Origin of the sequence: Pseudomonas sp. 8O, from assembly GCF_902506495.1 — a bacterium.
Classification (GTDB): Bacteria; Pseudomonadota; Gammaproteobacteria; order Pseudomonadales; family Pseudomonadaceae; genus Aquipseudomonas; species Aquipseudomonas chaetocerotis.
This window is the reverse complement of the sequence record NZ_LR733267.1, coordinates 1-54558: the sequence shown is the minus strand read 5'-3', so window position 1 is coordinate 54558 and position 54558 is coordinate 1. Positions and strand designations below refer to the sequence as shown.

General features: G+C 63.3%; 56 protein-coding genes, 6 tRNA genes and 1 pseudogene (1 of these 63 only partly in view). 46 read left to right on the top strand and 17 right to left on the bottom strand.

What is annotated here, in order from left to right; translation table 11 throughout:
• From astD to ltaE, 5 genes are all read left to right on the top strand, one after another.
• Positions 1-656, top strand: partial view of a succinylglutamate-semialdehyde dehydrogenase gene (astD, locus tag GV002_RS21425; protein WP_160020300.1) — the 3' portion only. The gene continues 808 nt to the left of window position 1, outside the view; 656 of the gene's 1464 nt are visible here — the last part of the coding sequence; its start codon lies beyond the left edge, outside the window; it ends in the stop codon at positions 654-656.
• Positions 656-2002, top strand: coding sequence for an N-succinylarginine dihydrolase (astB, locus tag GV002_RS21420; protein WP_160020299.1), 1347 nt, complete (start codon positions 656-658; stop codon positions 2000-2002). The genes astD and astB overlap by 1 nt, the downstream gene beginning before the upstream one ends.
• A 26-nt stretch (positions 2003-2028) precedes the next feature.
• On the top strand, positions 2029-2307 hold the full coding sequence (locus GV002_RS21415) for a hypothetical protein (protein ID WP_003461883.1): 279 nt from the start codon (positions 2029-2031) through the stop codon (positions 2305-2307).
• A gap of 16 nt (positions 2308-2323) precedes the next feature.
• Positions 2324-3337 carry a succinylglutamate desuccinylase gene (gene astE / locus GV002_RS21410; RefSeq protein ID WP_160020298.1) on the top strand — a complete coding sequence of 338 codons (1014 nt, stop codon included), beginning with the start codon at positions 2324-2326 and terminating at the stop codon, positions 3335-3337.
• Between the two features lie 152 nt (positions 3338-3489).
• Positions 3490-4494, top strand: coding sequence for a low-specificity L-threonine aldolase (gene ltaE / locus GV002_RS21405; RefSeq protein WP_160020297.1), 1005 nt, complete (start codon positions 3490-3492; stop codon positions 4492-4494).
• Here ltaE and GV002_RS21400 read toward each other — a convergent pair whose 3' ends face one another.
• On the bottom strand, positions 4495-4971 hold the full coding sequence (locus GV002_RS21400; RefSeq protein ID WP_160020296.1) for a response regulator: 477 nt from the start codon (positions 4969-4971) through the stop codon (positions 4495-4497).
• A 393-nt stretch (positions 4972-5364) separates the two neighbouring features.
• On the opposite strand from GV002_RS21400, the gene alaS reads away from it, so the two are divergent.
• The 7 genes from alaS (at position 5365) to GV002_RS21365 (ending at position 10382) form a co-directional block, all read left to right on the top strand.
• Complete coding sequence (gene alaS, locus GV002_RS21395) at positions 5365-7989, top strand: alanine--tRNA ligase (RefSeq protein ID WP_160020295.1); 2625 nt, start codon at positions 5365-5367, stop codon at positions 7987-7989.
• 103 nt (positions 7990-8092) lie between these two features.
• Positions 8093-9331, top strand: coding sequence for an aspartate kinase (locus tag GV002_RS21390; RefSeq protein WP_160020294.1), 1239 nt, complete (start codon positions 8093-8095; stop codon positions 9329-9331).
• 190 nt (positions 9332-9521) lie between these two features.
• Positions 9522-9707 (top strand): carbon storage regulator CsrA, encoded by a 186-nt coding sequence (csrA, locus tag GV002_RS21385; RefSeq protein WP_003244478.1) that lies wholly within the window; start codon positions 9522-9524, stop codon positions 9705-9707.
• Positions 9708-9768: 61 nt separating this feature from the next.
• Positions 9769-9859, top strand: a tRNA-Ser gene (locus tag GV002_RS21380).
• A gap of 74 nt (positions 9860-9933) precedes the next feature.
• Positions 9934-10010 (top strand) — tRNA-Arg (locus GV002_RS21375).
• A 110-nt stretch (positions 10011-10120) separates the two neighbouring features.
• Positions 10121-10197 (top strand) — tRNA-Arg (locus GV002_RS21370).
• A 108-nt stretch (positions 10198-10305) separates the two neighbouring features.
• A tRNA-Arg gene (locus GV002_RS21365) sits at positions 10306-10382 on the top strand.
• 44 nt (positions 10383-10426) lie between these two features.
• On the opposite strand, the gene GV002_RS21360 is transcribed toward GV002_RS21365, so the two are convergent.
• A complete protein-coding gene (locus tag GV002_RS21360; protein ID WP_160020293.1) occupies positions 10427-10921 on the bottom strand; it encodes a DUF4124 domain-containing protein in 495 nt (164 codons plus the stop codon).
• 323 nt (positions 10922-11244) lie between these two features.
• Here GV002_RS21360 and mgtE point away from each other — a divergent pair, with 323 nt between their 5' ends.
• Entirely contained in the window at positions 11245-12687 is a 1443-nt protein-coding gene (gene mgtE / locus GV002_RS21355) for a magnesium transporter (RefSeq protein ID WP_160020292.1), read from the top strand.
• Positions 12688-12693: 6 nt separating this feature from the next.
• On the opposite strand, the gene GV002_RS21350 is transcribed toward mgtE, so the two are convergent.
• From GV002_RS21350 to GV002_RS21340, 3 genes are read right to left on the bottom strand one after another with little or no spacing between them, the layout of a single operon-like run.
• Entirely contained in the window at positions 12694-13155 is a 462-nt protein-coding gene (locus GV002_RS21350) for a nuclear transport factor 2 family protein (RefSeq protein ID WP_160020291.1), read from the bottom strand.
• A gap of 29 nt (positions 13156-13184) precedes the next feature.
• Positions 13185-13481 carry an Atu4866 domain-containing protein gene (locus GV002_RS21345; RefSeq protein WP_256667188.1) on the bottom strand — a complete coding sequence of 99 codons (297 nt, stop codon included), beginning with the start codon at positions 13479-13481 and terminating at the stop codon, positions 13185-13187.
• A 44-nt stretch (positions 13482-13525) separates the two neighbouring features.
• On the bottom strand, positions 13526-14260 hold the full coding sequence (locus GV002_RS21340) for an SDR family oxidoreductase (RefSeq protein ID WP_372241847.1): 735 nt from the start codon (positions 14258-14260) through the stop codon (positions 13526-13528).
• Between the two features lie 163 nt (positions 14261-14423).
• On the opposite strand from GV002_RS21340, the gene GV002_RS21335 reads away from it, so the two are divergent.
• The 4 genes from GV002_RS21335 (at position 14424) to GV002_RS21320 (ending at position 18725) form a co-directional block, all read left to right on the top strand.
• Entirely contained in the window at positions 14424-15320 is an 897-nt protein-coding gene (locus tag GV002_RS21335) for an AraC family transcriptional regulator (protein WP_160020770.1), read from the top strand.
• A gap of 201 nt (positions 15321-15521) precedes the next feature.
• Positions 15522-15779, top strand: a complete 258-nt coding sequence (locus tag GV002_RS21330) for an OadG family protein (protein WP_178094786.1) — start codon at positions 15522-15524, stop codon at positions 15777-15779.
• 23 nt (positions 15780-15802) lie between these two features.
• On the top strand, positions 15803-17578 hold the full coding sequence (oadA, locus tag GV002_RS21325) for a sodium-extruding oxaloacetate decarboxylase subunit alpha (RefSeq protein WP_160020287.1): 1776 nt from the start codon (positions 15803-15805) through the stop codon (positions 17576-17578).
• 10 nt (positions 17579-17588) lie between these two features.
• The gene (locus GV002_RS21320) at positions 17589-18725 is read left to right on the top strand and encodes a sodium ion-translocating decarboxylase subunit beta (RefSeq protein WP_160020286.1); all 1137 of its coding nucleotides are present in this window, start codon (positions 17589-17591) and stop codon (positions 18723-18725) included.
• An 80-nt stretch (positions 18726-18805) separates the two neighbouring features.
• On the opposite strand, the gene GV002_RS21315 is transcribed toward GV002_RS21320, so the two are convergent.
• Positions 18806-19132, bottom strand: a complete 327-nt coding sequence (locus tag GV002_RS21315) for an Arc family DNA-binding protein (RefSeq protein WP_003461866.1) — start codon at positions 19130-19132, stop codon at positions 18806-18808.
• Positions 19133-19509: 377 nt separating this feature from the next.
• Here GV002_RS21315 and phnC point away from each other — a divergent pair, with 377 nt between their 5' ends.
• The 14 genes from phnC (at position 19510) to GV002_RS21245 (ending at position 31631) form a co-directional block, all read left to right on the top strand.
• Positions 19510-20334, top strand: a complete 825-nt coding sequence (gene phnC / locus GV002_RS21310; RefSeq protein ID WP_160020285.1) for a phosphonate ABC transporter ATP-binding protein — start codon at positions 19510-19512, stop codon at positions 20332-20334.
• A 54-nt stretch (positions 20335-20388) separates the two neighbouring features.
• Positions 20389-21390, top strand: a complete 1002-nt coding sequence (gene phnD, locus GV002_RS21305; RefSeq protein ID WP_160020284.1) for a phosphonate ABC transporter substrate-binding protein — start codon at positions 20389-20391, stop codon at positions 21388-21390.
• A gap of 63 nt (positions 21391-21453) precedes the next feature.
• Positions 21454-22245 (top strand): phosphonate ABC transporter, permease protein PhnE, encoded by a 792-nt coding sequence (gene phnE / locus GV002_RS21300; RefSeq protein ID WP_160020283.1) that lies wholly within the window; start codon positions 21454-21456, stop codon positions 22243-22245.
• Positions 22246-22265: 20 nt separating this feature from the next.
• Positions 22266-22988 carry a phosphonate metabolism transcriptional regulator PhnF gene (gene phnF / locus GV002_RS21295; RefSeq protein WP_160020282.1) on the top strand — a complete coding sequence of 241 codons (723 nt, stop codon included), beginning with the start codon at positions 22266-22268 and terminating at the stop codon, positions 22986-22988.
• Between the two features lie 11 nt (positions 22989-22999).
• Complete coding sequence (phnG, locus tag GV002_RS21290) at positions 23000-23449, top strand: phosphonate C-P lyase system protein PhnG (protein ID WP_160020281.1); 450 nt, start codon at positions 23000-23002, stop codon at positions 23447-23449.
• Positions 23449-24060: a phosphonate C-P lyase system protein PhnH gene (gene phnH / locus GV002_RS21285; protein ID WP_160020280.1), complete on the top strand. Its 612-nt coding sequence runs from the start codon at positions 23449-23451 to the stop codon at positions 24058-24060. Before phnG ends, phnH begins: the two co-directional genes overlap by 1 nt.
• Positions 24060-25136 carry a carbon-phosphorus lyase complex subunit PhnI gene (locus GV002_RS21280; protein ID WP_160020279.1) on the top strand — a complete coding sequence of 359 codons (1077 nt, stop codon included), beginning with the start codon at positions 24060-24062 and terminating at the stop codon, positions 25134-25136. Before phnH ends, GV002_RS21280 begins: the two co-directional genes overlap by 1 nt.
• Entirely contained in the window at positions 25136-26014 is an 879-nt protein-coding gene (locus tag GV002_RS21275) for an alpha-D-ribose 1-methylphosphonate 5-phosphate C-P-lyase PhnJ (protein WP_160020278.1), read from the top strand. Before GV002_RS21280 ends, GV002_RS21275 begins: the two co-directional genes overlap by 1 nt.
• Complete coding sequence (gene phnK, locus GV002_RS21270) at positions 26011-26820, top strand: phosphonate C-P lyase system protein PhnK (protein WP_160020277.1); 810 nt, start codon at positions 26011-26013, stop codon at positions 26818-26820. Before GV002_RS21275 ends, phnK begins: the two co-directional genes overlap by 4 nt.
• A gap of 260 nt (positions 26821-27080) precedes the next feature.
• Complete coding sequence (gene phnL / locus GV002_RS21265) at positions 27081-27797, top strand: phosphonate C-P lyase system protein PhnL (protein WP_160020276.1); 717 nt, start codon at positions 27081-27083, stop codon at positions 27795-27797.
• A complete protein-coding gene (locus GV002_RS21260) occupies positions 27787-28932 on the top strand; it encodes an alpha-D-ribose 1-methylphosphonate 5-triphosphate diphosphatase (RefSeq protein ID WP_160020275.1) in 1146 nt (381 codons plus the stop codon). The genes phnL and GV002_RS21260 overlap by 11 nt, the downstream gene beginning before the upstream one ends.
• Positions 28932-29579, top strand: coding sequence for a phosphonate metabolism protein/1,5-bisphosphokinase (PRPP-forming) PhnN (phnN, locus tag GV002_RS21255; protein ID WP_160020274.1), 648 nt, complete (start codon positions 28932-28934; stop codon positions 29577-29579). Before GV002_RS21260 ends, phnN begins: the two co-directional genes overlap by 1 nt.
• Positions 29570-30349 (top strand): phosphonate metabolism protein PhnP, encoded by a 780-nt coding sequence (phnP, locus tag GV002_RS21250; protein WP_160020273.1) that lies wholly within the window; start codon positions 29570-29572, stop codon positions 30347-30349. Before phnN ends, phnP begins: the two co-directional genes overlap by 10 nt.
• Positions 30350-30431: 82 nt before the next feature.
• Positions 30432-31631 (top strand): MFS transporter, encoded by a 1200-nt coding sequence (locus GV002_RS21245; RefSeq protein ID WP_160020272.1) that lies wholly within the window; start codon positions 30432-30434, stop codon positions 31629-31631.
• Positions 31632-31650: 19 nt separating this feature from the next.
• On the opposite strand, the gene GV002_RS21240 is transcribed toward GV002_RS21245, so the two are convergent.
• The 3 genes from GV002_RS21240 to GV002_RS21230 form a co-directional block, all read right to left on the bottom strand.
• The gene (locus GV002_RS21240; RefSeq protein ID WP_160020271.1) at positions 31651-32268 is read right to left on the bottom strand and encodes an NAD(P)H-dependent oxidoreductase; all 618 of its coding nucleotides are present in this window, start codon (positions 32266-32268) and stop codon (positions 31651-31653) included.
• Entirely contained in the window at positions 32261-33655 is a 1395-nt protein-coding gene (locus GV002_RS21235) for a class II fumarate hydratase (RefSeq protein WP_160020270.1), read from the bottom strand. The genes GV002_RS21240 and GV002_RS21235 overlap by 8 nt, the downstream gene beginning before the upstream one ends.
• A gap of 106 nt (positions 33656-33761) precedes the next feature.
• A complete protein-coding gene (locus GV002_RS21230) occupies positions 33762-34772 on the bottom strand; it encodes a DUF2804 domain-containing protein (protein ID WP_160020269.1) in 1011 nt (336 codons plus the stop codon).
• A gap of 272 nt (positions 34773-35044) precedes the next feature.
• Here GV002_RS21230 and GV002_RS21225 point away from each other — a divergent pair, with 272 nt between their 5' ends.
• The 5 genes from GV002_RS21225 to GV002_RS21205 all read left to right on the top strand — a co-directional run bounded on the left by GV002_RS21225 (position 35045) and on the right by GV002_RS21205 (position 39390).
• Entirely contained in the window at positions 35045-35542 is a 498-nt protein-coding gene (locus GV002_RS21225; protein ID WP_160020268.1) for a DUF2059 domain-containing protein, read from the top strand.
• 11 nt (positions 35543-35553) lie between these two features.
• Positions 35554-35847 carry a BolA family protein gene (locus tag GV002_RS21220; RefSeq protein ID WP_160020267.1) on the top strand — a complete coding sequence of 98 codons (294 nt, stop codon included), beginning with the start codon at positions 35554-35556 and terminating at the stop codon, positions 35845-35847.
• Between the two features lie 195 nt (positions 35848-36042).
• Positions 36043-36981: a rhodanese-related sulfurtransferase gene (locus GV002_RS21215; protein ID WP_160020266.1), complete on the top strand. Its 939-nt coding sequence runs from the start codon at positions 36043-36045 to the stop codon at positions 36979-36981.
• Positions 36982-36983: 2 nt separating this feature from the next.
• On the top strand, positions 36984-37616 hold the full coding sequence (locus GV002_RS21210) for a DsbA family protein (RefSeq protein ID WP_160020265.1): 633 nt from the start codon (positions 36984-36986) through the stop codon (positions 37614-37616).
• Entirely contained in the window at positions 37609-39390 is a 1782-nt protein-coding gene (locus GV002_RS21205; RefSeq protein ID WP_160020264.1) for an ABC transporter ATP-binding protein, read from the top strand. Before GV002_RS21210 ends, GV002_RS21205 begins: the two co-directional genes overlap by 8 nt.
• A 281-nt stretch (positions 39391-39671) precedes the next feature.
• On the opposite strand, the gene GV002_RS21200 is transcribed toward GV002_RS21205, so the two are convergent.
• Entirely contained in the window at positions 39672-40535 is an 864-nt protein-coding gene (locus tag GV002_RS21200) for a LysR family transcriptional regulator (RefSeq protein ID WP_160020263.1), read from the bottom strand.
• Positions 40536-40630: 95 nt separating this feature from the next.
• Between GV002_RS21200 and GV002_RS21195 the strand changes: the two genes are divergently transcribed.
• The 9 genes and pseudogenes from GV002_RS21195 to GV002_RS24695 all read left to right on the top strand — a co-directional run bounded on the left by GV002_RS21195 (position 40631) and on the right by GV002_RS24695 (position 49818).
• A complete protein-coding gene (locus tag GV002_RS21195) occupies positions 40631-41368 on the top strand; it encodes a CTP synthase (RefSeq protein ID WP_160020262.1) in 738 nt (245 codons plus the stop codon).
• Positions 41365-41691 (top strand): antibiotic biosynthesis monooxygenase family protein, encoded by a 327-nt coding sequence (locus tag GV002_RS21190; protein ID WP_160020261.1) that lies wholly within the window; start codon positions 41365-41367, stop codon positions 41689-41691. Before GV002_RS21195 ends, GV002_RS21190 begins: the two co-directional genes overlap by 4 nt.
• Before the next feature lie 224 nt (positions 41692-41915).
• Positions 41916-43001 (top strand): 4-hydroxyphenylpyruvate dioxygenase, encoded by a 1086-nt coding sequence (gene hppD, locus GV002_RS21185; RefSeq protein WP_160020260.1) that lies wholly within the window; start codon positions 41916-41918, stop codon positions 42999-43001.
• 85 nt (positions 43002-43086) lie between these two features.
• Complete coding sequence (locus tag GV002_RS21180; protein ID WP_160020259.1) at positions 43087-44220, top strand: homogentisate 1,2-dioxygenase; 1134 nt, start codon at positions 43087-43089, stop codon at positions 44218-44220.
• Positions 44221-44312: 92 nt separating this feature from the next.
• Positions 44313-45293 (top strand): fumarylacetoacetate hydrolase family protein, encoded by a 981-nt coding sequence (locus GV002_RS21175; RefSeq protein ID WP_160020258.1) that lies wholly within the window; start codon positions 44313-44315, stop codon positions 45291-45293.
• 67 nt (positions 45294-45360) lie between these two features.
• The gene (gene maiA / locus GV002_RS21170) at positions 45361-46011 is read left to right on the top strand and encodes a maleylacetoacetate isomerase (RefSeq protein WP_160020257.1); all 651 of its coding nucleotides are present in this window, start codon (positions 45361-45363) and stop codon (positions 46009-46011) included.
• A gap of 90 nt (positions 46012-46101) precedes the next feature.
• On the top strand, positions 46102-47562 hold the full coding sequence (locus tag GV002_RS21165; protein ID WP_160020256.1) for a sodium-dependent transporter: 1461 nt from the start codon (positions 46102-46104) through the stop codon (positions 47560-47562).
• 306 nt (positions 47563-47868) lie between these two features.
• Positions 47869-48960 (top strand): annotated as a pseudogene (locus GV002_RS24700) (HAMP domain-containing protein); the annotation flags it as partial.
• The gene (locus GV002_RS24695; protein ID WP_372241849.1) at positions 48946-49818 is read left to right on the top strand and encodes a methyl-accepting chemotaxis protein; all 873 of its coding nucleotides are present in this window, start codon (positions 48946-48948) and stop codon (positions 49816-49818) included. The pseudogene GV002_RS24700 and the gene GV002_RS24695, both read left to right, overlap by 15 nt.
• Before the next feature lie 267 nt (positions 49819-50085).
• Here GV002_RS24695 and GV002_RS21155 read toward each other — a convergent pair whose 3' ends face one another.
• Positions 50086-50502, bottom strand: coding sequence for a VOC family protein (locus GV002_RS21155; protein WP_160020254.1), 417 nt, complete (start codon positions 50500-50502; stop codon positions 50086-50088).
• Positions 50503-50563: 61 nt separating this feature from the next.
• Here GV002_RS21155 and GV002_RS21150 point away from each other — a divergent pair, with 61 nt between their 5' ends.
• Positions 50564-50866, top strand: a complete 303-nt coding sequence (locus tag GV002_RS21150) for a putative quinol monooxygenase (RefSeq protein WP_160020253.1) — start codon at positions 50564-50566, stop codon at positions 50864-50866.
• Between the two features lie 29 nt (positions 50867-50895).
• On the opposite strand, the gene tsaA is transcribed toward GV002_RS21150, so the two are convergent.
• From tsaA to GV002_RS21120, 6 genes are all read right to left on the bottom strand, one after another.
• A complete protein-coding gene (gene tsaA, locus GV002_RS21145) occupies positions 50896-51600 on the bottom strand; it encodes a tRNA (N6-threonylcarbamoyladenosine(37)-N6)-methyltransferase TrmO (RefSeq protein WP_160020252.1) in 705 nt (234 codons plus the stop codon).
• A gap of 10 nt (positions 51601-51610) precedes the next feature.
• The gene (locus tag GV002_RS21140) at positions 51611-51817 is read right to left on the bottom strand and encodes a hypothetical protein (RefSeq protein ID WP_160020251.1); all 207 of its coding nucleotides are present in this window, start codon (positions 51815-51817) and stop codon (positions 51611-51613) included.
• A gap of 43 nt (positions 51818-51860) precedes the next feature.
• The gene (locus GV002_RS21135; RefSeq protein ID WP_160020250.1) at positions 51861-52571 is read right to left on the bottom strand and encodes an rRNA pseudouridine synthase; all 711 of its coding nucleotides are present in this window, start codon (positions 52569-52571) and stop codon (positions 51861-51863) included.
• A gap of 102 nt (positions 52572-52673) precedes the next feature.
• Positions 52674-53996 (bottom strand): 30S ribosomal protein S12 methylthiotransferase RimO, encoded by a 1323-nt coding sequence (gene rimO / locus GV002_RS21130; RefSeq protein WP_160020249.1) that lies wholly within the window; start codon positions 53994-53996, stop codon positions 52674-52676.
• 142 nt (positions 53997-54138) lie between these two features.
• A tRNA-Met gene (locus tag GV002_RS21125) sits at positions 54139-54215 on the bottom strand.
• Positions 54216-54330: 115 nt separating this feature from the next.
• A tRNA-Met gene (locus GV002_RS21120) sits at positions 54331-54407 on the bottom strand.
• Positions 54408-54558 lie beyond the last annotated feature (151 nt).

The following is a 54558-nucleotide window of genomic DNA, read 5'->3' as shown; positions in this document are numbered from 1 at the left end:
CGTTCATTTCTGCCGGCCAGCGCTGCACCTGCGCGCGCCGCCTGCTGGTGCCGCAAGGAGAGTGGGGCGACGCTCTGCTGGCGCGTCTGGTGCAGGTCGTCGGGCAGATCAAGGTTGGTCGTTTCGACGAGCAGCCAGCGCCGTTCATGGGTTCGGTGATTTCCCTGCAGGCCGCCGCGCAACTGATGCAGGCGCAGCAGGACTTGCTGGCGGGCGGCGCCACCGCATTGCTGGCGATGACCCAGCCGCAGGCGGGTGCCGCGCTACTGACGCCCGGCATTCTCGATGTCACAGCGGTTGGCGAGCGTCCTGACGAGGAGTTCTTCGGCCCGTTGCTGCAGGTGATCCGCTACGACAGTTTCGAGGCTGCCATCGCCGAGGCCAACGCCACGGCTTACGGCCTGGCCGCCGGCCTGCTGTCCGACTCACGTGCGCGCTTCGAGCAGTTCTGGCTGCATAGCCGCGCCGGTATCGTCAACTGGAACAAACAGCTCACTGGCGCCGCTAGCACTGCGCCTTTCGGTGGTATCGGCGCTTCGGGCAACCATCGCGCCAGTGCCTATTATGCAGCGGATTACTGCGCGTACCCGGTGGCCGGGCTCGAGAGCGAAAGCCTGGCCTTACCCGCGACCCTGACCCCGGGAGTGATTCTGTAATGACCGCTTATGAAATGAATGTCGACGGCCTGGTCGGGCCGACTCACAACTACGGTGGGTTGTCCTACGGTAACGTCGCGTCGCAGAGCAACAGTCAGGCCGTGTCGAGCCCCAAGGAGGCTGCCAAGCAGGGCCTGGCGAAGATGAAGGCGCTGATGGACATGGGCTTCAAGCAGGGCGTGCTGGCACCGCAGGAGCGTCCGGACGTCGCTGCGTTGCGCAGCCTGGGCTTTACCGGCAGCGACGCGCAGGTGATCGCCAAGGCTGCCAAGGGCGCCATGCCTTTATTGGTTGCGAGCTGTTCGGCCTCCAGCATGTGGACCGCCAATGCCTGCACTGTCAGCCCCAGCGCCGACACGGCCGATGGGCGCGTGCATTTCACTGCTGCCAACCTCAACTGCAAGTTCCATCGCAGCATCGAGCACCCCACCACCAGCCGGTTGTTGCAGGCGATGTTCGCCAACGATGCGCACTTCGCTCATCACTCGGCGCTGCCAGCTGTGGCCCAGTTCGGTGATGAAGGTGCGGCCAACCACACGCGTTTCTGCAAGGGCTATGGCGACGCTGGTGTGGAGTTCTTCGTCTACGGCCGCAGCGCTTTCGACAGCCGCTATCCGGCCCCGCAGCGCTACCCGGCGCGGCAGACCCTGGAAGCCTCTCATGCGGTGGCTCGCTTGCATGGCCTGGGCAAGGCCGGTGTGGTGTTCGCCCAGCAGAATCCGGAGGTGATCGATCAGGGCGTGTTTCACAACGACGTGATCGCCGTGGGCAACGGCGAGGTGCTGCTCTATCACCAGGATGCCTTCCTGAGCACCGACAAGGTACTGGCCGAACTGGGTGAAAAACTGGCCCGGCGCGGCGGCAACTTTCAGGCCATCTGCGTTCCTGCTTCTGCCGTCAGCGTGCAGGATGCGGTGCGTTCCTACCTGTTCAACAGCCAACTGCTGACGCGCGCCGATGGCAGCATGCTGCTGGTGGTGCCAGAGGAGTGCAAGAGCAACGCCAGCGTCTGGCGCTACCTGGAGCAACTGACCGCGAGCGGCGGGCCGATCCGCGAGGTGCACGTGTTTGACCTCAAGCAGAGCATGCAGAATGGCGGTGGTCCGGCTTGCCTGCGCCTGCGTGTGGCGCTCAATGAGCAGGAGTTGGCTGCGGTCAATCCGGGCGTGCTGATGAGCGACGCGCTGCACGACACTCTGGTGGCTTGGGTCGACAAGCATTACCGCGACCGCCTCAGCGAAGCCGATCTGGCCGACCCGCAATTGCTGATCGAATGTCGTACGGCATTGGATGAACTGACGCAGATCCTTAAACTGGGCTCGGTCTATCCTTTCCAGATAGCCTGAACCTGACCTTGATTCCCGGAGATTTTATGAGCGACGCGCTGCAACTGATTCTTGAAGATAACGACGGTACTCAGCTGGAGACCTCCTGCAGTCGCTTCGCCGTGGTCTGGCAGGGCAAGGAGCTGTGGGTACAGGCCGTTGGTGATCAGTTGCTGATCGGTGTCGATGTGGAAGAGGGCGATACCGAGTACGTCAACCTGCTGTTGCGTCCACAGGCCACCAACCTGGTGAGCCTGCAACTGGAGATGGAGCCGATGATCGCCGATGAGGATGATCATGTTCATGGTCCGGACTGCAACCACTAAACCCTGAGGAGTCCCCATGCTTGCCCTCGGCAAACTGCTTGAACTGACCCTGGCCGGCCACGAGCCGTCGGCGAAGATTCAACTGACGCCCGATGGTACGCGTCTGCGCTGGCTCGATGAAGGTGCGCTGGAGGTGACTCCGCCTGCAGCGCGCGACAATGGCCTCGACCTGCTGCTGTCTGCCGGTGTCCACGGCAACGAAACCGCGCCAATCGAGCTGCTCGACCGTCTGCTGCGCGGCATCGCGCGCAATGAACTGCATCCGGCTGCGCGTATTCTCTTTCTGTTCGGCAATCCCGAGGCGATGCGCCACGGTGAGCGCTATATCGAGCAGGACCTCAATCGCCTGTTCAGTGGTCGTCACGAGCAATCCAGTGGCTTCGAGGCCATTCGTGCCTGCGACCTGGAGCACCTGGTCGCCACCTTTTTCGGCAAGCAAACGGGTCGCACTCGCCTGCACTACGACCTGCACACGGCTATTCGCGGCTCGAAGATCGAGCAGTTCGCCCTCTATCCCTGGCAGGAAGGTCGCGCCCACTCACGTCGCGAGCTGGAGCGTCTGCGCGCTGCCGGTATCGAGGCGGTGCTGCTGCAGAACAAGTCGTCGATCACCTTCAGCGCCTACACCTATGCACAGCTTGGCGCCGAGGCCTTCACCCTTGAGCTGGGCAAGGCGCGTGCCTTCGGCCAGAACGAGTTGGTCAACCTCGATCTGCTGGAGAATGCGCTGCACTCACTGATCGAAGGGCGCGATGTGATCAGCGGCGAGCCGACGCTCGATGGCTTGCAGCTGTTTTCGGTATCACGTGAGGTCATCAAGCACAGCGACAGCTTCCAGTTGCACCTGCCGGACGACATCGAAAATTTCACCGAACTGGAGCCCGGTTACCTGCTTGCCGAAGACATCGCCGACAGCCGCTGGATAGTGGAAGAGAAGGGGGCGCGGATCATCTTCCCGAATCCCAAGGTCAAGAACGGCCTGCGCGCCGCCATTCTGATCGTTCCCGACGATGGTGCCGGCTTGCTGTAGCCCGGATGCAATCCGGGGATGACCGGCACATTTTCCCCGGATTGCATCCGGGCTACAGTGTCGGCAAGTTGCTTTATCGCGCAACTGTATCTGTCACCACCCGAGCGACCTCTTTAGCATGGGCTTTTCGCCAATTGCCGGGAAAGCCTGTCATGCCCCTGATCGACCTTCGTAGCGACACCGTCACTCAACCCACCGTTGCCATGCGCGAAGCCATGATGGCTGCCGAACTGGGCGATGACGTATATGGCGAAGACCCCACGGTAAACCGTCTGGAGGCCTGGCTGGCCAATGAGCTGGGCTTCGCGGCGGCGCTGTTCGTCCCCACTGGCACCATGAGCAACCTGCTTGGCCTGATGGCTCATTGTGAGCGGGGTGACGAGTACATCGTCGGCCAGCAAGCGCACACCTACAAGTACGAGGGCGGCGGTGCCGCCGTGCTTGGCTCCATCCAGCCGCAGCCGATCGACGGTGAAGCCGATGGCTCGCTGGATCTGGCCAAGGTCGAAGCGGCGATCAAGCAGGACGACTTCCACTTCGCCCGCACCCGCCTGCTGGCGCTGGAAAACACCATGCAGGGCAAGGTGCTGCCGCTGGACTACCTGGCCGCTGCGCGCGATTTGACCCGTCGCCGTGGCTTGAGCCTGCACCTCGATGGTGCCCGCCTGTACAACGCTGCGGTCAAGCTCGGTGTGCCGGCGCGCGCGATCACCCAGCACTTCGATTCGGTCTCGGTGTGCCTGTCCAAGGGGCTCGGTGCGCCAGTTGGTTCCGTGCTCTGCGGCAGCGTTGCGCTGATCGCCAGGGCGCGCCGTCTGCGCAAGATGGTCGGCGGCGGTATGCGCCAGGCCGGTGTGCTGGCGGCGGCAGGCTTGTATGCGTTGCAGCATCAGGTCGAGCGCCTGGCCGAGGATCATGCCAACGCGGCACGCCTGGGCAGCGCTCTGACCGAACTGGGCTATAGCGTCGAGCCGGTGCAGACCAACATGGTCTACGTGCAGCTCGGTGAGCGGGCCGGCACGGTCAAGGCCTTCATGGCCGAGCGCGGTATCGCGGTGACGGCCGCGCCCCGCTTGCGCCTGGTCACCCATCTGGATGTTGAGGCTGGGCAGGTCGAGCAGGTTGTGCAGGCCTTTACCGAGTTTTCTCGCGTCTGATCATCTCGGGAAGCTATGCAGGCACAGGCTGGTGGATGGGCTCTGTAGCTCGCCGTAATGGGGAGGTTCGATGCCCACCGGGAGCAGCAGGGATATCGCTTTGTAGGATTCCAGCAGCCTGCGCAAGGCAGGAGGAGAGGCGGGTTTCTGCAGGAAGCCCAACGCCTGTATGCCAACCTGTCTGGCCTTCAGGGTTGCTTGCTCGAGCTGTGCGCGGTGACTGTTGCCATGCACGATCAGGGCGTAGAAGGCGCGTTGCTCGCTCAGTTGTTTGAGCCACGCCAGGCGAGCCTCGTCATCAGGCTGCAGGTCACAAATCAGGATGTCCGGGCTGCCCCGACGCGCCATCAGGTCCGCGGCCTGCGCAGTGTCATCGGCGGTCATGACCTGGTAGATCCCGCAGGCGTTCAACTGCTGATGCATGGCCAGCAACTGGTAGGGGTTGTGTTCGAGAAGAAGTATCTTGAGCGCGCGCATGGGGCCTCCCGACTGACGACGGCTGCGGTCACTCTAAAGATGGGAGGGTGGGGGCTGTATAAGACGGGTCTGAAAAAACGTGGGGCTCTTCCTTCATTGCATCGATGGTGCCTTGTTCGATTTTCTGTAGCTGATAGGGCGGCACTATCGAGAAAGGCACTAGCCGCGGGCTGTGGGCCCTATATAATGCGGCCCTTTCAGACTGCGCGAAATCTGCTGCGCTCGGTCATGTGGCGTTAAAACAGGCTGCTCGCCAGCTCGGTCAAAATGCTCATTTACAGCTTGTAAACTGCGTTTTTCACCTGTTTTACCTTGCCTGACCCTTGCTCGCCATGTTTGCGTGGTCTGCTTTGCCGGCTTTTGCCGTGGCCGCCTGACTCCGTGGATATCCCTATGAAAAGCGCAGAAATCCGTGAAGCCTTCCTGAGCTTCTTCGAAGAAAAAGGGCACACCCGTGTCGCTTCCAGCTCGCTGATTCCGGCGAACGACCCAACCCTGCTGTTCACCAACGCGGGCATGAACCAGTTCAAGGACTGCTTCCTGGGCCTGGAAAAGCGCGCCTACACTCGCGCCACCACCAGCCAGAAGTGCGTGCGCGCCGGCGGCAAGCATAACGACCTGGAAAACGTCGGCTACACCGCGCGTCACCACACCTTCTTCGAAATGCTGGGCAACTTCAGCTTCGGCGACTACTTCAAGCGCGATGCCATTCATTACGCCTGGGAATTCCTGACTTCCGACAAGTGGCTGAACCTGCCCAAGGAAAAGCTCTGGGTCACCGTCTATGCCACCGATGACGAGGCCTTCGAGATCTGGAACAAGGAAATCGGTGTTCCCGCCGAGCGCATGATCCGCATCGGTGACAACAAGGGCGCGCCTTACGCTTCCGACAACTTCTGGGCGATGGGCGATACCGGTCCGTGCGGCCCGTGCACCGAGATCTTCTTCGACCATGGCGAGCACATCTGGGGCGGCCCGCCCGGCAGCCCGGAAGAAGATGGCGACCGTTACATCGAGATCTGGAACAACGTGTTCATGCAGTTCAACCGCACCGCAGACGGCGTGCTGCACCCGCTGCCAGCACCGAGCGTGGACACCGGCATGGGCCTGGAGCGCATCAGCGCCGTGCTGCAGCACGTCAACTCGAACTACGAGATCGACCTGTTCCAGAACCTGCTGGCTGCATCGGCCAAGGCCATTGGCTGCAGCAATGAAGGCCAGGCCTCGCTGAAGGTGGTGGCCGACCATATCCGTTCCTGCAGCTTCCTGATCGCCGATGGCGTGACCCCGTCCAACGAAGGCCGTGGTTACGTGCTGCGCCGCATCGTGCGTCGCGCCTGCCGTCACGGCAACAAGCTGGGCGCCAAGGGCAGCTTCTTCTACCAGATCGTCGCCGCCCTGGTGGCCGAGATGGGTGAAGCCTTCCCCGAGCTCAAGCAGCAGCAGGCGCATATCGAGCGCGTGCTGAAGACCGAGGAAGAGCAGTTCGCCAAGACCCTCGAGCAGGGCCTGAAGATTCTCGAACAGGATCTGGCCGGCCTGCAGGGCTCGGTCATTCCTGGCGATATCGCGTTCAAGCTTTACGACACCTACGGTTTCCCGGTCGACCTGACTGCCGACATCGCCCGCGAGCGCGAGCTGTCGGTGGACGAGGAAGGTTTCGAGCGTGAAATGGAGGCGCAGCGCGAGCGCGCCCGTTCCGCCAGTGCCTTCGGCATGGATTACAACGCCCTGGTCAAGGTCGACAGTGACACCCGTTTCCTCGGCTATGAAGGCACCAGCGGCAGCGGCAAGATCATTGCCCTGTTCAAGGCCGGCAGCGCCGTCGACAGCCTCGCCGAGGGCGAGGAGGGCGTAGTGGTGCTGGATCAGACCCCGTTCTACGCCGAATCCGGCGGCCAGATCGGCGACTGCGGCTATCTCGAGAGCGCTGGCGTGCGTTTCGATGTGCGCGACACCACCAAGGCCGGCGGCGCCTTCCTGCACCACGGTGTGGTGGCCAAGGGCGGTCTGAGTGTCGGCACCAGCGTCAAGGCCGAAGTCGAAGCTGGTGTGCGCCAGGCGACCGCGCTGAACCACTCCGCGACCCATCTGCTGCATGCCGCGCTGCGTCAGGTGCTGGGCGATCACGTTCAGCAGAAGGGCTCGCTGGTCGACAGTCAGCGCCTGCGTTTCGACTTCAGCCACTTCGAGGCGATCAAGCCCGAGCAACTGAAGCAGCTGGAAGACATCGTCAACGCCGAGATTCGCAAGAATTCCGAGGTCGAGACCGAGGAAACCGATATCGAGACCGCCAAGGCCAAGGGCGCCATGGCGCTGTTCGGCGAGAAGTACGGCGACCAGGTGCGGGTGCTTAGCATGGGCGGCGACTTCTCCGTCGAGCTGTGCGGTGGTACTCACGTATCCCGTACCGGCGACATTGGCCTGTTCAAGATCACCAGTGAAGGCGGCGTGGCCGCTGGCGTGCGTCGTATCGAGGCGGTCACTGGCGCGCAAGCGCTGGCCTGGCTCAACGGTGCCGAGGAGCAGCTCAAGGAAGCCGCGTCCCTGGTCAAGGGCAGCCGCGATAATGTGCTGGACAAGCTATCGGCGCTGATCGAACGCAACCGTCAGCTGGAAAAGGAGCTGGAGCAGCTCAAGGCCAAGGCCGCCAGTGCTGCCGGCAACGACCTGGCCGGTTCGGCCGTGGACGTCAAGGGTACCAAGGTGCTGGCTGCGCGTCTCGATGGTCTGGACGGCAAGGCGCTGCTGGCACTGGTCGACCAGTTGAAGAACAAGCTGGGTAGCGCCGTGATCCTGCTCGGCGGTGTGTTCGACGAGAAGGTGGTGCTGGTCGCTGGCGTGACCCAGGATCTGACCGCCAAGGTCAAAGCCGGTGACCTGATGCGTCAGGCCGCTGCAGCCGTGGGTGGCAAGGGCGGTGGTCGCCCGGACATGGCTCAGGGCGGCGGCGTCGATGCCGGCAAACTGGATGAAGCCCTGGCTCTGGCCGCTACCTTGGTCGAGCAGGCTTCGTAACGAGCGAGTAAAGCGGGGCCCGCAGTGCGTCCGGCGGGCCTTGGCAGTATGACCCGATGCGGGTTTAATGGGCGCCCTTCGAGGAATCAGGCGGCTTTTTGAAATGGCTTTGATCGTACAGAAGTTTGGGGGCACCTCCGTCGGCACCATCGAGCGTATCGCGCAGGTGGCCGACAAGGTGAAGAAGTTCCGCGAGAACGGTGACGACATTGTCGTCGTGGTTTCCGCCATGAGCGGCGAAACCAACCGCCTGATCGATCTGGCCAAACAGATCACTGATGGCGACCCGGTTGCGCGTGAGCTGGATGTCATGGTGTCCACCGGCGAGCAGGTGACCATCGCCCTGCTGGCGATGGCGCTAATCAAGCGTGGCGTGCCGGCGGTGTCCTACACCGGCAACCAGGTGCGCATCCTCACCGACAGCGCACACAACAAGGCGCGCATTCTGCAGATCGATGACCAGAAGATTCGCGCTGATCTCAAGGCCGGTCGCGTCGTCGTTGTCGCTGGTTTCCAGGGTGTCGACGAACACGGCAGCATCACCACCCTGGGGCGTGGTGGTTCCGACACTACCGGTGTGGCCCTGGCTGCGGCGCTGAAAGCCGACGAGTGCCAGATTTACACCGACGTCGATGGTGTCTACACCACCGACCCGCGCGTGGTGCCCAAGGCCCAGCGCCTGGAGAAGATCACCTTCGAAGAGATGCTGGAAATGGCCAGCCTCGGTTCCAAGGTGCTGCAGATTCGCTCGGTGGAGTTCGCCGGCAAGTACAACGTCCCGCTGCGCGTCCTGCACAGCTTCCAGGAGGGGCCGGGCACCCTCATTACCCTTGATGAAGAGGAATCCATGGAACAGCCGATCATTTCCGGCATCGCTTTCAATCGCGACGAAGCCAAGCTGACCATCCGTGGGGTGCCGGATATTCCTGGCATCGCCTTCAAGATTCTCGGCCCGATCAGCGCGGCCAACATCGAAGTGGACATGATCGTGCAGAACGTCTCGCACGATAACACCACCGATTTCACCTTCACTGTGCACCGCAACGACTACAACAACGCTCTGGGTGTGCTGCAGAAGACTGCAGACGAGCTGGGCGCCCGAGAAGTGGTCGGTGATACCAACATCGCCAAGGTCTCCATCGTTGGTGTCGGCATGCGCTCCCACGCCGGTGTCGCCAGTCGCATGTTCGAGGCCCTGGCCAAGGAGACCATCAATATCCAGATGATCTCCACCTCCGAGATCAAGGTTTCCGTGGTGATCGAGGAGAAGTATCTGGAGCTGGCGGTACGCGCTCTGCATACCGCTTTCGAGCTGGATGCCCCGGCCCGACAGGGCGAGTGATTGCACTGATTTGAAAGGCGCGGCTGGTTCCGCGCCTTTCGTCTTTTTGACTGGCACGTGGGAACTTTCTTTCTACGCGGGCTGGTCAATACTTGGGTGGAGGCTTTCAGGCTTGATTTAGCAGGAAGCCGGCACCATTTTCTTTTTGCAGACTGTTGTCCTGAAAATGTAATCCGTTGAGGAGAAAGGAATGCTGATTCTGACTCGCCGGGTCGGAGAGACCCTGATGGTCGGTGATGATGTGACTGTCACCGTGTTGGGTGTGAAAGGTAACCAGGTGCGTATTGGTGTCAATGCGCCGAAAGAGGTTGCCGTACACCGTGAAGAAATCTACCAGCGCATCCAGAAAGAGAAGGGTGACGAACCAAGCCACTAATTTTTCTACAAATTTTTGTTTGCAAACGGGGAAAACATGTTTATCATGCGCCCCGTGTTGCGGAGAGGTGGCCGAGTGGCCGAAGGCGCTCCCCTGCTAAGGGAGTACACCTCAAAAGGGTGTCGGGGGTTCGAATCCCCCCTTCTCCGCCATTATTCAGCGAGTCGGGCGCAAGCCGGGCTGGCGAATCAACCAGAGGTGATCTGGTATAAAAGCACCAAAAAGTGGACTCATAGCTCAGCTGGATAGAGTACTCGGCTACGAACCGAGCGGTCGGAGGTTCGAATCCTCCTGAGTCCGCCATTTTCAATGGCTTGCATCGCTGCAAGCCATTTTGTTTCAGCCAGTGGTGGTCTGGTCTAAAAACACCATAAGATCGCACGAAAGGCACTGCCTTGAAGGCGTTCTGCAACGGACTCATAGCTCAGCTGGATAGAGTACTCGGCTACGAACCGAGCGGTCGGAGGTTCGAATCCTCCTGAGTCCGCCATATTCAATGGCACTGCAGCGATGCAAGGTCATGTTTCAACCAGCGGTGATCTGGTCTAAAAGCGCCAAAGATCGCACTAAAGGCGCTGCCTTGAAGGCGTTCTGTAACGGACTCATAGCTCAGCTGGATAGAGTACTCGGCTACGAACCGAGCGGTCGGAGGTTCGAATCCTCCTGAGTCCGCCATACCCAAAGGGCCTGCAGTAATGCAGGCCCTTTTTCTTTGTGCGTCATTTCTTCACGCAGCCGGCTTCGTCGAAGCTGACCTGTCGGCTGCTGCCGCCTTTGCGTTTTTCTGTGTAGTTATAACGCTGCTGCCCGTTGCTGGCTGTGACCCTGTCCGGTTTGCCCAGGCTGTTCTCCACGTCAGCACGGCTCATGCCGCTGCGGACTTCCTTGCGGATGATTGCCTGGCGCTTCTCGCTGCTGGTCAGCAGGTTGCCGCAGCCGTCGTCTTGTTGACCAACTATGACCAGCTCCCCGGCGCTCGTTGGGTTGGGCGTTGCGCGTCGGTCTGGGTCGGCAAGGGGGATGGTCTCGCTGCTGCTGGGCGTAGGGTTGCGCGCATCTTGCAGATGCTGCTCCTGATCGGTGGCGCAGCCGTGGCGGGTGAAGGTGACATGGCCGTCTGCGCCTACGCAGCGGAACACACTGGCGGCCGAGCTGTCTTCAATAGGGTAGAGAAGCGCAGCGGCCAATAGCGCTGCGAAGTGCTTTCCTCGCATGAATCGTCCTCCGTGACGTTCGCCTGCTTCAGGTTAGACCCTTTTTTCGCGCTCGCCAGGGTGTCCCGGCGCGGATCGCTGGCGTCGTATAGCCAGGTTTTCATGCGAGATCGAAGTTTGTGACGCAAGCAATTGTTCTTGCCGCGCTTTTGTCACGTACAAAGCTGTTTTGCGGTGTTATCATTCGCCGCGTCAGCCCCGCCGGGGCTTGTGGAATACCACCATGGACTTACCCAGTAGTTACTCAATACTCCCCTCGCACAATCGTGTAAGACCTGATTGATCCCCTCTGGCGTGCCCGCCAACTGGGGGTGGAGCGCGCTATGACTGAAGTAGAAGCCAAAAAGCCGCAAGAGAGCTTGCAGGATCGCCTGGCCCAGGTGATCGAACTGCTGCATCGGCACAAACTGGTCGAAGACCTGACCCATCGTCAGGAAGGCCAGCATCACGACCGGGTCGAGAACCTGGTGCATCGTCAGAATCTCGTCGAACTGCAACGCAAGCTCGAAGATCTGCACCCTGCGGATATCGCCCACATCCTCGAAGCCCTGCCGCTCGATGAGCGTCTGACCGTCTGGCAATTGGTCAAGGCCGAGCGCGACGGCGACATCTTGCTGGAAGTGTCCGACGCAGTACGAGAAACCCTGATCGCCGACATGGACGATCACGAGATTCTCGCTGCGGCCAAGGACATGGACGCCGACGAACTCGCCGACCTGGCGCCAGAACTGCCGCGCGACGTTGTGCATGAGCTGATGGAGTCGCTCGACGCTCAGCAGCGTGAGCGCGTGCGTTCGGCCCTGTCCTACGAAGAGGATCAGGTCGGTGCGCTGATGGACTTCGAGATGGTCACCATCCGCGAAGATGTCAGCCTGGAAGTGGTGCTGCGTTACCTGCGGCGCCTGAAAGAGCTGCCGGGTCATACCGACAAGCTGTTCGTGGTCGATTACGACGGCGTGCTCAAGGGCGTGCTGCCGATCAAGCGCCTGTTGGTCAACGACCCGGACAAGCAGGTCGGCGAAGTCATGGCCGACGATCCGGTGAGCTTCCATCCTGATGAGGATGGCTACGACGCCGCCCAGGCTTTCGAGCGTTACGACCTGATTTCCGCGCCAGTGGTGGACAAGAACGGCAAGTTGATCGGGCGTCTGACCATCGACGAGATGGTCGACCTGATCCGTGAGGAAAGCGAAAGCGAAGTGCTGAACATGGCCGGTCTGCGCGAGGAAGAAGACATCTTCGCCTCGGTGTGGAAGTCGGTTCGCAACCGTTGGGCCTGGCTGGCGATCAACCTGGTCACCGCGTTCCTGGCGTCGCGTGTGATCGGCCTGTTCGAAGGCTCGATCGAGAAGCTGGTGGCGTTGGCCGCGTTGATGCCCATCGTCGCCGGTATCGGCGGTAACTCGGGTAACCAGACCATCACCATGATCGTCCGCGCCATGGCGCTGGATCAGGTCAGCACCGGCAATACCAAGCGCCTGGTACGCAAGGAGCTCGGCGTATCCCTGATCAACGGCATCCTCTGGGGTGGGGTGATCGGCGCGGTCGCCTATGGGCTTTACGGCAGTTGGTCGCTGGGCGTGGTGATGACGGCGGCAATGACCCTGAACCTGCTGCTGGCAGCGCTGATGGGGGTGCTGATCCCCATGACCCTGGCACGCCTGGGGCGCGACCCGGCCATGGGGGCCAGTGTGATGATCACTGCCATGACCGACAGCGGCGGTTTCTTCATCTTCCTGGGACTGGCGTCGATCTTCTTGCTGTAGGTCGCTTCAGTTCATCAGCTCGACCAGCCGCCAGGTGTCGAGAAAGGCCGTGACCCTTGTGATCCGGCCGTTGTCCAGCTGCATGTGCCATGAGTAACTGTTCTCGTAGCGGCTGCCGTCCTTGGCAGTCGCCTGGCCATCCCAGTGCACGACCACGTAGGGTCCTTGCGCCACGATCTGGCGGACGGTGGGCACGATGGGTGTCGCCAGTTTGTCAGTGATGGGTTTGACTGCATCTTCCATGAACGCCTCGCGTGTAGGGTAAGTCCCGGAGTACGGGCTGCTGCCGGCCACGACCCAGACGGCATCATCGGCGAGCAACTGGAAGATGCCTCCCTGGCCTGCGCGCCAGTCATCGAAGGCTTTCTGAATCAGGGCCTGATTGGCTGCCGTGTTGTCACTTGCCCAGGCCGGGAGGCAGAGTGATGCGCTCAGTAGCAATGCGGCGATGATCTTTTGCATGTTCATGGGCTTTTTCTCTTGGCTGATGGGTGTCGTTACTCGTTGGTTGGGAGGGCTTTGCGGCGCAGTACCATGCCGCCGTGGTAGAGCACGTCGTCGACGAACTCACCGTCGGCGGTAAAACCGGTGTCGTCGACGTAGTCGATGTGGTTGCCGGTGACGCGGTAGTGACCCTGATAGGCGCTTTCGCGATTGCCGCGTGCCTCGTCATACCGGCCGTGGGCCAATAGCTCATGGCGGACACGGCCGTCATCCGTTACCCACATGCCTACGTAAGGATGCGGGTGCTCGGATTGCGCGATTGCCACGCCGGTTAGCAGGGCACCGCTCATCAACAGTGCCGTGGCAGCGTTCTTCGCTGACATGGTGGACTCCATCAATAGGGGCTGGCGGTCGGGCGCACGATCAGTTCGCTGACGTCGACGTCGTCGGGCTGTTCGACTGCATAGGCCACGGCGCGGGCTATGGCGTCTGGCGTTATGGCGACGCGACGGAAAGCTTTCATCGCCTCGCGCGCACTGGCATCGGAGATGCTGTCGGCCAGTTCGGACTCGACCACGCCGGGGCAGATCGTGGTGACGCGGATGCGCTCGCTTTCCTGGCGCAGGCCTTCGGAAATCGCCCAGACGGCATACTTGGTGGCGCAGTAGACCGCCGCTGTCGGCGATACGGCGTGGGCGCCGATGGAGGCGATATTGATGACCTGACCGCGTCCGCGTTCTTCCATGCCAGGCAATACGGCGGCAATTCCGTGCAGCACGCCCCTGATGTTGACGTCGATCATGCGGTTCCACTCATCCACCTTCAGGGCGTTGAGCGGCGACAGCGGCATGACGCCGGCATTGTTGATGATCACGTCGACAGGCCCGTGATGCGCTTCGGCATGCTCGACGAAGGCCTGCATGTCATGCAGTTGGCTGACGTCGACGGTGCGGCAGGAGGTATGTTGACCTTGTGCCTGCAGCTCTTCTGTCAGTGCCTGCAGGCGCTCGATGCGTCGGGCGCCGAGTGCCACTCGATGACCCAGGCTTGCCAGGTGTCTGGCGGTGGCTTCGCCGATGCCGCTGCTGGCGCCGGTGATGAGGATGACTTTGCTCATGTCGGTCTCCATTGCGTTATGGAGCGTCCATGCTAGGCAGGGGCGGGCCGGCTGCTAAGTCTCGTTACTCTTTCGATATTGCCTGTTTCTATTGAATGCTTCCTACAATGCCCGGGTATTGATCACGAGTCGAAAGCGGCGCATGAGCATGAGTCCTGAGAGCATCAAACGGCGTATGGTCGAACTGATGCTGCGCCTGGCCCCCGAGGAGGGGTACACCGCGGCGCAGCTCGACGGGGTTACCTTCATGCGCTCCAATCGCTCGCTGCCGGTTACCCCGGCGCTGTATGAGCCGAGCATCGTGATCGTGATCCAGGGGCGCAAGAGTGGACTGCACGACGGCAATCTGTATGTTTACGATGCGCAGCACTATCTGGTGCTGGCGCTGCCCCTGCCGTTCTCCATCGAAACCGAGGCCAGTGCCGAAGAGCCCATGCTGGGGGTGGCGCTGCGTGTCGACCCGCTGTTGGTGGCCGAGCTGGTCATGGATCTGGAAGAGCCCCAGCCAACTCAACCGGCAACGCTTTATTCCAGCCCTATGGATGCGCGCTTGAGTGATGCCACGTTGCGCCTGCTGGAGGCCCTGGCTGATCCTGAGGAGGTGCGCCTGCTCGGTCCATCGATTCTGCGTGAGATCGTCTTTCGCGTGCTGCAGGGTGAGCAGGGCAATGGCCTGCGCGCGACCCTGGCGCAGAACAGTCATTTCGGTCGTATTGCCCGCGTCCTGCAGCGGATTCACCGGGATTATCAGGAGTCGCTCGATGTGCCCTCGCTGGCCGAAGTTGCCAGCATGAGCGTGCCGACCTTCCATGTGCATTTCAAGGCGATGACCAGCCGTTCGCCGCTGCAGTACCTCAAGGCCATTCGCCTGCATCAGGCGCGGCTGCTGATGATCCGCAACGACATGAGTGCGCTCAGTGCTGCGCAGTGCGTCGGGTATGAAAGTCCGTCGCAGTTCAATCGGGAGTTCAAGCGCCTGTTCGGGCGCACCCCTGGCGATGAGACGCGTCACTTCAAGACTCTGCTGAAGCTTGCTCCTGCCGTTGATACCGTGGCTCGCTCCGCATTCTGAGGCTTCGCTCGCAGGGCCTTTCTGCTTCTTTGGTAGTGGATGCTTATGAACCACTACATAAATAGCCAGTTCGGCCCTTCTGGCGTTTGCTTCAAACGCTCGTTTCACGCTAAGGTTCGGCAGCTTTGCCCAGGTGCTGACCCTGGGCGCTCCTAATCAATAATGAACGCAGCCGCTCAGCTGCTGGCCAAAGGAGCCAAGATGACCCCCAGTGAACTGCTGCTCGAGGGTGTCGAACTCATGTTGTTCGGCATGGGCTTCGTCTTTGTCTTTCTGGTGTTGCTGGTGGGTGTGGTCAGTCTGATGTCACGTCTGATCGCGACCTTCGCTCCGCCCGCGCCGAGCCCGGCGATTTCTTCTCCAGCGCCTAGTTTCAGGTCGGCCAGCCATGAGCCGGATGCAGAAACACTGGTCGCCATCCAATCCGCTATTGCCCAGCACCGCGCACGCCGCGGTTGATCAGGTTCAGAGGGAGCACCTGTATGACTGCCGTAAAACAAGCACTCGGAATCACCGATGTGGTGCTGCGTGATGCGCATCAGTCGATCCTGGCGACGCGTGTTCGTCTCGAAGACATGCTGCCGATTGCACCCAAGCTCGATCAGGTCGGCTTCTGGTCGGTGGAATCATGGGGTGGCGCGACTTTTGATGCCTGCATTCGTTACCTCGGCGAAGATCCCTGGGAGCGTATCCGCGAACTGAAGAAGGCCATGCCCAATACCCGCCAGCAGATGCTGCTGCGTGGGCAGAACCTGTTGGGCTACCGCCACTATGCCGATGACGTGGTGGAAAAGTTCGTCGAGCGTGCGGCTGTCAACGGCGTCGACGTGTTCCGCGTATTCGATGCGATGAACGATCCGCGCAACCTGGAAACGGCGCTCAAGGCCGTCAAGCAGCAGGGCAAACATGCCCAGGGCACCATCTCCTACACCACCAGTCCGGTGCACACGTTGGACATGTGGGTCGATCTGGCCAAGCAGATCGAAGACATGGGCGCCGATTCGGTAGCGATCAAGGACATGGCCGGCATTCTCACGCCCTATACCGCCTTCGAGCTGGTGTCGCGGCTGAAGGCCAGCCTGGCGATCCCGATCCATATGCAGTGCCACGCCACTGCAGGGTTGTCGTCGGTGGCCATTCTCAAGGCGGTGGAGGCTGGTATCGACAACGTCGACACCGCGATTTCCTCGCTGTCGATGACCTACGGTCATTCGCCGACCGAGTCGGTAGTGGCCATGTTCCAGGGTACCGAGCGCGACACCGGGCTCAATCTGGAGCTGCTGGAAGAAATCGCTGCGTACTTCCGCGAGGTGCGCAAGAAATATGCGATGTTCGAAGGCAACCTCAAGGGCGTCGACTCGCGCATCCTGGTCGCTCAGGTGCCTGGCGGCATGCTTACCAACATGGAAAGCCAGCTCAAAGAGCAGGGCGCCCAGGACAAGTTCGACCAGGTGCTGGCCGAGATTCCACGCGTGCGCGAAGACCTGGGTTTCATCCCGCTGGTGACGCCCACTTCGCAGATCGTCGGCACTCAGGCGGTGATCAACGTGCTCACTGGTGAGCGCTACAAGTCCATCACCAAGGAAACCGCCGGCGTGCTCAAGGGCGAGTACGGCGCCGCGCCCGCGCCGTTCAACGCCGAGCTGCAGGCCCGTGTACTCGACGGTGGCGAAGCGATCACCTGCCGTCCGGCTGATCTGCTCGAGGCCGAGATGGACAAGCTGACTGCCGAACTCAAGGGCATCGCTCAGGAGAAAGGCATCAAGCTGGCTGTCGACGAAATCGACGACGTCCTGACCTATGCGCTGTTCCCACAGATCGGCTTGAAGTTCCTGGAAAATCGCGGCAACCCGGCGGTCTTCGAGCCTGTGCCGACCGGTAAGCAAGCCCCGGCTCGCGAGGCAGGCAAGCCTGAGGTCTACACCGTCGAGGTCAATGGCAAGTCGTTCGTCGTGCAGGTGAACGAAGGCGGCGATATCGAGGGTATCAAGCCCGTCGGTGGTGCGGCGAGCACCGCACCGGCGGCTCCGGTCGCAGTGGGCGGCGGCGAGCCGCAAGCCGCGCCGCTGGCTGGCAATATCTTCAAGGTGTTGGTGCAGCCTGGTCAGGTCGTGGAGGAGGGTCAACTGGTGATCATCCTCGAAGCAATGAAGATGGAAACCGAGATCCGCGCCTTCAAGGCCGGTACCATCGGTGCCGTCAACGTCAAGGTCGGCGATGCAGTGGCAGTGGGCGCAAGCCTGCTGACCATCGGCTGAGGGGCGCGTCATGGAAAAGCTGCTCAAGCTCTGGCAGAGCACTGGTCTGTACCATCTGGAGCCCGGTCAGGCATTCATGATCGCGGTCTGTCTGTTGCTGATCTACCTGGCCATCAAGAAGGGCTTCGAGCCCCTGTTGCTGGTGCCCATCGGCTTCGGTGGCCTGTTGTCGAACATTCCGGTGGCCAACATGGCCGAGGGCGCGGGTTTCCTGCACCTGATCTATGAAGTGGGCCTGCCGACCAGCATCTTCCCGCTGCTGATCTTCCTCGGCGTCGGCGCCATGACCGACTTCGGCCCGATGCTGGCCAATCCGAAGACGCTGCTGCTTGGCGCCGCTGCGCAGTTCGGCATCTTCGGCACCCTGCTCGGCGCCCTGGCGATCACTGCGCTGGGCATTCCCGGCATGGAGTTCACCCTCAAAGAGGCGGCGTCCATCGCCATCATCGGCGGGGCGGATGGGCCGACCTCGATCTTCGTCACCTCAAAGCTGGCGCCTGATCTGCTCGGGCCCATTGCCGTCGCGGCCTATGCCTATATGGCGCTGGTGCCGTTGCTGCAGCCGCCGATCATGCGTGCGCTGACCACCAAGGAGGAGCGCGCCATCGTCATGCAGCAGCTGCGCCCAGTTGGACAGACCGAGAAGATCATCTTCCCTATCGTACTGTGCATTCTGATTGGCTTGCTGCTACCTGACGCCGCGCCGCTGATCGGCATGTTCGCCCTCGGCAATCTGCTGCGCGAGGCCGGTGTAGTCGAGCGTCTGGCCGATACCTCGCGCAATGCGCTGATCAATATCGTTACCATCTTCCTCGGTCTGACCGTGGGTTCGAAGCTGTCGGCCGAAGCCTTCCTGCAGCTCAAGACCCTGGGCATTCTCATGCTGGGCATGGTGGCGTTTTGCGCAGGCACTGCGGCCGGTGTGCTGATGGCCAAGCTGATGAACCTGTTCAGCAGCAACAAGGTCAATCCGTTGATTGGCTCGGCCGGTGTGTCGGCAGTGCCGATGGCGGCTCGGGTATCGAACAAGGTCGGTCTGGAAGCCAATCCGCAGAACTTCCTGCTGATGCATGCCATGGGGCCGAACGTGGCCGGGGTGATTGGCTCGGCGGTGGCGGCGGGGGTGTTGCTCAGTTTCGTTGGCTGATTGCGGCGCGGAGTTCGCTCCGCGCCTTTTCGTTGCCCACAAAAAAACCGGCTCAAGGCCGGTTTTTTTGTGGGCTCGCCTCAGGCTTCTTCGGCGGCCATTTCCACGTCGTGGGCAATCAGAGCGACCAGCGCGTTCTGCTGGCGGCGCGACAACTGACGAAAACGCTGCAGCAATTCACGCTCGTGGAGGCTCAGTTCGGGGCTGTCGAGGCGCAGGCTGAGATCGTCATCCAGAGCACCTTCCTGAAGCATGCTTTGCTCCAGGCGGGCGATGATTTCCGAATTCATGCTGCGGTGATGGTTGCGTGCTACGTCAGCGATACGCTCACGCATGCCATCTGGCAAGCGAACGACAAATTTGTCAGCCGTGCGGCTGGAATAAATAGCCTGTTTCATAGGGCGCATACATTACCGGTTAGTTCAGGGAGCGATACTGGTAGTCAGTGTCGAGATTGTCACCGGTTTGACAGTGTTTCGCACTAGCCGTTCAACCGGTATCGCGTTCTGCGTCATTATGACCCGAGAGTCATCTGAACAATTCCTTGACGCCAAATACGTGTCGGATTGTGGATCAGGTGGCGGCTTTATGCCAGCACCGATTGTCTGAAATGCGCGGTGTTCGGCAGAAGTCATGCTGATGCTGTACTCGATTATAAAAGTTTCGGTCACTCAATCGTCATCACTGATTCACAAGCCTGACACAGCTTGCGCCTACCTTGGTCTACACCAGAAGGCGCCAGCTCGCTGCCTTCGTATCGACAATGATAGTAGAGGGCCAGCCCATGCGCGCAGCGATTCGAGTCGACCGTCTGAACAAAAGCTTTGGCCGTAAACAGGCATTGTTCGATCTGGCTCTTTCGGTACAGCCGGGTGAAATGGTGGCGTTGATCGGCGCGTCGGGTTCGGGCAAGTCGACCCTGCTGCGTCATCTTGCTGGCTTGGCGCGCGGCGATGCCGGCAGTATCGAAGTGCTCGGGCGCCAGGTGCAGGCCGATGGCCGTCTGAACGGCGACGTGCGTCGTCAGCGTGCCGATATCGGCTACATCTTCCAGCAGTTCAATCTGGTGGGGCGCCTCAGTGTGCTGCAGAACGTGCTGCTCGGTGGTCTGGGGCGTATGCCGCGCTGGCGTGGCAGTCTCGGGCTGTTCAATGCCGAGGAAAAACAGCGTGCCATGCAGGCGCTGGAGCGGGTCGGTCTGGCCGAGTTCGCTGCTCAGCGTGCTTCGACCCTCTCAGGCGGGCAGCAGCAACGCGTGGCTATCGCCCGCGCGCTGTGCCAGCAGGCCGAAGTGATTCTCGCCGATGAACCGATCGCCTCGCTCGACCCGGAGTCGGCGCGCAAGGTGATGGAGATTCTCGCCGACATCAACCGTCACGACGGCAAGACAGTGGTGGTGACTCTGCATCAGGTCGACTACGCGGTGCGCTATTGCCAGCGTGCGGTTGCGCTGAAGGGCGGGCGCATCCATTTCGATGGCCCGACCACGGACTTCAACCCCGATTTCCTCAACGATCTCTACGGCGGCGATCTCGATATCAGCCTGCTGCTGCCGCAAGGGCAGCGCCCTCGGGCTGTAGAGCGTCCGCTGACGCTGGCCAAGGCCTGACGTCACCCTCCTCACTCGAAACAACAACGCCAACCTGCAACAGGAGTGTGCTCCATGTTCAAACGCATCGGCCATATGCTGGCTGCCTCCGCGCTCGTCACCGGTTCCCTGCTGGGGTCGGCCCAGGCCGCCGAGGAACTCAACTTCGGCATCATTTCCACCGAGTCCTCGCAGAACCTCAAGGCCATGTGGGAGCCCTTCCTGGCCGACATGAGCAAGCAGACCGGCGTGAAGATCAACGCCTTCTTCGCCCCTGACTATGCCGGGATCATCCAGGGCATGCGCTTCGACAAGGTCGATGTGGCCTGGTACGGCAACAAGTCGGCGATGGAAGCGGTGGACCGCGCTGGCGGCGAGATCTTCGCCCAGACCGTGGCGGCCAACGGCGCGCAGGGTTACTACAGCCTGCTGGTGGCGCACAAGGACAGCCCGATCGACTCGGTCGAGGACATGCTCAAGAACGCCAAGAGCCTGACCTTCGCCAACGGCGACCCGAACTCCACTTCCGGCTACCTGGTGCCCGGTTACTACGTGTTCGCCCAGAACAATGCCGACGCCGGCAAGATCTTCAAGCGCTCGCTCAACGGCAGTCATGAGGTCAACGCCTTGTCGGTGGCCAACAAGCAGGTCGATGTCGGCACCTTCAACAGCGAGGGCATGGAGCGCCTGGAAGTGACTGCGCCGGACAAGGCCGCGCAACTCAAGGTGATCTGGACCTCGCCCCTGATCCCGTCCGACCCGATCGTCTGGCGCAAGAACCTGCCGCAGGAAACCCGCGACAAGCTGCGTGACTTCTTCATGAGCTACGGCGCCAAGCCGGAAGAGAAGAAGGTACTCGCAGGCCTGCAGTGGGGCCAGTTCAAGGCCTCCGACAACGATCAACTGCTGCCGATTCGCCAGCTCGAGCTGTTCAAGAAACGCACTGAAGTGGCCAACAACGCCACGCTCAAGGACGCCGACAAGCAGGCTCAGCTCAAGGAGCTGGACGCCGAGCTGGCCAAGCTGGAGCAGCGTATGGCCGAGCGTGAGAAGCAAGGCGGCGCCAGCGCCGGTTGATCCTGGCAGCCCCTCGGTATCGACCGAGGGGCTGACTGCAGTCGTTTTCCCCGAGATGCCTTGATGACCACTTTGACCACCCATACCCCGACCATCGATAGCAAACGCAGCTGGTTGCAGTTGATCGGCTGGGGCCTGTTCTTCGCCGTACTTGCCTGGTCCTGGCAGGGCGCGGAAATGAACCCGCTGGCGCTGGTGCGCGATGCCGGCAACATGGCCACCTTCGCCGCCGACTTCCTCCCACCGGACTTCAGCAACTGGCAGCACTACCTCAAGGAGATGGTGGTCACCGTGCAGATTGCCCTCTGGGGCACGGTGCTGGCCATCGTCTGCGCCATTCCTCTGGGCATTCTCTGCTCCGAGAACATCGTGCCCTGGTGGATCTATCAGCCGGTACGCCGAGTGATGGATGCCTGCCGTTCGATCAACGAAATGGTCTTCGCCATGCTCTTCGTCGTCGCGGTCGGCCTCGGCCCCTTCGCTGGCGTGCTGGCACTGTTCATCAGCACCACTGGGGTGCTGGCCAAGCTGTTCGCCGAAGCGGTCGAGGCCATCGACCCTGGCCCGGTCGAAGGGGTGCGCGCTACCGGTGCCAGCGCCTTGCAGGAGGTGATCTTCGGTGTCATCCCGCAGGTGCTGCCACTGTGGATTTCCTACTCGCTGTACCGTTTCGAGTCCAACGTGCGCTCGGCCACGGTGGTCGGCATGGTCGGCGCTGGTGGTATCGGCGTGATCCTCTGGGAGGCTATCCGCGGCTTCCAGTTCGCCCAGACCTGCGCGCTGCTGATCGTGATCATCCTGGTGGTGAGCGCCATCGACATCCTGTCCCAGCGCCTGCGCAAGCTCTTTATCTGAATAGGAGGGAGGGCGCCTGCGTGCGCCCTTTTCAAACGATGAACTTGTCTAGACAAAGCGAGCCGCTGTACCGCGAACTGGCTGCCGTGCTGCGCGAAGACCTGCAGCGCATGAGTCCGGGCGACTACCTGCCGGGCGAGATGCAACTGGCCGCGCGGTTTTCCGTCAACCGTCACACCCTGCGCCGCGCGGTGGACGAACTGGTGCTCGAAGGCCGCCTGCTGCGTCGCCAGGGCAAGGGCACTCAGGTGCTGGCCAAGCCGCTGGTGTATCCGGTGGAGGCGGGCAGTGCCTTCAGCCAGTCGCTGTCGGCGCTCGGCCACCGGGTCGAGGCGCAACTGATCGAGCGCCTGCGCCGCAGTGGCAGCAGCGAGGAGTGCCGCCACCTGCAACTGCCCGATGGCAGCGAGCTGATCGAACTGGCCACGCTGCGCCTGCTCGACGGCCAGCCGATGAGCCTGATCCGTCACCGTTTCTGCGCCAGCCTGGCGCCGCTGTTGGCTGACTACCAGGGCGGTTCGCTGCGCCACTACCTGGCTGAGCGCGACCTGCCGTTGGCGCGCACCTTCAGCCTGATCGGTGCGCGTCTGCCCAGCCGCGAAGAAGCCGCGCACCTGCTGATGCCACGCCATGCGCCGCTGCTCAGCGTACTCACCCTGTCCCGCGACCCTGCCGGTCGTGCGGTGGAGCTGGCGCAGTCCAGCAGCCGCGCCGACCGCTTCCAGTACCAGGTAGCGACCTGATGGAGACCCGCATGAACGACCATGATCCGAACATCGCCGCGCGCCAGCGCTGGATGGGCGTGCTGGCCCGCGCCGGCGCCGCCCTCGACGCCCATGAAGCGGCGCTCAAGGACAGCGACTACCAACTGATCCGCGCCCCCGAGGTCGGTATGACCCTGGTGCGCGGACGCATGGGGGGCACCGGCAGCGCCTTCAATCTCGGCGAAATGACCGTGACTCGCTGCGTGGTGCGCCTGGCCGATGGACGCACCGGCTACAGCTATCTGGCCGGACGCGACAAGCGCCGCGCCGAACTGGCGGCATTGGCCGACGCTCACCTGCAGGGCAGCGACCAGGCGCGCTGGCTCAGTGATCTGATCGAACCACTGGTCCGCCAGCAGCGCGAACAGCGCCTGGCTCGGGCCGCACAGACTGCCACCACCCAGGTGGAGTTCTTTACCCTGGTCAGAGGAGAGGATTGATGACTACGCCGCACAGCTCGCACTGGCTGCAACCGGCTTTCGACGACCCGGTGCTGGACGCCCAGGTAAGCTTCCGCGCCGCCCTCGCTGCCCTGGCCGAACCCGGCCTGACCCAGTCGATGGCCCGCGCCCATGCCCTGGGCGATCTGGCGCCGGCCACCTACGGCCTGTGCCTGGCCTTCCTCGACAGCGACACACCGCTGTGGCTCGCACCGCGCTTCGACACGCCGCTGATCCGCGCCAATCTGGCTTTCCATTGTGGTTGCCCGATCGTCGCCGAGCGCGAGATCGCCCTGTTTGCTCTGCTCGACGAAAGCGAGCTCGCCGACCTGTCGGACTTCGACAACGGCAGCGAGCGCTACCCGGATCAGTCCTGCACGTTACTGATTCAGCTCGCTGACCTGCACGCCGGTGCCCCGCTGCGCTGGCGTGGGCCGGGCATCAAGGACGTGCGCAGCGTCAACCTGCCGCTGCCGGCCTCGTTCTGGCAGCAGCGCCAGGCGCGCAGCGCCTTTCCCCGTGGTCTGGATTGCTTCTTCGCCGCAGGCGGCGAGGTGATCGGCCTGCCGCGCAGCACCCGCGTGCTGATCGAAACCGAGGAGGCTGCCTGATGTATGTCGCCGTCAAGGGTGGCGAACGCGCCATCGACAATGCCCATCAGCTGCTGGCCAGCCGTCGCCGTGGCGACTCCGCCGTCGCCGAACTGGGCGTGGAGCAGGTGCGTCAGCAACTGCCACTGGCCGTGGCCCGCGTGATGAGCGAAGGCTCGCTGTACGACGAGGAACTGGCCGCACTGGCCATCAAGCAGGCGGCTGGCGACCTGATGGAAGCCATCTTCCTCTTGCGCGCCTACCGCACCACGTTGCCGCGTTTCGGCGCCAGCGAGCCGCTGGACAGTACGAAAATGCAGCTGGAGCGCCGCATCTCCGCCACCTTCAAGGACCTGCCCGGTGGCCAACTGCTCGGCCCGACCTTCGACTACACCCACCGGCTGCTGGACTTTGCCCTGCTGGCCGAGGGCGATTACCCGGCACCGGAAAGCGCCGTGATCGATGAACCGAAAGCCTGCCCTCGGGTGCTGGACTTTCTCGCCGAAGAGGGGCTGATGGCCCGCGAGATGGACGATGGCGTACCTGTGCCGGACATCACCCGCGAGCCGCTGGCCTTTCCCGCCAAGCGTGCCGAGCGCCTGCAGGCGCTTGCCCGTGGTGACGAAGGCTTCCTCCTGGCGCTCGGCTATTCCACCCAGCGTGGCTACGGACGCAACCACCCCTTCGCCGGGGAAATTCGTATCGGTGACGTCGAGGTATGGATGACGCCCGCCGAACTGGGTTTCGCCGTGCCGCTGGGCGACATCGAAATCACCGAGTGCGAGATGGTCAACCAGTTCGTCGGTGAAAGCCCCGAGCAGGCGCAGTTCACCCGTGGCTACGGCCTGGCCTTTGGTTACGCCGAACGCAAGGCCATGGGCATGGCCCTGGTCGACCGCGCCCTGCGCGCCGGCGAGTACGGCGAGGAAGTGCAGGGCCCGGCGCAGGAGGAGGAATTCGTGCTGATGCACTGCGACAACGTCGAGGCCGCCGGCTTCGTCTCGCACCTCAAATTGCCGCACTACGTCGACTTCCAGGCCGAACTGGAACTGATCCGCAAGCTGCGCCGCCAGGCGCCGGCAGAGGAGAACCGCTGATGAACCTGTCCACTGCAAGCGGCGCCCGCGAGGCGTCGGCCTACAACTTCGCCTACCTCGACGAACAGACCAAGCGCATGATTCGTCGAGGCCTGCTCAAGGCCATATCCATCCCCGGCTACCAGGTGCCCTTCGGCGGCCGCGAGATGCCGCTGCCCTACGGCTGGGGCACCGGTGGCATGCAACTGACCGCCGCCATTCTCGGTGCGGATGATGTGCTCAAGGTGATCGACCAGGGCGCTGACGACACCACCAACGCGGTGTCGATCCGTCGCTTCTTCGCCCGCACCGCCGGCGTTGCCACCACTGAGCGCACGGTGGAGGCCAGCGTGATCCAGACCCGCCATCGCATCCCCGAAACGCCACTTTCGGCCGGGCAGATCATGGTCTACCAGGTGCCGATTCCCGAGCCGCTGCGTTTCATCGAACCGAGCGAGCAGGAGACACGGACCATGCATGCGCTGGAGGACTACGGCGTGATGCACGTGAAGCTGTACGAGGACATCGCCACCTTCGGCCATATCGCCACCGCCTATGCCTACCCGGTGACGGTGGATGAGCGCTACGTGATGGACCCGTCGCCGATCCCGAAATTCGACAACCCCAAGCTGGACATGAGCCCGGCGCTGATGCTGTTCGGCGCCGGTCGCGAGAAGCGCCTCTACGCGGTACCGCCGTTCACCAAGGTGATCAGCCTGGACTTCGAGGATCACCCCTTCGCCGTGCAGCAGTGGGAGGAGTGCTGCGCATTCTGTGGCAGCAGCGAGTCCTTCCTCGACGAGCTGATCGTCGACGACGCCGGCAGCAAGCGCTACGTCTGCTCCGACACCGACTACTGCCGCCAGCGCACCGAGCGTCTCGAGGAGAACCTGCAATGAGCGCCGCCGAACGTTTGCAACCTGCCTTGGCAACGGCCGAGCCGCTGTTCTCGGCGCGTGATCTGACCCGCCTGTACGGCCCGGAAAAGGGCTGCCAGGGGGTGAGCTTCGACCTCTATCCCGGTGAGGTGCTGGGCATAGTCGGCGAGTCCGGCTCGGGCAAGTCGACCTTGCTCAGCTTGCTCTCCGGGCGCTGCCCGCCAGATCGCGGCGCAGTGAGTTATCGCGGTCGCGACGGCCAGTGGCTCGACCTGTACAGCGCCAGCGAGGCCGAGCGGCGCACGTTGCTGCGCACCGAATGGGGCTTCGTCGAGCAGAACCCGCGTGACGGCCTGCGCATGGCGGTATCGGCCGGCGCCAACATCGGCGAGCGGCTGATGGCCCAGGGCGTGCGCCACTATGGCGAGCTGCGCGCCGCCGGGCTCGACTGGCTGAGCCAGGTGGAGATCGACCCGGCGCGTATCGACGACCTGCCGCGCACCTTCTCCGGTGGCATGCAGCAGCGCCTGCAGATCGCCCGCAACCTGGTCTCCGCGCCGCGCCTGGTGTTCATGGACGAGCCGACCGGGGGCCTCGATGTCTCCGTTCAGGCGCGCCTGCTGGATCTGCTGCGCGGGTTGGTACGCGAGTTGGACCTGGCGGTGGTGATCGTCACCCACGACCTGGCGGTGGCGCGCCTGCTGGCCGACCGCCTGATGGTGATGCGCCGTTCGAAGGTTGTGGAGGCGGGGCTGACCGACCAGATTCTCGACGATCCGCAGCATCCGTATTCGCAGTTGCTGGTGTCGTCGGTGTTGCAGCCATGAGCCTACTGCGAACTGGTGCTGCGTAGGGTGGATGACGCTCTTCTCATCCACCAGTGAGTCGCCATCGGTGGATGGATAAAGCGCCATCCACCCTACAACCGCCAACCCTTGTGGGCGCTTTTCTCCCCTCTCCCGCTTGCGGGAGAGGGGCCGGGGGAGAGGGGCTTCGCTTGCATCGAGTCGCCTGCACCACCCTCTCCCCAGCCCTCTCCCATAAATGGGAGAGGGGGCAGATCGTGCCTACAGTATCCGAGGTGTATATGAACAACCTGATCGAGGTCAGCGGCCTCAGCAAGACCTTCACCCTGCACCAGCAGAACGGCGTCGTCCTGCAGGTGCTGCGTGACCTGAACTTCAGCGTGCGGGGCGGCGAGTGCCTGGTGCTGCACGGCCAGTCCGGCGCTGGCAAGTCGACCCTGCTGCGCACGCTGTACGGCAACTACCTGGCCGCTGGCGGCAGCATCCGCATCCGTCACCAGGGCGCGCCGGTAGAGCTGGTCGGCGCCGAGCCACGCCAGGTGCTGGACGTGCGGCGGCAGAGTCTGGGTTATGTCAGTCAGTTCCTGCGGGTGATCCCGCGCGTCTCGACCCTGGACGTGGTGATGGAACCGGCGCTGTCGCGTGGCTGGGCGCGTGCCGATGCGCAGGTGCGTGCCAAGGAACTGCTGGCACGGCTGAACATTCCCGAGGCGCTCTGGCAACTGGCGCCGGGCACCTTCTCCGGGGGCGAGCAGCAGCGCGTCAATATCGCCCGCGGCTTCATGGTCGAGTGGCCGGTAATGCTGCTGGACGAGCCCACCGCCTCGTTGGACGACGCCAACCGCCAGGTGGTGCTGGAGCTGATCAACGAAGCCAAGGCCGCAGGCAGCGTACTGATTGGCATTTTCCACGACCGCACCGCCCGGGAGGCGGTGGCTGACCGTTACCTCGACATGAGCGCCGAGGCGGCGCAACCGGAGTACGTCTATGTCGTCTGAACAGATTCTCAGCAACGCCCGCGTCGTCACCGCTGAGCGGGAATTCCTGGGTAGCCTGCTGCTGCGTGACGGACTGATCGCAGCGGTGGACGAGGGCGCCAGCCGCCTGCCGCAGGCCCAGGATCTCGGCGGCGATTACCTGCTGCCGGGGTTGGTGGAGTTGCACACCGACAACCTGGAAAAACACATGAGCCCGCGCCCTGGCGTGGACTGGCCATCGGCTTCGGCGGTACTGACCCACGATGCACAGATCGTCGCCGCCGGCATCACCACGGTGTTCGACGCGCTGTCCATCGGCGACATCAACCCACGCGGGCGGCGCATGCAGCAGTTGCCGGCGATGATCGAGGCCATCGCTGCCAGCGAGGCGGCCGGGCAGACTCGCGCCGAGCACCGCCTGCACCTGCGTTGCGAGCTGTGCCACCCGGATGCCCTGACGATCTACCGCGACCTGGTGGAGCACCCGCTGGTGGCGCTGGTCTCGGTGATGGATCACTCGCCCGGCCAGCGCCAGTTCGCCAAGGTGGAGAAGTACCGCGAGTACTACATGGGCAAGTATCACCTGAGCGCGGCAGAGATGGAGGATTTCCTCCAGGAACAGATCGCCAACTCGCGCCAGTACAGCGACCGTCAGCGCCGCGCCATCGTCGAGGACTGCCACAGTCGCGGCATCTCGGTGGCCAGCCATGATGACGCGACCCTGGCCCATGTACAGGAATCGGCGGATTTCGGCATGGCCATCGCCGAGTTCCCTACCACCCTGGAGGCGGCCAGAGCCAGCCATGAACTGGGTCTGAAAGTATTGATGGGCGCGCCGAACGTGGTGCGTGGCGGCTCGCACTCGGGCAATATCGCCGCCGCTGAGCTGGCGCGCCATGGCGTGCTGGATATCCTCTCCAGCGACTACTACCCGGCCAGTCTGTTGCATGCGGCCTGGCTGCTCGTCGGGCAGGACAACGACTATGATTTGCCTGCGGCCATCGCCACCGTGAGCCGCGCGCCGGCCAGGGCGGCCGGGCTGGATGATCGCGGCGAGATTCGCGTCGGCCTGCGCGCCGATCTGGTGCAGGCCAGGGCCCATGGCAAGCAGCCGGTGATCCAGCAGGTGTGGCGCCAAGCACGAAGGGTGTTCTGATGCAGGGCAGGTTGATCTATCTGATGGGGCCTTCGGGCTCGGGCAAGGACAGCCTGTTGCAAGCCGCGCGCGCGCCGCTGGAAGCGCACGGCTGCCGTTTCGCCCGACGGGTGATCACCCGCAGCGCTGAATCGGTAGGGGAAGATGCGCTAGGCGTCACCCCGACAGAGTTCGAGCGCCTGGAGGGCGAGGGCGCCTTTGCCCTGAGCTGGCGCGCCAATGGCCTGGCCTATGGAATCCCGTGCGAGATCGATGACTGGCTGAGCGCCGGGCAGGATGTGCTGATCAATGGTTCGCGCGGTCATCTCGAGGCTGCGCGCCAGCGCTATCCGGATTTGCTGGCGGTTCTTCTACAGGTCGATGAGGCAGTGCTGCGCCAACGCCTGCTGGCCCGTGGTCGGGAGACGCCGGAGCAGATCGAGCAGCGCTTGGCCCGCAGCCGCAGCTTTGCTGTTGTGGGAGGCGCTTTAGCGGCGACTGTCGCCGCTGCGACTGCTGGGATGCAGGAGGTAGAGCGAAGCAGGATGCCCGAGCCGAAAGCCCCTCCCACAGGGGAGTACCTGGCAATCCTCGACAACTCCGGCCCCTTGCCGCAAACCGTCAGCCGCCTGTTGCACCTGCTCGACGAGGCCCGCCAATGCGCCTGACCCTGCTCGGCACCGGCGATGCCCGTCAGGTGCCGGTCTACAACTGCAGTTGTCCGGCCTGCGATGCGGCGCGTGTGTATCCGGCGCGGCGCCGTGGCCCCTGCTGCGCACTGGTCGAATGCGGCACGCAGCGCTGGCTGATCGACAGCGGCCTGACCGACCTCACCGAGCGTTTCCCGCCCCACAGCCTGAGTGGCATCCTGCAGACCCATTACCACGCCGACCACGCCCAGGGCCTGCTGCACCTGCGCTGGGGCCAGGGCCTGATCATTCCCGTGCATGGCCCGGACGATCCAGAAGGGTTGGCCGACCTGTACAAGCACCCCGGTATCCTCGACTTCAGCCAGCCATTCGCCGCCTTCGAGCGCCGTCAGTTGGGTGAGTTGCGCGTCACTGCCTTGCCGCTGAATCATTCCAAGCCGACCTTCGGGTACTTATTTGAAGGGCGGGGGTTCGAAGGACAGGGATTGCAGGGGAAAGGCAGGCGCATCGCCTACCTCACCGATACCCTCGGTGTGCCCGAAGCCAGTTGCGCCGAATTGCAGCGTGCACCGCTGGATGTGCTGGTGCTCGATTGCTCCACCGCGCCGCAACCTGTCGCACCGCGCAACCACAACGATCTGACTCGCGCGCTGGAGGTCATCGAGCGGTTGCAGCCGACGCAGGCGGTGCTGACCCATATCGGCCATGCCTTCGACGCCTGGTTGCTGGATCATCCCGACGCGTTGCCGAGCGGCGTAAGCCTGGCCAGCGACGGCCTGGTGCTTTGATTGTGCTGAGCCCAACGTTTCCGAGGTGTACGACTTTGCCGCCTCAGTGCACAACCTTCCGGCTGCTTGCCCTGAGAACATCATGAAGGCTCGCCGCATTACCCTGCTGCTGTGTACGGCCGAAACCCTGGGCATGGCCGGGTTTGCCCTGTTCGCCGCATTGCTGCCGCAATTCCAGGTGCTCTGGGGGCTGAGCAATACCGAGGCCGGCTGGATCGGCGGCGGCTTCTTTCTCGGTTATATGCTGGCCGTGCCGGTGCTCACGGGCCTGACCGACCGCCACGATGCCCGACTGATCTACCTGTGGGCCATGCTGCTGACGGCCGCTGCCAGCGCCGGTTTCGTCTTCGCCGATGGTTTCTGGTCGGCGCTGCTCTGGCGTGTGCTCGCCGGCATCGGCTTGGCGGGCACCTACATGCCGGGGCTCAAGGCGTTATCAGAGCGCATCGACGGCGCCTCGCAGTCGCGGGCAATCGCTTTCTACACCGCCAGCTTTGGTCTGGGCACGGCGCTGTCCTTCACCCTGTCCGGCGAGTTGGCCAAGCTCGGCGGCTGGCAAGTGCCGGCACTGCTCAGTGGCGGCTGCGCGCTGCTGGCCTGGGCGCTGGTGTACCGGGGCCTGGCGCCGAAGCCGGTGGCGGCGCATGCGCCGCGCAATCTGCTGGATCTGGCACCCCTGAAGAGTCGCGCAGTGCTGGCGTACTGTCTGGCTTACGCGATGCACAACCTGGAACTGTTCGCCCTGCGTGCCTGGCTGGTGGCCTTCGTGGTGTTCTCCGGGCATCTGCAGGGCGTCGATCCCTGGCTATCGGGAACCTGGGTGGCGATGCTGGCGACGCTGATCGGTATGCCGTCGAGCATCCTTGGCAATGAGCTGGCGCTGCGTTTCGGTCGTCAGCGCTGGCTTATCGGCGTGATGCTCGCCTCCGCGCTGCTGGCAATCGTGGTCGGCCTGGGGGCGGCACTGCCGTTCTGGGTGATGCTGGTGCTGGTTCTGCTCTACGCGGTGACTGTGACCGCCGACTCCGCCGCGCTGACCGCCGGGCTGGTCAGTGTCGCCCCGGCCAGCCACCGTGGGGCAGCGATGGCGCTGTATTCCTGCACCGGCTTTACCGGCGCGTTCCTCGGGCCGCTATTGTTCGGCATGACTCTCGATGCCCTGGGTGATCAGCAGTTGCTTGGCTGGTGGGCGGCGTTCGCGCTGATGGGTCTGCTGTTGACGCTGGGCCCGCTGGCGCTGTGGTGGGCGGGCAGGGCACGCGAGGGTGCTGCTGGTTTGTAGGCTCGACGTGCCTGCTGCGTCACGCCTTCGTTCCCAGTGCTTCAGCCTGGCGCAGCCAGCTCTGGCGCTGTTCCTCATTGGAGGGGCGCACCGGGGCGAATTCGCTCAGGCGCCGCGTTTTGATGCCGCAGAAACCGAGAATGGTGCGCACCATCTGCCGATGGGCCGGGGCACCGTAGATCCAGCGAAAGTACCAGCGTGGCGTGTCCATGGTCACCAGCAGGTCGGCGCTGCGCCCGGTGAGTAGCTTGTCCCAGAGTTGCGAGCGGTTACGGTACTTGAAGGCGAAACCGGGCAGGAACACCCGGTCGAAGAAGCCCTTGAGCAGCGCAGGAATGCCACCCCACCAGACCGGGTAGACGAACACCAGGTGCTCGGCCCAGTGGATCAGGCGCTGAGCTTCGAGCAAGTCCGGCTCCAGATTCTGGCTCTGCTCGTAACCCTCACGCAGTATCGGGTCGAACTGCATCTCGCCCAGCCGGAGTTGGCGCACCACGTGCCCCTTGCTGCGTGCTCCCTGGCTGTAGGCCTCGGCCAGGGCGTGGCAGAGGCTGTCCTTTTTCGGCGTGCCGAGAATCAGCAGGATTCGTTTGCCATCGCCTTCCAGCGGTGTGGCGCCGCTCTTGCCCTCAGTCATGCCGCCCGGCTCCGAGCATGTCCTGTGGTCGTACCCATTGGTCGAATTCCTCTTCGTTCAGGTAGCCGAGCTGCAGCGCGGCCTGGCGCAGGGTGCTGCCTTCGGCGTAGGCCTTCTTGGCAATTTCAGCGGCCTTGTCGTAGCCGATATGAGGATTGAGCGCGGTCACCAGCATCAGGCCGTTCTCCAGGTGCGCCGCCATTTGCGCGGCATCCGGCTGCAGATCGGCGACGCAGTGCTGCTGGAAGTTGCGGCAGCCATCGGCGAGCAGGCGGATCGATTGCAGCAGGTTGTGGATGATCACCGGCTTGAACACGTTCAGCTGCAGGTGGCCCTGGCTGGCGGCGAAGCTGATGGTGGCGTCGTTGCCCAGTACCTGACAGGCGAGCATCGACAGTGCTTCGCATTGGGTGGGGTTGACCTTGCCCGGCATGATCGAGCTGCCCGGCTCGTTGGCCGGCAGGCGCACCTCGGCGAAGCCGGCACGCGGGCCCGAACCAAGCAGACGCAGGTCGTTGGCCAGCTTCATCAGCGCCACGGCCAGGGTTTTCAGGGCACCGGACAGGTGTACGAGAGGTTCATGGCCGGACAGCGCAGCGAATTTGTTCGGCGCGCTGGTCAGTGGCAGGCCAGTAAGCGCGGCCAGCTCGGCAGCGATGGCTTCGGCGAAGCCGGCCGGAGCATTGAGGCCGGTACCGACGGCGGTACCACCCTGAGCCAGTTCGCAGGCTGCGGGCAGGGCGGCGCGAATCGCCGCTTCGGCGTGGCCGAGCTGGGCGACGAAGGCCGACAGCTCCTGGCCGAACGTGATCGGCGTGGCGTCCATCATGTGCGTGCGCCCGGTCTTGACCAGGTTGGCATGACGCTGCGCCTGCTCCTGCAGCCCATCACGCAACTCGGCCAGCGCCGGCAGCAGGCAATGGCGCACGTCCTGCACGGCGGCGATGTGCATGGCCGTGGGGAAGCAGTCGTTGGAGCTCTGCGCGCGGTTGACGTGATCGTTGGGATGCACCGGGGTCTTGCCGCCACGGCTGCCGCCGGCCAGTTCGTTGGCGCGCCCGGCGATCACTTCGTTGACGTTCATGTTGCTCTGCGTGCCGCTGCCGGTCTGCCAGACCACCAGGGGGAACTGCGCGTCGTGCTGGCCTTCGAGCACTTCGTCTGCGGCCTGTTCGATCAGGCGGGCGATGTCCGCCGGCAGCTCGCCGCTGCGGCTGTTGACCCGTGCCGCGGCTTTCTTGATCAGAGCCAGGGCGTGCAACACGGCCAGCGGCATGCGCTCCTGGCCGATGGCGAAGTTGATCAGCGAGCGCTGGGTCTGCGCGCCCCAGTAAGCGTCGTCAGGGACTTCGATGGGGCCGATGCTGTCGGTTTCGGTGCGGCTCATTGCGTTCTCCGGGGCAAGTGCAAGGTTGCTGGCAGTTTAGGTCGTGCCGCCGAAGACTGGTTCCACAACTTGTCTATCAGGTTGATTGGAGCCTTTGAGCGTGCGACTACCAGCGGGCGTGGGTTTCACCCAGCCAGCCCAGCGCTCCGTCCACCGGCACGCGCTCGCCCTTCGGGCCGCGCAGTACGCCGTCGTAATGACCGAAGCGCTGTACGGTATTGGCGTGGAAGGGGCCGAGTTTGGGGCAGGCCTTGTGCAGTTGGCGAGGCGTGAAGCGCAGCGCCACGCGATCATCTTCGCTGTCCAGGCGCCAGGGCGCCAGTGGCGCCTGTGAGCTGCGTTCGATATGCAGGGGGCTGTCGAGCAACTGCACTTCACCGCCGAACCACAGGGAATTTTCCGACAGGCCGCTGTGATCGAGCCAGCCAGCACCGAAGTTGCCGGCGATGCCGCCCGCTGCAGCGAATGCCGCCCGCTGCCAGTAAGTATTCATCGGCCAGACGCCACGGCCGAAGTCCAGCGCGGCGAAGCTCTGGCCCGGCACGCAGCTGTAATGCTTGCCGCCCAACTGCAGGCTGCCTGCGGTGGGCAGGCCGAGTTGCCGACAGGTGGCATGAAAGCCGCCATGTTGCAACGGCGCGACCAGATTGACCGATTGCAGATGGGCAGGGCGCTGAATGTCCAGGGCCACCTGCAGGGGCTGGCCGCCAATATCCGGGGCGGCAGCGGTGAGGCGCAGGCGTCCGGGGTGCTCATCGATGCGCAGTTGCAGGCGCGAGTGGCTGAAGGAGTGACTCTCCAGCGGCAGGTCGGGCAACTGGCAGCCGAGGGCAAAGGGACGGAACTGGGTATGGGCGACGGCCTGGCCGGTTTCCAGATCGAGGAAGTAGGCGGCGCCGTAGCCGAGGTAGTCGAGGTCAGCCAGGGTTAGCGAGAGCATCCACTGCGGCGTGGTGATGCACCAGTGATTCCAGCGTTTGCGCCGCCCGGCGTGACCATGCAGGGTGCAGTCCACTTGCGGTCGATTGGACCAGCCAATGGCCTCATCCAGCAGTCGACCTTTGCTGTCGCAAAGTGGCTGGAGCGGAAGGGGCGCGTGTGAGGTGAGGCTGGTCATCGGGCACGTCCATGTGTGTGCGCGGGCTGGCGATCAATTGCCGGCTCTTGAGGTGCGCACGCCTTGTTTAATGTGGAGGTCGCAAAGAATGCCGAGCCCACACGAGCATGAGCAAGTACTGGCATTTTGGCAACTGACCAGTGGGTGCTCCGGTCAACATGACGGGTGTGAGCCAGCGCACAACGCGCATCGCTTGAGGGATTTGCGCGCAGGGCACAAAATGCCGCCTTCGTAGTCTACCCAGACTCATTCACAACCTCTGGACGCTCTCCATGCTCCGTTTTTCCAAACTCTGCACCGCCGTTCTGCTCAGCGCGAGCGCATCCCTGGCCATGGCCGATGCCGCCAGTCACGCCGCCGATGCCGAGCGTTTTCTCAAGCTGGCCAACGCCGACAGGCTGACCGTGCCGGTCTACGGTCAGGTGCAGCAGATGTTCGCGCAGCGCTTCGCCGAGGCGCCGGGTGGCAAGAAAGCGGTGCTGGAAAGCTATCAGGCCAAGGCCAACACCGCGCTGGACAAGGCCGTTGGCTGGGACAAGCTGAAGCCGGACATGGTCAAGCTTTATACCAGCAACTTCAACGAGCAGGAGCTCAAGGACCTGATCGCCTTCTACGAGTCGCCGCTGGGGCAGAAGGTGCTGCAGAAGATGCCGACGCTCACCGCGCAGTCTGCGCAGATCACCCAGAGCAAGCTGGAGTCCGCCGTGCCCGAGGTGAACAAGCTGCTGGCCGACATGAGCAACGAGCTCGGCCTGCCGAAACAGCCCTGATGGAGCCCAAGATGTCCAAGCAAGACCTGATCGTCACCGCCCTGGCTGCGCTGCAGCCCGAGCATCTCGATGTGCTGGACGAGAGTCACATGCACAGTCGCGGTCTGGAGACTCACTACAAGGCGGTGATCGTCAGCCCGGCGTTTGCCGGCCTGAATGCGGTCAAGCGACATCAGAAGGTGTATGCGACGGTCGGCGAGCTGATGGGGCAGATCCATGCCTTGGCGCTGCACACCTACACCCCGGAGGAGTGGGCGGCGCAGGGCATGGCTCCGGCCTCGCCGACCTGTCGCGGCGGTCATTGATGTAGCCCAACCCGCGGCAGCGATCATTTCCCGGATTGCATCCGGGCTACGCGACAGGCTGTCGCGCCCTGTCGCCAACTTACCCTGGTGATTCTCGGCTTTGCTACAATCGCCCTTCGCGCCGGCCTGCTGAGCCGGCGTTTTTCATGTCCCGCCAGTCCGCCCTTTACGTGGGTGACTACTGAGAGAATATTCATGACCGACAAGATCGTCGTCGCGGCGCTGTATAAATTCGTCTCCCTGCCGGATTACCAGGCGCTGCGCGAACCCCTGCTGCAAACCCTGATCGATAACGACATCAAGGGCACCCTGCTGCTCGCCGAAGAAGGCATCAATGGCACCGTTTCCGGCACGCGTGCCGGTATCGATGCACTGCTCGCCTGGTTCGCTCAGGACGCCCGCCTGGCCGATATCGACCACAAGGAATCCTACTGCGATGAGCAGCCGTTCTATCGCACCAAGGTCAAGCTGAAGAAAGAGATCGTCACCCTCGGCGTACCGGGCGTCGATCCCAACCAGCGCGTCGGCACCTATGTCGAGCCGCAGGACTGGAACGCCCTGATCAGCGACCCCGACGTGCTGCTGATCGATACCCGCAACGACTATGAAGTGGCCATCGGCACCTTCGAGGGTGCCATCGACCCCAAGACCAAGTCGTTCCGCGAGTTTCCCGAGTACATCCGCGAGCACTTCGACCCGAGCAGGCACAAGAAGGTGGCGATGTTCTGCACCGGTGGCATTCGCTGTGAGAAGGCCTCCAGCTACATGCTCGGCGAAGGTTTCGAGGAGGTCTATCACCTCAAGGGCGGTATTCTCAAATACCTCGAGGAAGTGCCGCAGGAAGAGACCAAGTGGCAGGGCGACTGCTTCGTCTTCGACAACCGCGTGACCGTGCGCCATGACCTGTCCGAAGGTGACTACGATCAGTGTCACGCTTGCCGCACGCCAATTTCCGTGGAAGACCGTCAGTCCGAGTTCTACAGCCCCGGTGTCAGCTGCCCGCATTGCTGGGATTCGCTGCCGGAGAAAACCCGCGAAAGCGCCCGTGAGCGGCAGAAGCAGATCGAGCTGGCGCGCCAGCGCAACCAGCCGCACCCCATTGGCCGTAACCCCCGCCAACTGAACGAGGCCTGACCATGGCTAGCCGCCTGCTCTACGTGATGGACCCGATGTGCTCCTGGTGCTGGGGTTTTGCACCGGTAATCGAAGCCCTCGCCGAGCAGGCGGCGGCAGCCTCTGTGCCGCTGCAGATCGTGGTGGGTGGCCTGCGCCGTGACCAGGTGGCCGTCGATGCTGCCGCCCGCGTGCGTTACCTGGGCTACTGGCAGGCGGTCAACGCCAGCACCGGGCAGCTGTTCGACTTCGAACGCGGTCTGCCCGAGGGGCTGGTGTATGACACCGAGCCTGCCTGCCGCGCCCTGGTCACAGCACGCAACCTCCATGCGCCGAGTGCCTGGACGCTGCTCAAGCTGATTCAGCAAGCCTTCTATACCGAAGGTGCCGATGTCACCCAGGCCAGCGTGCTTGTGCAACTGGCCGAACAGGCGGGTATCCCGCGCATCGAGTTCGCCGAGGCCTTCGACAGCCAGGCCATGGAGGAGGCGACTGCTGCCGACTTCACCTGGGTACAGGATCTGGGCATCGCCGGCTTCCCCACCTTGCTGGCCGAGCGCGATGGCCAGCTTGCTTTGTTGACCAACGGCTATCAACCGCTCGAGGTGCTGGCGCCGCTGTTGGGCCGCTGGCTGGAGCGCGCTGGCCATGCCTGATCGGTTGAGCTGGGCAGAAATCCGTCGCCTGGCCCTGCATCACAAGAAGGCGCTGATCCTGGCGAATCTGGTGGCCGTGCTGGCGACCCTGTGCAGTGTGCCGATCCCGTTGCTGTTGCCGCTGCTGGTGGACGAAGTGCTGCTGCATGACGGCGACGCGGCGCTCAAAGTGATGGACAACTTCCTGCCAGCCGGCTGGGAAACGGCGGCCGGCTATATCGGCCTGATGCTGCTGTTGACGCTGCTGCTGCGCAGCTCGGCGCTGATCTTCAACGTGTTGCAGGCGCGCCTGTTTGCCAGGCTGTCGAAGGACATCGTCTACCGCATCCGCATGCGCCTGATCGAACGGCTCAAGCGCATCTCCCTCGGTGAGTACGAGAGCCTGGGCGGCGGCACCGTGACCACCCACCTGGTCACCGATCTGGACACCCTGGACAAGTTCGTTGGCGAGACCCTGAGTCGTTTTCTGGTGGCGGTGCTGACCCTGGTCGGCACCTCGGCCATCCTGATCTGGATGCACTGGCAACTGGCCTTGCTGATCCTGCTGTTCAACCCGCTGGTGATCTACGCCACCGTGCTGCTGGGCAAGAAGGTCAAGCACCTGAAGAAGCTGGAGAACGACAGCACGTCGCGCTTCACTCAGGCGCTGACCGAGACCCTGGAAGCGATTCAGGAAGTGCGCGCCGGCAACCGCCAGGGCTACTTCCTTGGCCGTCTTGGTGGGCGCGCACGAGAGGTACGCGACTATGCCGTGGCCTCGCAGTGGAAGAGCGACGCCTCGAACCGGGCCAGTGGCCTGCTGTTTCAGTTCGGCATCGACGTGTTCCGCGCGGCGGCGATGCTCACCGTGCTGTTCTCCGACCTGTCCATTGGCCAGATGCTCGCGGTGTTCAGTTACCTGTGGTTCATGATCGGCCCGGTCGAACAATTGCTCAGCCTGCAGTACGCGTTCTATGCCGCAGGTGGTGCGCTGACCCGTATCAACGAGTTGCTGGCGCGCAAGGACGAGCCGCAGTACGACGGGCGCGTCGACCCTTTCAAGGGGCGCGACACGGTCGGTATCGAGGTACGCGGGTTGACCTTCGGCTATGGCGAGGAGCCAGTGCTGGATCGTCTCGATCTGTCCATCGGCCCGGGCGAGAAGGTGGCGATAGTCGGCGCCTCTGGCGGCGGCAAGAGCACGCTGGTGCAACTGCTGCTGGGTCTTTACACGCCGCAGGCCGGCAGCATTCGCTTCGGCGGTAGCGCGCTGGAGGAGATCGGCCTGGGCTGCGTGCGCGACAACGTGGCCGTGGTGCTGCAGCACCCGGCGTTGTTCAACGACACGGTGCGTGCCAACCTGACCATGGGGCGTGAACGCAGCGACGAGGCCTGCTGGCAGGCGCTGGAGATTGCCCAGTTGGCGCCGACTATCCATGCGCTGCCCCTGGGCCTGGACAGCGTGGTCGGGCGCAGCGGCGTGCGGCTCTCCGGCGGACAGCGCCAGCGCCTGGCGATTGCCCGCATGGTGTTGGCCGAGCCTAAGGTGGTGATTCTCGATGAGGCCACCTCGGCGCTGGATGCAGCCACCGAGTACGCCCTGCACGAAGCGCTAGCGCAGTTCCTTGAAGGTCGCACCACGCTGATCATCGCCCACCGCTTGAGCGCGGTGAAGCAGGCCGACCGCGTGCTGGTATTCGATGGCGGCAGCGTCGCCGAGGATGGCGACCACCAGCAGTTGATCGCTGAAGGTGGTCTGTACGCCAAGCTCTACGGGCATTTGCAGCAGGGCTGAACCCTGGGGTACGCCTTGCGCCCCGCGGCGATGAGGATTCTCGGTAAATTTTTCGCGGCTGAAGCCGCTCCTACGCTCCAGGCGGGCTGGGGGATCGGCCGGCTCTCAGTCGTAGCCCCGATGCAATCCGGGAGAGCTTCGTCACGCCATTTCCCGGATTGCATCCGGGCTACACAGCTTCCTCGCCTGTCGCGGCTGAAGCCCCTCCCACAAGGTTTCGCTGCTGCAATGACCGGCTGCCCCCGCTTCCGTGGGAGGCGCTTCAGCGGCGACGCTCTACCTCAGTCATGGCTCATCAAGGCTTCGCTCAACTCCTCGAACAGCGTCTGCACCGAACGTAAAGCGCGGCAGTCCGGGCGTGTCAGCAGCCAGAGTTCGGTGTCGCAGCCTGCCAGTGGCGGGCCGAGAGCCTTGAGTTCGGGATGGGCGCGCAGCACGAAGTCGGGCAGGGCGGCGACACCCAACCCGGCGCGTGCCAGTTGCGCCACGGCGTACATGCTGCTGCAGCGATAGCTGGGGGTGACGCTCGGCAATTCACGCAGGCGCCAGAGCACCGTGGCGTGATCCGGCATCGCCTCGTCCGGGGCGATCCAGCTCTGGCGCGCCAGGTCGCTGCGATCCTGATCATCGTCGCGGGCGCAGACGAGGTAGGAGACGGTGGCCAGGCGCCGGCCGACCAGATGCTCCGGCGGCTGATTGGTCAGGCGCAGGGCCAGGTCGGCGTCGCGCCGACTGAGGTTGGCGAAGTCGTTGGAAGTCACCAGCTCCAGCGCCAGCGCCGGATAGCTGGGCATGAAGCGCGCCAGCGCCGGCAGCAACAGGCTGCTCAGTACCGCATCGGTGCAGGTCAGGCGCACCGTGCCGCTGACCACTTGCTTGCCCAGTTCCAGCGCCACGCGTGCGGCATCCAGTGCCTGTTCGGCGCGCTCGGCCTGTTCGGCCAGGGCGCGCGCGGTTTCGCTGGGTTCGTAGCCGCGCCGGCTCTTCTCGAACAGCGCCACGCCCAGGGCGGCCTCCAGCCGGCGTACGGCGCGGAACACCGTGGATACGTCGACCTGCATCAGTTCTGCCGCACGCGCCAGGGAGCGACCACGCACCAGTGCGAGCACCAGGGACAGGTCGGTATGGTCGATCTGATATTGCATAGCTGCAATCTCTGCTTGTCTATTCGCCAATTATTATTGCGTGAGCGCCATCTTATAGTGGCCGGGAGACCGCCATGCAAGAAGGGGATAGGCGTATGTACAGCAAGTGTCGAGTCAAGGTCGCTCTGGTGGGTGACTACAATGCGGCGATTGCCGCGCACCGGGCCATTCCCGAAGCGCTGCGCCTGGCCAGCGAGGCGTTGGGGGTAGCGGTCGAGCATGACTGGCTGGCCACCGGCAGTCTCGTCGATGACGCCACCCTGATGGCTTACGACGGCATCTGGTGCGTACCGGGCAGCCCCTATGCCGCCACCGAAGGTGCGCTGCGCGCCATTCGTTTCGCGCGCGAGCAGGGTGTGCCGTTTCTAGGCACCTGTGGCGGCTTTCAGCACGCGCTGCTGGAGTACGCGCGTAACCGCCTGGGTTGGACCGATGCCGAGCATGCCGAGCTGTCGCCGCAAGCGCAGAGCCCTCTGATCGCGCCCCTGAGCTGTGCCTTGCTGGACGTCAGCGAGCATGTGCACCTGGTCTCCGGCTCGCGCATTGCCGAGCTCTACGGTGTGCGCGAGATCAGCGAGCAGTACCTGTGCCGCTATGGTCTCGTCGATGCCTTCGTCGAGCCGCTGATGGCCCAGGCGCTGAAGGCCTCCGGGCATGACCAGGCCGGTGCGGTGCGCGCCATCGAACTGGAGGATCATCCGTTCTTCATCGCTACCCTGTTTCAGCCCGAGCGTGCCGCGCTGGAAGGGCGCCTGCCGCCGGTCGTGGCCGGTCTGGTCGGCGCCTGTGCGGTGCAATCGGTACACGAAGCACATCTGCAGGCAGCCGTGTGATCGCCGCCACGCCTGAGCCACCTTATTACGTGGTGATGTTCACCTCCCAGCGTACGGAGGTGGACGCCGGCTATGCCGAGGCGGCGCAGCGCATGCTGGAGCTGGCTGCGCAGCAGCCCGGCTTTCTCGGTGTGGAGTCGGCGCGCAGCGATGGCCTGGGCATCACCCTGTCCTACTGGCAGAGCGAGGAGGCCATTCAGGCCTGGCGCGAGCATGCCGAACACAGCGCCGTTCGCGAACAGGGACGCGCCGATTGGTACGCTGTCTTCACCACGCGCGTGGCCAAGGTGGAGCGAGCCTACACCTTCTCGCGCCGGGGCTGAGTAATAGCGGCAAGCCGGCTGACCGCCGTGTAAGGATTTTTTTACGGTTGCCAGGGCTTTGCCTGCCTTGCCGGAGAGGCGTAAGGAAAATTTGCCACTGCCGCACGCGGCCACTGCGTCGAAGTGTCGCAAACCATCTTGAGAGCGGCTCTGCGCTCGGTTGTCATGAGGTTGTCCGCACCGCATTCGTGCGGTTGCCATAACAATGACAATCAGGAGGCGAAATGACCGCCGTGGCCAAGATCGAGCAGCACAACCCCATCGGAACCGACGGTTTCGAGTTCGTCGAATTTACCGCACCGAATGCCGAAGGCATCGAGCAACTGCGCCAGTTGTTCACCGCCATGGGTTTCACCGAGACCGCCAAGCACCGCTCGAAAGAGGTGTGGCTGTTCCAGCAGAACGACATCAACATCGTGCTTAACGGCAGCCCCACCGGCCACGTGCGCGCCTTCGGCGAGAAGCATGGCCCCAGCGCCTGCGCCATGGCCTTCCGGGTCAAGAACGCGGCCCAGGCCGCCGCCTACGTCGAGCAGCAGGGCGCCACGCTGGTGGGCAGCCACGCCAATTTCGGCGAGCTGAACATCCCCTGCGTCGAAGGCATCGGCGGTTCCCTGCTGTATCTGGTTGACCGTTACGGCGACAAGAGCATCTATGACGTCGACTTCGAGTACATCGAAGGTCGCAGCCCCAACGACAACGCCGTCGGCCTGCAGTGCATCGACCACCTGACCCACAACGTGCGTCGCGGACAGATGGATGTCTGGTCCGGCTTCTATGAGCGCATCGCCAACTTCCGCGAGATCCGCTACTTCGACATCGAGGGCAAGCTCACCGGCCTGTTCTCCCGCGCCATGACCGCGCCGTGCGGCAAGATCCGCATCCCGATCAACGAGTCGGCCGATGACAAATCGCAGATCGAGGAATTCATCCGCGAATACCACGGCGAAGGCATCCAGCACATCGCCCTGTCCACCGACGACATCTACGCCACCGTGCGCCAGCTGCGTGCCAACGGCGTCGACTTCATGACCACCCCGGACACCTATTACGAGAAGGTCGACAGCCGCGTCGCCGGCCATGGCGAACCGACCGATGTACTGCGCGAGTTGAACATCCTGATCGACGGTGCACCTGGCGACGACGGCATCCTGCTGCAGATCTTCACCAACACGGTGATCGGTCCGATCTTCTTCGAGATCATTCAGCGCAAGGGTAACCAGGGCTTTGGCGAGGGCAATTTCAAGGCGCTGTTCGAATCCATCGAGGAAGACCAGCTGCGTCGCGGCGTGATCTCCGAGGAGCCATGATGCGCCTGGTCCGTAGGGTGCGCCGTGCGCACCATCAGCCTCGTGTCACTCGGTGCGAAACGCGCACTCTATCGGGAGCCTGCTCATGAGCCGCAAATGGATCAGCTTTCCTCTGCGTGAAGGCGAGTGCTCGCGTCAGGCACATTGCGACCTGCCGCAGGGCACCTACGAGCGCGAGATGGGTCGCGAGGGCTTCTTCGGTCCCACCGCGCACCTGCACCACAAGCATCCGCCCACCGGCTGGATCGACTGGGAAGGTCCGCTGCGCCCGCACGCGTTCAACTTCAACGACATCCCCAGCGAGCGAGACTGCCCGCTGGCGGCGCCGCTGACGCTGCACAACGCCGACGTCAAGCTGCGTGTCTGGCGCACTCACGGCGCGATGCGCCATCTGGTACGTAACGCCGATGGTGACGAGTTGCTGTTCGTGCACGAAGGCAGCGGGCACTTCTATTGCGACTTCGGCCATCTGGAGTACCGCGACGGCGATTACCTGCTGATCCCGCGTGGCACCGCCTGGCGTATCGAGGCCAACACGCCGAGCTACTTCCTGCTGATCGAGAACACCGACGGCGCCTACCAGTTGCCGGACAAAGGTCTGCTCGGGCCGCAGGCGATCTTCGACCTGGCCGTGTTGGAGCACCCGCATATCGATGAGGCCTTCAAGGCGCAACAGGACGAGAACACCTGGCAAATCCGCATCAAGCGGCGCGGCCAGATCAGCACTGTGACCTACCCCTACAACCCGCTGGACGTGGTCGGCTGGCATGGTGACAACACCGTGGTGCGCCTGAACTGGCGCGACATTCGTCCGCTGATCAGCCATCGCTACCACCTGCCGCCGTCGGTGCACACCACCTTCGTCGCCAGCGGTTTCGTGATCTGCACCTTTACCCCGCGCCCGGTGGAATCCGACCCCGGCGCGCTCAAGGTGCCGTTCTTCCACAACAACGACGACTACGACGAAGTGCTGTTCTATCACCGTGGCAATTTCTTCAGCCGCGACAACATCGAGCAGGGCATGGTCACTCTGCATCCGTGCGGCTTCCCCCATGGACCGCACCCCAAGGCGCTGAAGAAGAGCCAGGTCGATCCGGCCACCTTCATCGACGAGGTGGCGGTGATGATCGACACGCGTCGCGCCCTGGAGGTGGCCGATGCCGCCAGTGCGGTGGACGTGGCCGAGTACGTCAACTCCTGGCGCGCGCCGGGGCTCTAGGTTTAACGAACCTGTAGGAGCCGGCTTGCCGGCGATCAGCGATCCCCGGATCGCCGGCAAGCCGGCTCCTACGCCAAGAACGGAAATCGCATATGAAACTCGCATCACTGAACCAAGGCCGCGATGGCGTGCTGATCGTCGTTTCCCGCGATCTCACCCGCGCTGTACTCGCGCCGCAGATCGCTTTCACCCTGCAGGCCGCGCTGGACGACTGGGCCGTGGCCCGGCCAAAGCTGGAGGCGGTCTATCAGCGTCTCAACGACGGCCTGGAGGAGGGCGCCTTCGCCTTCGATCAGAGCGCCTGCCACAGTCCGTTGCCGCGCGCCTACCACTGGGCCGACGGCAGTGCCTACGTCAACCATGTCGAACTGGTGCGCAAGGCGCGCGGCGCCGAGATGCCGGAATCCTTCTGGCACGACCCGCTGATGTATCAGGGGGGTGCCGATGCCTTCATCCCGCCGCACAGCCCGATCCGCCTGGCAGACGAAGCCTGGGGCATCGATCTGGAAGCCGAGCTGGCGGTGATCACCGATGACGTGCCGATGGGCGCCACGCCGGCCGAAGCGGCAGGCCATATCCGACTGCTGATGCTGGTCAACGATGTCTCGTTGCGCAACCTGATCCCTGGCGAGCTGGCCAAGGGCTTCGGTTTCTACCAGAGCAAGCCGTCATCGAGCTTCTCGCCGGTGGCCATCACCCCTGACGAGCTGGGTGAAAGCTGGAAGGACGGCAAGGTGCATAGGCCGCTGGTGTCGCACATCAACGGCGCGTTGTTCGGCCAGCCGAACGCTGGTGTGGACATGACCTTCAACTTCCCAAACCTGGTAGCGCATGCCGCCAAGACCCGGCCGCTGGGCGCGGGCACCATCATCGGCTCGGGCACGGTGTCGAATTACGACCGCAGCGCCGGCTCGAGCTGCCTGGCGGAAAAACGCATGCTGGAGATCGTCGAGCAGGGCGAGGCGAAGACGCCGTTCCTCAAGTTTGGCGACCGGGTGCGCATCGAGATGTTCGACGTTGCCGGACAGAGCATCTTCGGTGCCATCGATCAGGTGGTGGAAAAATATGAGTAGCCCGGATGAAATCCGGGAAATTCCCAGGTCAGTCCCGGATTGCATCCGGGCTACGGGGGGATGATCGATGCTGAAACTCTACGGCTACTGGCGTTCCAGCGCCGCCTACCGTGTGCGTATCGCCCTCAACCTCAAGGGCCTGGCCTGTGAACAGGTGCCGGTGCACCTGGTCAAGGACGGCGGCCAGCAGCACGGCGCCGATTATCGCGGGCTGAACCCGCAGGGCCTGTTGCCGCTCCTGGTGGATGAGGAGAACGGCGGCGTGCGCATCGCCCAGTCGCTGGCGATCATCGAATACCTCGAAGAGATCTTCCCGGTGCCGGCGTTGTTGCCGGCCGACCCGGCCGAGCGCGCCCAGGTGCGGGCGCTGGCGCTGCATATCGCCTGTGACGTGCATCCGCTGAACAACCTGCGCGTGCTGCAGTATCTGTCCAGCGAACTGGGCGTCGCCGATGAGGCGAAGAACGCCTGGTACCGGCACTGGGTCGCGCTGGGCCTGGCCGCCGTGGAGGAGGGCCTGGTCGTTTTCGACGGACGCCTGTCGCTTGGCGAGCGGCCTGGATATCTGGAAGCCTGCCTGATCCCGCAGCTGTATAATGCGCGGCGTTTTAACTGTGACCTTGCCGCGTATCCACGCATTGTCGCCATGGCGGCGCGCTGTGAACCCCTGGAGGCCTTCCAACTGGCCGCACCGGAGGCACAAACCGACGCCCAGTGACACTTTCGGCTTCACCCAAGCCTTGCATTCCGCTGCGCCACAAGCGCAGCGGGTCCGATTCCGTCACAGATAAAAACAAACAGGTGACGCATGACCCGTGAAAAACCGAAGAACCTCTGGCTCTCGCGCTGGGGTTTCATCCTCGCTGCAACCGGCTCGGCCGTCGGGCTGGGCAATATCTGGAAATTCCCCTACATCACTGGCGAATACGGCGGCGGCGCCTTCGTGCTGATGTACCTGGCGTGCATCCTGGCCATTGGCATTCCGGTGATGATGACCGAGATCGCCATCGGTCGTCGTGGCCGCGGCAGTCCCATCGACGCCATCGGTCGCGTGGTGCGCGAGAACGGCGGCAACCCGCTGTGGAAGGCGGTTGGCGGCATGGCCATGCTCGCCGGTTTCATGATCCTGTGTTTCTACGTGGTGGTGGCCGGCTGGGCCTTTGCCTATACGTGGAAGATGCTCGACGGCTCGCTGGCCGCGACCAGTGTCGAGGCGCTGGGCGGGGTATTCGAAGCGCATAACGCCAACCCCTGGCAACTCGGCGGCTGGAGCGTGCTGGTGGCATTGCTGACCCTTTGGATCGTGGCCAAGGGCGTACAGAAAGGTATCGAAAGTGCGGTGCGCTGGATGATGCCGGGCCTGGCCCTGATGCTGGTGGCGTTGGTTGGCTATGCCTTCACCAGCGGCAGTTTCAGCGCCGGTTTCGGTTTTCTGTTCCATTTCGATGCCTCGAAGATCACCGGTGAGGCGCTGCTGGCGGCCTTGGGCCACGCCTTCTTCACCCTGAGCCTGGCCTCGGGCGCCATCCTCACCTACGGCTCCTACATTCCGGACGGCCAATCCATCGCGCGCACCACCTTCGTCGTCGCCCTCTGCGATACCTGTGTGGCGTTGCTGGCCGGCCTGGCGATCTTCCCGATCATCTTCGCCAACGGCATGAGCCCGAGCGCCGGACCGGGTCTGATCTTCATGAGCCTGCCGCTGGCCTTCCAGCAGATGCCGTTCGGCACCGCCTTCGGCGTGTTGTTCTTCGCCATGGTGTCGATCGCCGCGTTGACCTCGGCGATCTCGATGATCGAAGCCAGCGTGGCCTACCTGAACGAGAAGTACGGCATCAGTCGTCTGCGTGCGGCGATGGGCGCTGGTGCGGTGCTACTGGTGATCAGCCTGGTGGCGATGCTGTCGTTCAACCTGCTGGCGGGCTGGACGCCGCTGGGCAAGAACTTCTTCGACTGGCTGGACTACCTCACCTCGCGCTGGATGATGCCATTGGGTGGCATCTTCATGGTGGTGCTCGCTGGCTATGCACTGCGCGGCGAGATCATGCGTGACGAGCTGGACCTGCCGCCTGCGGGCTACGCGCTGTGGCTGTTCATGGTGCGCTATGTCAGCCCGGTGCTGATCATGGTGGTGTTCCTGCATGCGCTGGGCTGGTTGATGTTCGACCCGGTGCTGCAGTGGTACTGGATCGCTGGCGCCATCGGCTTGCTGGCCGTGGCGGGCGAAATCCTGCGGCCAAGGGTGGTACCGGCGCTCGCCGGACGCTGATCGGGGCTCGAATCGAAGGGCGCAGCTGCGTTGGACGCTGCGCCCTTTTTATTGCTGGCTTGCTCACAGGATTTGCTAGGTAGGCGATAATTCGCCATTCGTTCGGCGTCAATAAGCGGATAATTGCCGGTTATAGCGGTTTCCCAGATTATGCCCGAAGAAATGGGTTGGCGAATTGCCAGCACTCAAGCTGGGCGCCTTTGCTGCCGATACATGGGGTTCGATCTGGCACAGCAGTTGCCTCACCTTCCGACCAGGCCGCGTTCACGAGACGTGGCTCTATAAGAAGAACCGGAGTCGCCCTTTATGTTCAAGCCTGCCGCACGCTTTTTCGCCAACCTTGCCGTAGGCAAGAAACTTCTCATCGGGTTTGGTCTGGTGCTGTTGCTCACTGCTGCCATGACGGTCAGCGGTTACCTTGCTGTTCAGGCGGTGCTGCATGGACATGAGCAGGTCGGGGAGTTGGCTCAGGTGAACCAGGAGATCCTCGAGGCGCGTCGGCTTGAACGCAATTTCGCCATCGAGCAGAGCCCAGAGAGTGCACAGCGCGTCCGCGACAGCCTGCTCAAGGTGCAGGACATGCTGGAGCATCTGGGCAAAGACTCTGCCGAAGGAACGCGCGTGCAGACCATGCAGCAGGCTGCCGCTGAGTACCTGAAGCAGTTCGACAATTATGTCGAGCAGCAGGACAAGTCTCGCGAGGCCCGTCAGGACATGCGCAGTGCCGCCGCCGAAGCACGCGACCAGTTCGAAGTGATCGAGCTGGACATGTACGACGCGGTGCGTGAGCTGCGTCTGCAGGGCGACCGACTGCGCGGCAGCGACCCGCTGACCCTGGCGGAAACCGCATCCGGTCTGAGCAAGCGCATGCTCGACCTGCGAGGCCAGGAAAGCCTGTACATCATCGACGGTTCGCCCGAAGCGCTGGAAGAGTGGGAGTACGTCAGCGAGGATCTGCAGACCGTCGCCCGCAGCCTGACCGTCTGGCTCGAGGATGATCAGAAAGCGTCCATTGAAACCGCTTTGCAGGCGCTGACTCTTTACCAGCGTTCCTTTCTCTATTATCAGCAGCTGCGCGAGCAGAACCTGGCCACCGAAAAGGCCATGATCGAGCGCGCACGTTCGGTCGTCGATCTGGCCGAGTCAGCCCAGGCCAGCGCCGAGACCCGCATGCTCGCCGACTCCCAGCGCGCGCTGGTGCTGCTGGGCTTCATGGGCGCGGCCGCCGTGGTGTTGGGCCTGTGCGCCGCGTTGCTGATCACCCGTCTGATCGTGGCACCGCTGCGCCAGAGCGTAGGTTTTGCACAGCGCATCGCCGCCGGCGATCTCAGCCAGGACATCCCGCAGGATCGCCGTGACGAAGTCGGGCAGCTGCTTGCTGCCATGCAGGACATGACCGTCAGCCTGCGCAATCTGGTCAGCCGCATTGGCGGTGGGGTCGGACAAATCGCCGCGGCTGCCGAGCAGTTGTCAGCCATTACCGCGCAGACCAGCGCCGGTGTGCAGACGCAGAAGCTTGAAACCGAGCAGACCGCTACCGCCATGCACCAGATGGCCGCGACCGTGCAGGAAGTGGCGCAGAACGCCGAGCAGGCCTCGCTGGCCGCACGTGATGCCGACCTGGAGGCACAACAGGGCAATCGCGTGGTGCAACAGGCCGTGGATCAGATCGACAATCTGGCCAGCGAAGTGGAACAGTCGGCCAAGGCCATCGCCGACCTGAATCAGGAAAGCGCGCGTATCGGCAGTGTGCTGGAGGTGATTCGCAACGTTGCCGAGCAGACCAACCTGCTGGCGCTCAACGCGGCCATCGAAGCGGCGCGTGCAGGTGAGCAGGGCCGTGGTTTCGCCGTGGTCGCTGACGAGGTTCGCGCGCTGGCCAAGCGTGCCCAGGACAGCACAGAAGAGATCGAGAGCCTGATCGCCGGCCTGCAACGCATGGCCAAGGGCGCCGTGCAGCAGATGGACAGCAGCCGTGATCTGACTCGCCGCACCGTCGAACTGGCGGGCGAGGCTGGCGACGCACTGGGGCGCATCACCCTGGCAGTGAGCACCATCGAGCAGATGAACCAGCAGATCGCCGCTGCCGCCGAAGAGCAGAGCGCGGTAGCCGACGCGATCAACGAAAGCGTCACTCGCGTACGAGACATCGGGGAGCAGAGCGCCACTGCCAGCGAGCAGACTGCGGCGTCCAGCGCCGAGCTGGCGCGTTTGGGCGTGGAGCTGCAGGAGCTGGTGCGGCAGTTCCGCACCTGAATCTGATGCTGCTGGACGTAGGGTGCGCTGCGTGCATCGGGGTACATGAAGGGTGAAGGGCGTAGGGCGGACTCAGGAGCGTCAGCGAACAGTCCGTCGTCTTCGGCGCGGCAATAGTACTGACGGCGTACTGCTTCGCGAGTACGCCCTACAGCGCTGACGAATGTAGGTGCGCTATGCGCACCGGGACAGGTGTGCGGCCGCCTTGAGTTCTATGCGCCGCCGATAACGCAGGCGGTGCGCACGGCGCACCCTACGGAGCGATCGCTATGCTTGCGGCGGGGTGAAGCGCTGGCCCGAGATTGCAGGATGATAGAGCGGCTGGACCTTGTTGCCGGCCGGGTCCAGCAGGTGAAAGCTGCGCGCACCGTCGCCATGATCGAATGGCCGGTCCAGCAAGGTTACCCCGCGTGCCTTGAGGTACTGGTACCAGGCGTCCAGTTCCTCGGCGCTATCGACGATGAAACCGTAATGATCCACCAGCGGCACGCCGTGGCTCTCGGCATACGCGCGGCCGAGCGACAGGTTGTCGTTGCCGCAGGTCAGGTAGACCAGGTCCTCGTTGGCGCGATGCAGCAACTGCATGCCCAGCACGTCCACGTAGAAGCGCTCGCACGCTTCCAGGTTGGGTACCAGCAGGGCCAGGTGGCGCAAGCCATTGAGACGGGATGGGCGTTCGAGCATCTTTTTGTACTCCAATATGTATACAATTATTTTTCGAATATAAAACATATTGGAGGTTGCCGTGTACGTGCTATTGCTCAAGACCCAACTCAAACCGGGTAGTTTCGAAGCGTTCATGGACGCCATGCGCGTCAACGCCGCCGCCTCGGTGCGCGATGAACCGGGCTGCCTGACCTTCGACGTGATGCGTGACCGCAGCGACCCTGATCGGGTCTGGTTGTACGAGGTGTATGTCGACGAGGCGGCTTTCGAGGCGCATACGCGAACCGCGCATTTCCTCGCCAGCCGGCCGCTGGTGGAGCCGCTGATCGAGCGTCAGGAAGCTATCGAGGCCGATATGCTGGCGCTTAATCCATCGCGCTGAAGAGAGACTGCTGCGAAGGCTTGGCTCGGTCAGGCCGTGCTTTGTGCCATCTGCATATCCAGCACCCGGATACGCCCTGGCTCGGGATAGTGCCAGTGCACATCCAGATCCCAGAAGCACGCGCCGTAGCGCCGCTCGGGCTGCGGTTGCTGATAGGCCGGGCGCGGATCCTGCGCCAGGCACTGCTCGATCAGTTCCACCAAGGGTTCACCCAGGCGCAGCGCGTGTTGGCGCGCCAGGTGTAGCGCGCCGTCCTGCCAGTCCACGGCAATCAGTGAAGGTGGCGCGTCGGCCATGTCGTTGCGGGCATCGGCCACGGCATCGGCGTAGGGCACGTAGGGCTTGATATCCAGCACCGGGGTGCCGTCGAGCAGGTCGATGCCGGACAGATGCAGACGGCCTGGCTCGACTTTCTCCAGGCGTACCACCGATTGGCCGATGCCGTTGGGGCGGTGGGTGGCGCGGGTGCTGAACACGCCGACTGACTGATTGCCGCCCAGGCGCGGCGGGCGTACTTTCAGGCGCGGCTTGTCTTCCAGCGCCTGGTGAAAGAGAAACAGCAACCAGACGTGGCTGACCTGCTCCAGTCCCTGCACGGCCTCGCCCTGATCGAAGGGCGGCAACAGCTCCAGCACGCCGCGCGCGGCGGGCGCCAGGTGCGGCTGGCGAGGGATGGCGAATTTTTCCTTGAAGCAGGAGCGAACGATACCGACCGGAGAAACCAGATGCTGCATGCTGTTCTTCTTAGCGGCTACGTACGGGAGCGTCGCGCGCTACCCGGCAGCCGGCGTCGCGGAATGGACCGGTGAAACGAATCCAGCCCTCACCAGGGCTGACCTGAGCGCAGGTCAGGTGGCCATCGACCTTGCTCTGCCAGAGGAAGAACGGCGCAGGTGCGGCGAGGCCGGGCAGGCTCAGTGCGAGCAGTGCGATGAGGAGCAGGGTACGCATGATGGTGGTCTCCAGAGCGTGACGAACACAGCCTAACACGGTCTCAGAATCGTTCTTTCTCGCCCAGATAGCGCCATTGCCCGACCGGCAACTTGGCCATGGGTACGCCGCCGATGCGGATGCGCTTCATGCCCAGCACTTTCAGGCCCAGCGCCGCGCAGATCTGCCGCAGCAGGTCAGGAGCCGGATTCTTCAGCGCGAAGCGCAGGCGCTGTTCGCTCTGCCAGCTGGCCTTGCACGGCGGGAACTGCGTGCCCTTGTGCAGCCAACCTTTCTTCAGGCGTTCCAGTGCGCTGGCGGGCACTTCGCCGGCTACCTCGACCAGGTATTCCTGTTCCAGCTTGGCGGCGTCCTCGCGCAGCTTGCGTTGCGTGCGCCAGTCCTGGCTGAGCACTATCAGGCCGCTGGCACCGGTCTGCAGTGGCAGGCTCTGCTCCTGGCGCAGGAAGTGGCCATGCAGGACGCGTTGGGCGTGCGGGTCCTCTTCCCAGTGTCGTTCGCGCACCAGCAAGTGCTGCAACTGTGCGGCGTTGCAGCCAGTCGAGCCATGCACCAGCAGGGTGACGGGCTCCACGGGGTCAAGGCGGGCATCGGGGTGCAATTCGACGCGTTGACCTTCGACCTTGAACTGCGGCGCTTCGACCACTTGGCCGTCCACCGTCACCCAGCCTCCTGCGATGTAAAGATCGGCTTCACGGCGCGAGCATCCGAACAGTTCGATGACGCGTTTGGACAGACGGGTGGCTTCGCTCATGACGGCGCTCGAAAAAAAGAAGGTCATTGTACCGGCAAGAAGCTGTGGCGCCGGGAAAGAAAAAGCCCCGCATGCTGCGGGGCTTTTCAGGACGCAGGTGGGTCAGACCAACTCGCCCCACATGTCGTACTCGTCGGCGTCGACGATGCGCACGCGTACCTTGTCGCCCGGCTTGACGTCGGGGGAGTCGATGAACACGCTGCCGTCGATCTCCGGGGCGTCGGCCCAGGAGCGGGCCACGGCGCCTTCGCCGTCCACTTCGTCGATCAGTACGTCCATCTCCAGGCCGATCTTGGCCTGCAGGCGTGCAGAGCTGATGGCCTGCTGGTGCGCCATGAAGCGCTCCCAGCGGTCCTGCTTGACGTCATCAGGCACTACTTCCAGACCCAGGTCGTTGGCTGGTGCGCCCTCGACTGGCGAATACTGGAAGCAACCGACGCGGTCGAGCTGCGCTTCCGTGAGCCAGTCCAGCAGGTACTGGAAGTCTTCCTCGGTCTCGCCGGGGAAACCGACGATGAAGGTGGAGCGGATGGTCAGCTCCGGGCAGATCTCGCGCCACTTCTTGATGCGCGCCAGGGTCTTGTCTTCGAAGGCCGGGCGCTTCATCGACTTGAGTACTTTCGGGCTGGCGTGCTGGAAGGGGATGTCCAGGTACGGCAACAGCTTGCCGGCGGCCATCAGCGGGATCACGTCATCGACGTTGGGGTAGGGGTAGACGTAGTGCAGGCGCACCCACACACCCATCGACGACAGCGCTTCGCACAGCTCGAGCATGCGCGTTTTCACCGGCTGGCCGTTCCAGAAGTCCAGCTTGTACTTCATATCGACGCCGTAGGCGCTGGTGTCCTGGCTGATCACCAGCAGCTCCTTGACACCGGCCTTGACCAGGCGCTCGGCTTCGCTGAGCACATCGCCAACCGGACGGCTGACCAGCTTGCCGCGCATCGACGGAATGATGCAGAAGCTGCAGCTGTGGTTGCAGCCTTCGGAAATCTTCAAATAAGCGTAGTGACGCGGGGTCAGCTTGATGCCTTGCGGCGGCACCAGGTCGATCAGCGGGTTGTGATCGGTCTTCGGCGGAATGACTTCATGTACAGCATTGACCACCTGCTCGTACTGCTGTGGGCCGGTAACGGCCAGCACGCTCGGGTGCACATCGCGGATGCTGTCTTCGGCTACGCCCATGCAGCCGGTGACGATCACCTTGCCGTTCTCGGCCAGCGCCTCACCGATGGCGTCCAGCGATTCGGCCTTGGCACTGTCGATGAAGCCACAGGTGTTGACCACCACCACATCAGCATCCTGGTAGGTCGGTACGATCTCGTAACCTTCCATGCGCAGCTGGGTCAGGATGCGTTCGGAGTCAACGGTCGCTTTCGGGCAACCAAGGCTGACGAATCCGACTTTCGGTGTGGCGGTGGACATGCGAGCTAACCTCTAAGGGCGCCTGGGTGGCGCCTCTGATCAAAAAGTGCGCAATTCTAGCGGCGGATCATACGCTTGACCAGTACTGGTCAGGGGGCGGAAACGAAAAAGGCCACTCGATTGAGTGGCCTTTATCTGAAGGTGGTTGCGGGAGCAGGATTTGAACCTACGACCTTCGGGTTATGAGCCCGACGAGCTACCAGACTGCTCCATCCCGCGGCGGCCATTCTACTTAGGGAGAGTGTGTTGTCAATCGGTTTCTTTCTTTTAATCGAAAATACTAATCGACCAGGCAAACAAAAAGGCCACTCGTTAGAGTGGCCTTTCCGGAAGGTGGTTGCGGGAGCAGGATTTGAACCTACGACCTTCGGGTTATGAGCCCGACGAGCTACCAGACTGCTCCATCCCGCGGCGGCCATTCTACTCAGGGAGAGAGTGTTGTCAATCGGTTTCTTTCTTTTAATCGAAAATACTAATCGACCAGGCAAACAAAAAGGCCACTCGTTAGAGTGGCCTTTCCGGAAGGTGGTTGCGGGAGCAGGATTTGAACCTACGACCTTCG

What these genes read in the sequence shown, in the direction of transcription:
- astB (WP_160020299.1), top strand. Translation starts at nt 656, where the DNA reads ATGACCGCTTATGAAATGAATGTCGACGGCCTGGTCGGGCCGACTCAC.
- GV002_RS21415 (WP_003461883.1), top strand. Translation starts at nt 2,029, where the DNA reads ATGAGCGACGCGCTGCAACTGATTCTTGAAGATAACGACGGTACTCAG.
- astE (WP_160020298.1), top strand. Translation starts at nt 2,324, where the DNA reads ATGCTTGCCCTCGGCAAACTGCTTGAACTGACCCTGGCCGGCCACGAG.
- ltaE (WP_160020297.1), top strand. Translation starts at nt 3,490, where the DNA reads ATGCCCCTGATCGACCTTCGTAGCGACACCGTCACTCAACCCACCGTT.
- GV002_RS21400 (WP_160020296.1), bottom strand. Translation starts at nt 4,971, where the DNA reads ATGCGCGCGCTCAAGATACTTCTTCTCGAACACAACCCCTACCAGTTG.
- alaS (WP_160020295.1), top strand. Translation starts at nt 5,365, where the DNA reads ATGAAAAGCGCAGAAATCCGTGAAGCCTTCCTGAGCTTCTTCGAAGAA.
- GV002_RS21390 (WP_160020294.1), top strand. Translation starts at nt 8,093, where the DNA reads ATGGCTTTGATCGTACAGAAGTTTGGGGGCACCTCCGTCGGCACCATC.
- csrA (WP_003244478.1), top strand. Translation starts at nt 9,522, where the DNA reads ATGCTGATTCTGACTCGCCGGGTCGGAGAGACCCTGATGGTCGGTGAT.
- GV002_RS21360 (WP_160020293.1), bottom strand. Translation starts at nt 10,921, where the DNA reads ATGCGAGGAAAGCACTTCGCAGCGCTATTGGCCGCTGCGCTTCTCTAC.
- mgtE (WP_160020292.1), top strand. Translation starts at nt 11,245, where the DNA reads ATGACTGAAGTAGAAGCCAAAAAGCCGCAAGAGAGCTTGCAGGATCGC.
- GV002_RS21350 (WP_160020291.1), bottom strand. Translation starts at nt 13,155, where the DNA reads ATGAACATGCAAAAGATCATCGCCGCATTGCTACTGAGCGCATCACTC.
- GV002_RS21345 (WP_256667188.1), bottom strand. Translation starts at nt 13,481, where the DNA reads ATGAGCGGTGCCCTGCTAACCGGCGTGGCAATCGCGCAATCCGAGCAC.
- GV002_RS21340 (WP_372241847.1), bottom strand. Translation starts at nt 14,260, where the DNA reads ATGGAGACCGACATGAGCAAAGTCATCCTCATCACCGGCGCCAGCAGC.
- GV002_RS21335 (WP_160020770.1), top strand. Translation starts at nt 14,424, where the DNA reads ATGGTCGAACTGATGCTGCGCCTGGCCCCCGAGGAGGGGTACACCGCG.
- GV002_RS21330 (WP_178094786.1), top strand. Translation starts at nt 15,522, where the DNA reads ATGACCCCCAGTGAACTGCTGCTCGAGGGTGTCGAACTCATGTTGTTC.
- oadA (WP_160020287.1), top strand. Translation starts at nt 15,803, where the DNA reads ATGACTGCCGTAAAACAAGCACTCGGAATCACCGATGTGGTGCTGCGT.
- GV002_RS21320 (WP_160020286.1), top strand. Translation starts at nt 17,589, where the DNA reads ATGGAAAAGCTGCTCAAGCTCTGGCAGAGCACTGGTCTGTACCATCTG.
- GV002_RS21315 (WP_003461866.1), bottom strand. Translation starts at nt 19,132, where the DNA reads ATGCGCCCTATGAAACAGGCTATTTATTCCAGCCGCACGGCTGACAAA.
- phnC (WP_160020285.1), top strand. Translation starts at nt 19,510, where the DNA reads ATGCGCGCAGCGATTCGAGTCGACCGTCTGAACAAAAGCTTTGGCCGT.
- phnD (WP_160020284.1), top strand. Translation starts at nt 20,389, where the DNA reads ATGTTCAAACGCATCGGCCATATGCTGGCTGCCTCCGCGCTCGTCACC.
- phnE (WP_160020283.1), top strand. Translation starts at nt 21,454, where the DNA reads ATGACCACTTTGACCACCCATACCCCGACCATCGATAGCAAACGCAGC.
- phnG (WP_160020281.1), top strand. Translation starts at nt 23,000, where the DNA reads ATGAACGACCATGATCCGAACATCGCCGCGCGCCAGCGCTGGATGGGC.
- phnH (WP_160020280.1), top strand. Translation starts at nt 23,449, where the DNA reads ATGACTACGCCGCACAGCTCGCACTGGCTGCAACCGGCTTTCGACGAC.
- GV002_RS21280 (WP_160020279.1), top strand. Translation starts at nt 24,060, where the DNA reads ATGTATGTCGCCGTCAAGGGTGGCGAACGCGCCATCGACAATGCCCAT.
- GV002_RS21275 (WP_160020278.1), top strand. Translation starts at nt 25,136, where the DNA reads ATGAACCTGTCCACTGCAAGCGGCGCCCGCGAGGCGTCGGCCTACAAC.
- phnK (WP_160020277.1), top strand. Translation starts at nt 26,011, where the DNA reads ATGAGCGCCGCCGAACGTTTGCAACCTGCCTTGGCAACGGCCGAGCCG.
- phnL (WP_160020276.1), top strand. Translation starts at nt 27,081, where the DNA reads ATGAACAACCTGATCGAGGTCAGCGGCCTCAGCAAGACCTTCACCCTG.
- GV002_RS21260 (WP_160020275.1), top strand. Translation starts at nt 27,787, where the DNA reads ATGTCGTCTGAACAGATTCTCAGCAACGCCCGCGTCGTCACCGCTGAG.
- phnN (WP_160020274.1), top strand. Translation starts at nt 28,932, where the DNA reads ATGCAGGGCAGGTTGATCTATCTGATGGGGCCTTCGGGCTCGGGCAAG.
- phnP (WP_160020273.1), top strand. Translation starts at nt 29,570, where the DNA reads ATGCGCCTGACCCTGCTCGGCACCGGCGATGCCCGTCAGGTGCCGGTC.
- GV002_RS21245 (WP_160020272.1), top strand. Translation starts at nt 30,432, where the DNA reads ATGAAGGCTCGCCGCATTACCCTGCTGCTGTGTACGGCCGAAACCCTG.
- GV002_RS21240 (WP_160020271.1), bottom strand. Translation starts at nt 32,268, where the DNA reads ATGACTGAGGGCAAGAGCGGCGCCACACCGCTGGAAGGCGATGGCAAA.
- GV002_RS21235 (WP_160020270.1), bottom strand. Translation starts at nt 33,655, where the DNA reads ATGAGCCGCACCGAAACCGACAGCATCGGCCCCATCGAAGTCCCTGAC.
- GV002_RS21230 (WP_160020269.1), bottom strand. Translation starts at nt 34,772, where the DNA reads ATGACCAGCCTCACCTCACACGCGCCCCTTCCGCTCCAGCCACTTTGC.
- GV002_RS21225 (WP_160020268.1), top strand. Translation starts at nt 35,045, where the DNA reads ATGCTCCGTTTTTCCAAACTCTGCACCGCCGTTCTGCTCAGCGCGAGC.
- GV002_RS21220 (WP_160020267.1), top strand. Translation starts at nt 35,554, where the DNA reads ATGTCCAAGCAAGACCTGATCGTCACCGCCCTGGCTGCGCTGCAGCCC.
- GV002_RS21215 (WP_160020266.1), top strand. Translation starts at nt 36,043, where the DNA reads ATGACCGACAAGATCGTCGTCGCGGCGCTGTATAAATTCGTCTCCCTG.
- GV002_RS21210 (WP_160020265.1), top strand. Translation starts at nt 36,984, where the DNA reads ATGGCTAGCCGCCTGCTCTACGTGATGGACCCGATGTGCTCCTGGTGC.
- GV002_RS21205 (WP_160020264.1), top strand. Translation starts at nt 37,609, where the DNA reads ATGCCTGATCGGTTGAGCTGGGCAGAAATCCGTCGCCTGGCCCTGCAT.
- GV002_RS21200 (WP_160020263.1), bottom strand. Translation starts at nt 40,535, where the DNA reads ATGCAATATCAGATCGACCATACCGACCTGTCCCTGGTGCTCGCACTG.
- GV002_RS21195 (WP_160020262.1), top strand. Translation starts at nt 40,631, where the DNA reads ATGTACAGCAAGTGTCGAGTCAAGGTCGCTCTGGTGGGTGACTACAAT.
- hppD (WP_160020260.1), top strand. Translation starts at nt 41,916, where the DNA reads ATGACCGCCGTGGCCAAGATCGAGCAGCACAACCCCATCGGAACCGAC.
- GV002_RS21180 (WP_160020259.1), top strand. Translation starts at nt 43,087, where the DNA reads ATGAGCCGCAAATGGATCAGCTTTCCTCTGCGTGAAGGCGAGTGCTCG.
- GV002_RS21175 (WP_160020258.1), top strand. Translation starts at nt 44,313, where the DNA reads ATGAAACTCGCATCACTGAACCAAGGCCGCGATGGCGTGCTGATCGTC.
- maiA (WP_160020257.1), top strand. Translation starts at nt 45,361, where the DNA reads ATGCTGAAACTCTACGGCTACTGGCGTTCCAGCGCCGCCTACCGTGTG.
- GV002_RS21165 (WP_160020256.1), top strand. Translation starts at nt 46,102, where the DNA reads ATGACCCGTGAAAAACCGAAGAACCTCTGGCTCTCGCGCTGGGGTTTC.
- GV002_RS24695 (WP_372241849.1), top strand. Translation starts at nt 48,946, where the DNA reads ATGCAGGACATGACCGTCAGCCTGCGCAATCTGGTCAGCCGCATTGGC.
- GV002_RS21155 (WP_160020254.1), bottom strand. Translation starts at nt 50,502, where the DNA reads ATGCTCGAACGCCCATCCCGTCTCAATGGCTTGCGCCACCTGGCCCTG.
- tsaA (WP_160020252.1), bottom strand. Translation starts at nt 51,600, where the DNA reads ATGCAGCATCTGGTTTCTCCGGTCGGTATCGTTCGCTCCTGCTTCAAG.
- GV002_RS21140 (WP_160020251.1), bottom strand. Translation starts at nt 51,817, where the DNA reads ATGCGTACCCTGCTCCTCATCGCACTGCTCGCACTGAGCCTGCCCGGC.
- GV002_RS21135 (WP_160020250.1), bottom strand. Translation starts at nt 52,571, where the DNA reads ATGAGCGAAGCCACCCGTCTGTCCAAACGCGTCATCGAACTGTTCGGA.
- rimO (WP_160020249.1), bottom strand. Translation starts at nt 53,996, where the DNA reads ATGTCCACCGCCACACCGAAAGTCGGATTCGTCAGCCTTGGTTGCCCG.